Origin of the sequence: Micromonospora sp. CB01531, assembly GCF_001905095.1 — a bacterium.
Classification (GTDB): Bacteria; Actinomycetota; Actinomycetes; order Mycobacteriales; family Micromonosporaceae; genus Micromonospora.
On record NZ_LWLS01000067.1, the window covers coordinates 57672 to 105982 of the forward strand.

The window sequence follows — 48311 nt, forward strand, 5'->3', positions numbered from 1 at the left end:
CGACTGGACCCACCTGACCACGGTCACCGTCCCGGACGCGCTGCCCGCCGCGCCACCGCCGCAGGGCCGGCTGCGCAAACCGGTCGCGCTCGGCGACGGGCTCTACGTCGCCGGCGACCACCGGGACAGCCCGTCCATCCAGGGGGCGCTCGCCAGCGGCTGGCGGGCCGCCGGGGTGGTGCTCGCGGAGCTGCGCAGCGAGGGCTGAGCGCAGTGGACCATGCGGGCACCCGCCGATCCGCTGCGCGCTGTTATCCTCGCGTTGCCCACCGTGCCGGTCGGATCTTGAGCCCGGCCGTTCGGGTGGTGGCCGGTGATCCGTTGAGCGGGTTACGATCCGGCGCGGTAGCGGGGCGGTAGCTCAGCGGGTTAGAGCAGGGGACTCATAATCCCTCGGTCGCGGGTTCGAGTCCCGCCCGCCCCACCTCAGAAACGCCCAGCTCAGGCGTGGTGCCGACGACCCGGACGAACGGCTTCAAGATCGGGACCAACGCCCTCAGTCCGCACTGAGTCCGCAGCAGCACGAGCCGCCGCCCGGTCGAGGCGGTCCGCCACCTGGTCCAGGTCGTCCTCGAACAGGTCCGCGTAGACGTCCAGAGTCATGGCCGCCGAGGCGTGCCCGAGCGTCCGCTGCACGGCCTTGACGTTTGCGCCCTCGGCCCCCGCCAGACTGGCCGCAGTGTGCCGTAGCTCGCGCGGTGTCAGGCCGACGAGACCGACCGACTCCGCAGCCAGTTCGCCGAGAGGCGTTGGGCGCGACGTCACCAGGTGTGAGCGCTCCGGACGAGCCAGACGTCTTCTTGTGCCGATGAGGGGTCGTCAGTAGAGGATGCCTTCGTGGCCGCCGATCGGAGGCTCACCGGGTGGTGACCATGAGCGCGATGGCGCCGAAGTTCATCCGGATGATTGCCGGGCCTGCTCCAGGTTCGACTGGTGGGGGCCGGAGAGCCAGTCTTGACCCAGACGCGCGTCGACCGGTTCCTTTCCTCGCCGCAGCGCGTCGATGTAGGCATGATCGGCGGCGAGGCGGGCCGCGACCTCGGGACCCTCGGCAACGGCCCCGTGGCCGGGGATCAGGACCTCGATGTGGCTGGCGGCCTCACCCAGCCGGTCGAGTGCCGTCTCGTAGGCGCTCACCTGATCGGGGCGGCGCGGGTCGAGGAGCGGGATCAGGACGTCGGAGAGCATGTCGCCGGCAAGCAGGACGCCACGGTCCGCGAGGAGGATCGCGGCGTGGCCGATGGCGTGCGCCTGATGCTCGACCATCTCGCCCGGCACGGGTCGCCCGTCCGCGGGTAGCGGGGTGAGGAGACCGATCAGCTCGAGAGGGATGCCCGATGCGCTCTCCGCCGCCATCTTCTGCGCCCGCTCTCGGGCTTCACTGGCAGCCTGGGCGCCGACGGTGGTGGCGTAGCGCGGCACGTCGCCGAACCGGGGATGCCAGAGCAGGTGGTCCCAGTGGGGATGGGTGGAGAACCCGGCGACCACCGGAATGCCGAGCCGGTCCACGTCATCGGCGAGCTGGTTCAGATCGGAACCGTCGATGCCGGGATCGACCAGGATCAACCCGCTCTCCCCGCGCACCACGACGGCGTTGCTCCAGACCCACTCGCTCTGCCGGACCCAGACGCCGTCGGCCACCTGATTCAGCATCGGTTCACATTGTCAGGCGTCTCCGTCCGGCGCTAGTTGCCACGCCCCTTCGGGCCCGGATTTGGGACCGGCGGGCGTTCCCCGAAACGCAATCCCCAGGCCCAGCCGACCTCTTTAACGGGGCGGATGATCGTGGCAAGGTTTCCTCTGTGCAGGGTGGCGGGGAAGGTGCGACGGCTGGGCCGCGGCCCGGTTGGTATCCGGATCCCTCTGGGCGGCAGCCGATCCGCTGGTTCGATGGCGACCGGTGGACAGCGCACGTGATCGACGGCCGGCAGCAGCCACAACTGGACCCGCTGCCCGATGGCGCCGCCCCACCGCCCGTTCCGCCCGGCCCGCCGCCGGGGGTGTCCGGTGCGCCGGCCCCCGCGCCGGGACAGCCGTCCGCGAAGCTTCCGGTCGGATCGCTGGTCGTACGGTGTCTGGTCCTCGGCATCGTGGCGGTGCTCCTGGCGCTCGGCTTCTTGGCGCTGCCGTACGCCGGGGTGGACAGCCCGCCCCGGGACTTCAGCTACGCGCCGGTGCGCTATCTGGAGCTGGGTGCCTGGCTCAACGTGTACGACACGAAGATGAGCGCCTGGGGACGGGCCTACTCGCAGGGGCTCGGTCCGCTGATCGCGCTGGTGGTGTGGGCCGCGGTCGCCGGCACGGTGCTGCTGGTGGCGCTGGTGCCCCGCTACCGGACCCGCGAGCCGTGGTGGACGATGGTGGTCTTCGCGCTGGCGGTCGCGGCGGTGTTCGGGGCGATGGTCGCCTCGCCCAGCAACGACACCATTTTGCTGAGGTCGGCCTCTGGTTACCTGACGGTGCTGGCGGCACACGCGCTGCTGGTGATTACCTGCCCGCTCAAGAATCGGCGGCGGCGACCTCGCTGATCACGGTGCTTCCGCGCGCGCGGCAGCTGCCGAGCACTCCGAGCTGTGGACAACACCTGGAACAGCCAGGGTAGACGGGGTGGCGGCGGGCATCCGTCGCCAGGGCGGGTGGTTCGGGGCGGCGCCGGTGGGTCCGGCGCCGCCCCGAGCCGAGGCGGAACTGTTTCCCGTCTAGCACGTGGCGAGGAACTCGTTGATGGCGATGGTGACCTGCTGGCCGGTGGTGTGGCTGCGGACGATCGACATCACGCGGTCGTGCAGGTCGGTGGTGCCGGAGCGGTCGTAGGTGTCGGAGATGACCAGGTCGAGCCAGGGTCGCTGGATGGATTCCGGTTTGCCTTGGACGGGTTTGGCGAAGAAGTCGGCGAGGGCGTCGGCGATGCGGCGTTTCGCGGTGGCGAGCTGCTGCGGCAGGTCGCCCTGCCGGTCGGTGGGCACCTTTGCCAGGGTCATGGTGGCGTCGGTGAGGTCGGTGACGGCGGCGTCGAGTTGTGCGGGAGTGGTCAGGTCGGTTGCGGCGATGCGGTTGAGCAGGTCGCGGGCCTGGAGGAGGTGTTTCACGACGGTCAGTCGCTGGGTCAGCGTGGTGGCCTGGTTGGCGTCGGTGACCTTGGCGATGGCCGTCTCGGCGGCCGTGATCGTCTCCGCCGACGGGTTGGCCTCGGCGGCGGCGACCGCGTCCTGCGCCGCCTTCAGCAACTGCGCCTGCTGGTTGGCGAGTTGCACGCTCATCGAGCCGATGATGAGGGGCAGGTTGTTCGCGCCCACGATCCGCATGTCGGCGTTGCCGTTCTGCCGGTTCCGGAACATCACCTGGGGCAGGTCGAGGGTCGCGGTCTGCCAGGTGTTGACCATGGCGGCGGTGATGCTCACGCGGGTGGCGCTCTGGTACGCCGACCCGGTGGCCGCGGAGTCGTACTGGAGGACGAACGAGCCGGTGACCGGGGAGAGGTACTCGATGGTCGCGGTGGCGTCGTACGGGCCGCCGGTGAGGTAGCGGTCGTCGACGGCGAGGTAGAGGTTGTTGCCGGAGTTGAACGTGTTCCGGTCGATCTGCAGGGCGCGCCGACCGTCGACGACGGTCTCGTGTGCGGGGCCGCTCTCGTACGGGATCCAGGTCAGCCCGTCGGGCTCACCGGAGAAGTCCATCGAGACCCGGGTCGCCGATGGGGCCGGTGGGATCACGTCGAGGCGTACCGCCGAGATGGTGAGCGGTAGGTTGGCGACCGCGTTCAGCCGCAGGTCCGCGCCGCCGTTCTGCCGGTTGGTGAACCGGACGTCGGGAAGGTCGATGGTCGTGGTCTGCCACTGGTTCACCTGGTCGGCGCCGATCGTCACCGCGGTCGAACGCTGGTAGGCCGAGCCGCTCTGCTGCGAGTCGTACTGGATGGCGAACGAGCCCGGGACCGGGGAGCGGTAGCTGATCGTGGCCTTCACCTGGTACGGCCCGCCGGAGATGGCCGCGTCGTCGACGAACATGTACAACTGGTTGGCGCCGCCGAAGGGATTCTTCTGCAGCTCCAGTGCCCGGCGGCCGTCGACCTCGGTCGTCAGGAACGGGCCGTCCTCGTAGTTCCGGTAGGTCAGGCCGTCGGCCTTGTCCGCCGCGACGTCGAACGAGACCGTGTATCGGTTCGGGATCGGGTTTCCGCCCGGGTCCGGGTTCGGGTCCACCCAGTCCGACCGCTCGGCCAGGTATGCCCGGCCCTGCGCGTCCTTCTTGAGCAGGAAGTAGTAGTCGACGGTGCCCGGCAGGGACAGGTACTCCGCCTTCAGCGAGTCCGGGGTCACGGTCAGCCGCATCGCCCCGAAGTGCGCGGCATCCCGGAACTTGCTGCCCGGCGCGACGCTGAACAGCGGCGTCAGGCCGGCGCCGCCGTTGCCGGAAATGGCGATGTGGTAGCCGTCGGCCGTCTCGATGTGCTCCGCGTGGTGATCGTGGCCGGAGAGGATCAGGTCCACGCCCGGCGTCATCAGCCAGGCGCGGTCCAGGTTGTTGCCCGCCTTGCCGGAGGAGTAGATCGGCTGGTGGCCGCCGACCACCTTCCAGACGGCCGAGCTGTTCGTGAGCGTGCTGCGGTACGCGTCGTAGATCGGCGGCTTCGCGCTGCCCGTCGCCGTCTGGCAGTTGGCGTCGGGGTTGACGAAGTCGAGCAGCCCGTTGCCGAAGCCGGCGACGAAGGCGGCGGGCACCTTGAAGTGGTCCAGGCTCGGCTGGACGCTTTCCGGCGAGCAACCGTTGCCGTAGTCGTGGTTCCCCATGATCGGGAACATCCGGCCGGCGTCGATGTCCGCCTTGTACGGCGCCTGGGCCTTGACCACCTCTTCGGGCAGGCCCTGCTGGTAGGTGTTGTCGCCGGTGGTGAGGATGGCCGCCGGGTTCCAGGAGTGGACCATGTCCGCGACCTGGTACTCCTCCGCGCAGGTGCGGTCAACGCCGCAGCCGCCGTAGTCGCCGATCACGGCGAGCACCAGGCGGTCCTGGGGCGGCTGTTGGGTATCGACCGGCGGGGTGATCCGTTGCAGCTCGCTGGCGGCCGCGCCCGCCGTGGTGGCGAGCCCCGCCGACAGGGTCAACGCAGCGACCGAGGCCAGGGTGAGGGCGAGTTTTCGTTTGGCTAGCACGTCCAGCTCCTTGCGGGTGTCGCGATCAACGACGCCGGAGGCTAGGCGGTTGTGGTGATAGCCCGATGAACCCGAGACCAACCGGACCGGGCCGGCCCCTGACCAGGGGTCGGACGGCCAGCGAGGGGCGGTGCAGCCCGGTGTGCCAGCCGGACGCGCTGCGCCGCCCGGTCCGCGGCGGTCCGCGAGGGGACGTTGGCCGAGTACGGATGCTCATCCGCCCGGCCGCCGGGACCGGCAGGATCGGGCCGTGACCACAACGATGCGTACTCTGCTCGGCGGGCTGCTGCTGGCGGCGGCGACGGTCGGCGCCTGGTGGGCCTGGTTGGGCTGGGAGAGCGGCTACACGGTCGACCCGGCGACCGGCGCCACCAGCGGCCCCTACGCGGTGTGGCAGGTGGCCGGCTGTGTGCTGACCCTGGCCCTGATCGCCGCGGTTGGCGGCTGGTGGCGCGGCCCGTGGCTGGTGGCCCCGGTGATGACGGTGGCCTTCACGGCCGCCTGGGCGCGGCACGCCGCGTCGACCGATGCCACCGGGCTCTGGGCGGTCGGGGCGGCGCTGGTCGCCATCGGCACCGCGATCGGGTCCACCCTGGTGAGCGCCGGTGCCGGGTGGCTGCGGCGCCGCCGGCGGCCGGCCCGGTGAGAAGTGACCCGGGCCCCTGACCCGGGGGCCCGCCGGCAACGCGGCGGGCCCCCGGTCACGGGACGGGTCAGGCGAGCGCCTTCAGGTAGTCGGGGTTGGCCTTCAGCCACTCCTCGACGGCCTTCTTCTCGTCACCCTTGTGGGTGTTGAACATCAGGTCCTCCAGGGACCCGAGCTGCTGGTTGTCCATGGTGAACTTCGCCAACATCTTCGTGACCTCGGGGAAGTCCTTGCCGAAGCCCTTGCGGCCGAAGGTGTTGATCTGCTCGGCCTGGCCCAGGGTGCCCTTCGGGTCGGCCAGGTCCTTCAGCTCGTATTTCGCGTAGGCCCAGTGGGGGTGCCAGAGGGTGACCACGATCGGCTTCTGGTCGGCGATCGCGGCGTCGAGCGCGGCCAGCATGGCCGGGGTGGAGGAGGTCTTCAGCTTCATGGCGCCGGCCAGGCCGTAGCCGGGCAGCACCTTCTCCTGGGTGGCCTTGGTGAGGCCGGCGCCCGGCTCGATACCGATCAGCTGTCCGCCGAAGGTGCCGGCCTTGCCGGCCAGATCCTCGAGCGAGTCGACGCCGTCGACGTACTTCGGCACCGCGATGCTGAGGCTGGCGTCGTCGTACCAGACGCCGATCCTCTCCAGCTTGTCGCCGTACTTCTCGAGGTAGGAGGCGTGGGTCTGGGGCAGCCAGCCGTCCAGGAACAGGTCGATGTCGCCGCCGGCGAGCCCGCCGTAGACGAGCCCGGCCTCCAGGTTCTTGAGCTGGACCCGGTAGCCCTTCTCCTCTAGGATGTGCTGCCACAGGTGGGAGGCGGCGATCGCCTCGTCCCAGGCCATGTAGCCGATGGTGATCTTCTTGCCGTTGCCGGACCCGCCGTCCGACTTCGCGCTGCAGGCGGCACCGCCCAGCGCCAGGGTGGCGGTCACGGCGAGCGCCAGGACGCGCCTCAGGGTCGTGAACACGGATTGTCCTTCCTTCTCTGAACAGCCGGCGGACCCGCGTATGCGGGCACAGGGGTGCCGGCGGAGGGCGACGGTCAGGCGGCCTGCCGCGCCAGGCGCTGCGCCCGTGCGGAGGGGAACCGGTCGCCCACGGAGTCGGTGAGCCGGTCGAGCACCACGGCGAGGACCACGACGGCGATGCCGCCCTCGAAACCGCTGCCCACCTCGACCTGGGAGAGCGCGAACATGATCACGTCGCCGAGGCCGCCGGCGCCGACCATGCCGGCGATGACCACCATGGACAGGGCCAGCATGATGACCTGGTTGACCCCGGTCATGATCGTCGGCAGGGCCAGTGGCAGCTTGGTCCGTAGCAGCACCATCCACGGTGGCGCGCCGAACGACTCGGCGGCCTGGACGATCTCCTTGTCGACCTGCCGCAGGCCGAGCTCGGTCAGGCGTACGCCGGGCGGCATGCTGAACACCAGCGTGGCCAGCACGCCGGGCACGGTGCCGATGCCGAAGAAGAAGATCGCCGGGATCAGGTAGACGAACGCCGGCATGGTCTGCATGAGGTCAAGCACCGGCCGGGCCACGGTGGACGCCCGCCGGTTCTCCGCGATGAAGATGCCCAGTGGGATCGCCAGCAGCAGGGCGAGCACGCTCGCCACGAGCACCTGGGCGAGGGTGCTCATGGTCTCCTCCCAGTACGGCATCCCGGCCACCACGCCGAGGCCGACCGCCGTTCCGAGGGCGAACTTCCAGCCGCGCAGCCACCAGCCGAGCCCGGCCAGGACCAGCACGACCGCCACCGGCGGTACGCCGGTGAGCAGCTCGTCGAGCGGGCGGACCAGGGCGTCGACCACGGCCGCGACCGCGTCGAAGACCGGGCCGAGGGCGCCGGTGGCCCAGTCGACGGCGGATTCGGTCCAGGCGCCCAGCGGCACCCGGGGCAGCTCGACGTCGAGCGGGGACCAGGTGTGACTCATGCCGGCTCTCCCTTCGTGCCCACCAGCTCGACCTCGGCCAGGTCGGGTGCCGGCTCGTCCACCGGGGCCACCTCGTCCGGGGTGGCGCTGGCCAGGGCGCTGAGCAGGGTGATCCGGGGGATCACCCCGGTCAGCCGGCCCCGGTCGTCGAGGACGGCCACCGGATGCTGGCTCTCCGCGCAGTCGGCGAACAGGTCGGCCACCGCGGTGTCCTCGGTGACTGTGCGGACCCGCTCGGTCGAGACGTACCCGTCGAGGCTCGGTCGGCCCTCCCGCAGCGCCCGCAGCACGTCGTCCTCGGTGACCGTGCCGAGGAACTTCTTCATCGGCCCGGTCACGTAGACCGCCGAGGTCTGGCTCTCCCGCAGCGCCTTCGCGGCCACCCGGGGACCTGCGTTGACGTCCAGGACGTGGTGCGGCTTCTCCATCACCGACGCGGCGGTCAGGATCCGGGTCCGGTCGACGTCGGCGACGAACTGCGCCACGTACCCGTTGGCCGGGTCGGTCAGGATCTCCTCGGCGGTGCCGATCTGGACGATCCGGCCGTCCCGCATCACCGCGATCCGGTCGCCGAGCCGCATGGCCTCGTTCAGGTCGTGGGTGATGAAGATGATGGTCTTGCCCAGTTCGGCCTGGAGTTCCAGCAGTTGGTCCTGGATCTCCCGGCGGATGAGCGGGTCCAGCGCCGAGAACGCCTCGTCCATCAGCAGGATGTCGGTGCCGGCCGCGAGCGCGCGGGCCAGCCCGACCCGCTGCCGCATACCGCCGGAGAGGTCGTGGGGGAGCTTGTCCGCCCACTCCTCCAGGCCGACCATGCGCAGCGCGTCCAGGGCGCGCTCGCGCCGCTCGGCCTTGGGCAGGCCGGCGACCTCCAGGGCGTAGCCCGCGTTCTCCAGCACCGTCCGGTGCGGCATCAGCGCGAAGTGCTGGAAGACCATGCTGATCTTCTCGCGCCGCAGCTTGCGCAGCGCGGCGGGTTTGAGCGTGGTCAGTTCGACCCCGTCGACCTGCACACTGCCCCGGGTGGGCTGGAGCAGACCGTTGAGCATCCGGATGAGGGTGGACTTGCCGGAGCCGGAGAGACCCATCACCACGAAGATCTCGCCGGGGCGTACCTCGAAGTTCGCGTCGATCACGGCGGCCGTGGCCGGCAGGCCCGCCAGCGCCTCGGCGCGTGGGGCGCCGTTCGCGAGGCGCCTCATCGCCTCGTCAGCTCGATTGCCGAATATTTTGTAGAGCGACTTCACTGCGAGTGCGGGCACGATCCCCTCTCCGATGGAACCGGTGGCGTATCGCGCCATCGGTGGCCATCTTCGCGTCTCGTCCGTCGATATCAACATCGGTCACGTTCTGGGGGCCGCAGGGGCCGGCCCGGAAACTTACCGACGTCATCGGTGAGAATCCAGTCGCAACCGGGGGGGCTGTGGAATTAACCACAAAAACTGAATGCTTTTCAGCGCCGAATTCGGTCGCCGGTACGTACTGGGGACGTGCCGCACGGGGGCGTGCGACGGGTGGTTGGGCCCGCGCTGGGCGCTTTGTTCGGTCCGGTGCGGGTGCCGGTGTCGAGCGGTCCGCTGCCGCCGTTCGTCCCCGAATATGACGACGGCGATAGAGAACGGTCATGCGCTCGTGATTTTCCGTCACGCGATTGTCATATTCGGACGGCGATCTCGACCCGTCGGGCGGCGCGGTTCCGCAATCGCGTCGGTCGCCTTCCGGAAATCGCCGAACATGGATCGCCCGCGTCCCCGAGAAGCCGAATCCAGCGCGCTCGTGCGGCACGGCGCCGCAGGCTCGCCGGATGCCCGGCGGTGTCCTCCCGCGGCCAGCCGGCCGATCGGATCGCCTGGACTCGCCAGCCGATCGCCGCCACGATCCGGCCGTGCCGAGGCAAGGCTCCGACCGGGCAGGGATGCCGCCGCGGCGGCAAGCTGATCAAGGACAGACCGGCCGACGGATTGCCGACAGGACGTCCGACCCCCGACCGGCGCATTGTTGGTGCAGTGGAGGCTTTGGATGGCGGGCCACATCCCATCCCTCCGGCCCCGGCGGCGACTCCGTGTCGTCGCCGGACGCCGCCAGCGCCGAGCGCGGCCGTGACGCCGCCGGCGGGCCCGGCCACCGCCCGGTCCACCGCGCGCCGCCCGGCCGAGACCCGGCCCGGCGCCGTCCTGACCGGACGGTGCCAGCCAGTCAGGACACCGACGTCACCACCTCCGGCCGGCCTCGCCGGGATCCTCGTCGTGAACCGCGGCGCCCCGCCTGACCGGCCGGGCGTACCGGCGGATGCCGGGCGCAGAGCAAGGAAGGAGGGGGCGGAGATGGCCGCTCCCACCGTGACCGCCAGCCTCAACCGCTCGACCTACTCCCCAGGCGACCAGATGACCCTCACGGTCACCTACGCCGACCCGGATACCCGGCCCGTCACGGTCACCATCGTGGTGACCGACTCCAGGGCAACAGCAGCGCCCCGGTCAAGGCCACGGCGGTCATCGACCCGCTCACCGTGAGCGTGACCGACGATTCCGGCCGGACCTGGACGAAGGTCTCCGACACCGGGTCGGTGGCCGTGTACCGGGCGGTGGCGTGATGCCCCGGGTCACGGTCACCGTGCGGGACAACGGCGGGCACACCGCCACCGCGACCGCCGACTACACCGTCGCCCCGCCGGTGCTGGGTGGCTACTACCTCGCCGGGAACGCCGACCCGACGGCCGACCTGGCCGGCGGCAACTTCCGCTCCCTCACCCAGTACCGCAGCTTCGCCGACGGCTACACCTTCCCCGGATACAACCAGTCGTGGCTGACCACCCTGGGCCGCAAGGGGATCGCGATCAACATGGTGCTCGAGCTGAAGTACTACGGCGTAACCAGCATCGGACCGCAGACCTTCACCGTGGACGGGGCCAGCTACACCGTCCCGGCCCCGGTGATGACCATCCAGCAGCGCCCGGGGACGACCTGGCCGAAGGCGTACGGGTATGGGCAGGTGCTCGCCGGCCTGTGCGACGGGCTCTTCGCGAGGGCGCTGTCGCAGTACCGGACCCTGGGCTTCCCGGTCAACATCCAACTCGCTTCCGAGCTGGACACCGACCACGAGTTCGGCACCACCGAATCGGGGGTGGCGTACGACTGGGCCAACTCGGATGCCCGGGCCGTGCAGGCGATGACCTACATCGTGAACTGGTTCAAGGCCCGCCCGCTGCCCGCCGGCACCACCTTCTCGGTCGGCTCGGGCGGCTTCGACCGGGCCGCCTACCGGCGTACCCACCCGGAGTCGCTGATGGCGAAGCTGGACTTCCTCCAGTGGAACGTCTACGCCACCGACCCGAGCGGCACCGCCCTGGGCCGGTTTCGGTGCACGAAGGACTGGGCGGTGACCGACCTCGGCCCGGTGGCGCTCTCCCGTCCGGTGCTCATCGCGGAGTGGGGGGTACGGGTGGCCGAGTTCCCCGATCAGGCCGCCTGGATCGCCACGGTGCCGGCGGCCATCGCCCAGCTCAACGCCGAGCGGAGCCCGCGGATCGTGCGCACCAACTACTTCAACTCGGGCTGGGGCACCCTCACCCCGAAGGACGCCGGGCTGGCCGCGCTGCGCTCGGCGTATGCCACCCGGCCGTACGTGTGACTAGCCGGCCCAGCGTTTCGGCTACACGGGTGGGGGCCGGCCGCCGAGCCCCTCGGCGGCCGGCCCCGCGCGGGCCGGCGGACCCCTCTGCACGCCGGCCCCTGGGCCGGGGGACCCCTCCACCCACCGGCCCGGGTCAGTTCAGTACGCCAGCGCCACCGGCCGGCCCAGCAGCTGCGCCCCGTTGTTGCCGAGCCAGCCCTCGGCGGCTGCGGCGTGCTGCGCGAACGTGTGGATGTCCCGGAACCGGCGCTGGATCGGCGAGGAGTCCCGGGCCGCACCGCCGCCGGCCGCTCGGTAACAGGTGTCCACGGCGGCGATCGCCTGCTCGGTCACCCAGGGCAGCGAGGCGGAGATGGTCGGGTGCAGGGCGGCGATCCGTCCCGGGTCCTCGGCGCAGGCCGCCCAGAGTTCGTCGGCGAGCGCGTCGAGCAGGGCCCGCGCGGCGCGGACGTTCAGGTCGGCCCGACCGAGCTGGACCCGGAACGCGGGTGAGTCGGCGAGCGGCTGCCGGGCGTAGAGGCGCTGCCGCCCGTCGCCGAGCAGCGCGGTCATCTCGTCCAGTGCGCCCTGCGCGATGCCTACCGCGACCGCACCCAGGTGCAGCACGAAATGCACCAGCGGCGCCACGAACCCCGGCCCGGGAATGCACGGCGTGCCGGTGAACAGGTCGAAGCTCTCCTCCGCCGGGCAGAACGCCGACTCGACCAGCACGTCGTGGCTGCCGGTGCCACGCAGGCCGAGCACGTGCCAGGTGTCCACCACGGTCACCCGGTCGGCCGCGAAGAGCATCGAACGGGTCTCCGGCGGCTGCCCGTCCGCCCCGGGCAGCGGCTGGCCGTCCGCGGTGACCAGGCAGTTGCCGAAGATCCAGTCGGCGTGCCGGCAGCCGCTGGCGAACCCCCAGCGCCCGCTCACCTGGAACCCGCCGTCGGCCAGCTCGGCTCGGCCCTGTGCGGCGAAACCGCCGGCCACCACCACGTCCGGGCCGGCGGCGTAGAGCTTGTCGAACCGGTCGCGGGGGAGCATGGCGAGCAGGTGCGGGCTCTCCGCGCCGATCATCACGGTCCAACCGGTCGAGCCGTCCGCCCGCGCCAGGGTTTCCAGCACCGCCATCCCGGTGCGCAGGTCCACCTCGTACCCGCCGTGGCTGCGGGGCACGAACATCCGGAAGCAGCCGGCCGCGCGGAGCCGGTCGAGCAGGTCGGCGGGCAGCTCTCGGGCCTGCTCGATCTCCTCGGCCCGGGCGGTCAGCTCCGGCGCCAGCTCGCGTACGGCGCTCAGCAGGTCGTGGCGGTGCTCCATGGCGGCCTCCTCGTCGGTGTGGCGGTTCCACCGTGGCGGGTGTGCCGTCCCGGTCGCCAGGGACACCGGTACCGACCGTCCGGGAGGCCGGTGGTGTCCCGGGCCGGCGGCGGAACCGCCCGGACGATCGGGACGCCGCGCCCCATGCGCCCGGGACGCCGGGACGGCCACGCTTCGCCTGCGGCGCTTCGCCGCGGCCCCGACCGGAGGAGGAACCATGACCAGCGCCACGCTCGACGCCACCGCCACCCCGACCGCCACCGACCGTCCCCGCCGCGCCTGGGCGGTCGCCGGGGTGCTCGCCGGGCTCACCGGCGTCGCGCTCTTCCTGTTCAGCCCGGGGCTGGCCGATGTGGACCGGTCGCTGCTCGCCGACAACGCCCGGTACGTGGCCGCGATGGACGGCCGGGAGGCGTACGTCTGGGCCTTCCAGGTGCTGTCCGGGCTGGCCGCTGGTTGCCTGGCGGTCTTCGCGGCCGGGCTGCGGCGGCGGTTGGCGGCCCGGGAGCCGGCCGGCGGCCTGCTGCCCGACGTGGCGGCCGGCGGCCTGCTGCTCACCGCGGCGCTGCTGCTGGTCGGCGGCGGGGTCTCCACCGAGCTCTACTGGGACCTGCTGCACCTGTCCGAGACCGACGCCGACACGGTCGCGGCGCTGGCCACCGGCTACAACACCTTCCCGTGGGTGTGGGCGGGGGCCGGGCTCAGCGCCGGCGCGGTGGCGGTCGCCGGGCTGCGCCGCCGGTCGGTGAGCCGCTGGCTGGCGGTGTTCAGCCTGCTGATGACCCTGCTGGTGGTGGTCACCCAGGCGGTGCCCCTGCAGTATCTGGCGCTGGCCCCGGCGGCGCTCTGGGCCACTGTCGCGGGACTGACATTCGCGCTGGAGCGCCGGGGTCTCGGCAACTGACCCGGCGACTGTCAGGATCAGCCCATGTCCGCCGAGCCGACGACGGCGCCACCGGGCGGCGACCGGCGTCATCCGGTCGCCGCCCGGCTGGTCGCCGTCGGCTGCGCGCTCCTGCTCACCGGTACGGCCGTCTGCTGGGTCCTCGCCCGCCGGCCGTGGGGCCTGTCCCAGCTCTTCTTCCTGGTCGACTTCACCGACTGCGCGGTTTACGGCACGGTCGCGTGGCTGGTGCTGCTGCGGCGCGGGCACCCGGTCGCCTGGCTGCTCGCCGCGACCGGAGTGGGTGGCGGCCTGTCCGCGTTGAGCGCGCAGTACGTGGACCTGCTCGCGGTACGGCCCGGGCTGCCCGCCCCGGTGCTGCTCACCTCGGCCCGTGACTGGGCCTGGGTGCCCGGGATGCTCTCGCTCATCACGGTGGTGCCGTGGTCCGCTGCCGGTGCGGAGGCTGCCGGGCCGGGCCCGGTGCGGCCGGCGGTGGTGGGGCCGTGAGCGGGGAGACGATCCGGGTCGCGGTGGTGGACGACCACCCGGTGTTCCGGCTGGGCATGACCGCGCTGCTCGCCTCGACGGCCGGGCTGGCGGTGGTCGGCGAGGCCGCCGACGCGGACGGCGCGCTCCGCGTCGCCGACCAGCAGCGGCCGGACGTGATCATCATGGACCTGCACCTGGGCGGCCGGTCCGGGGTGGCGGCCACCCGGGAGATCGTCACCCGGCACCCGGGTATCGGGGTGCTGGTGGTGACCATGCTGGACGACGACGACTGGGTCTTCGCGGCGCTGCGCGCGGGTGCCCGGGGCTACCTGCTCAAGGGTGCGGCGCCGGCCGAGGTGGAGCGGGCGGTCCGGGCGGTCGCCAACGGCGAGGTGCTGCTCGGCCCGGTGATTGCGAGCCGGGCGGTGAGCTACCTGTCCGGGGCCCGGGCGTCCGGGGCGGCGCCCTTCCCGGAGCTGACCGACCGGGAGCGCGAGGTGCTCGACCTGGTCGCCCAGGGGTTGAGCAACGTGGTCATCGCCCGCCGGTTGACGCTCAGCCCGAAGACCGTCCGCAACCACCTGTCCAACGTGCTCGCCAAGCTCCAGGTGGCCGACCGCGGCCAGGCCATCGTCCGGGCCCGGGAGGCCGGCCTCGGTCAGCCCTGACCGGCGCGGAACTCGTCGGCGACGATCCGCAGCGCCCGGGTCAGCTCCGCCGCCGACGGCGCCACCTCCGGGTCGACCAGGTACTGGGCGGCCAGGCCGCCGAGCAGCGCCTGGTGGAAGGCGCCGAGCGCGAGCGCGGTCGGCTCGTCGGCGGCCGGGTCGACCCGGTGGAAGACCTCGGCGAGGCCGATCCGGGCCTGGTGGTTGGCGGTGGCGAACGCCGCCCGCAGCTCCGGTAGGCGGTCCATCTGCGCGATCAGCTCGAACTGGATGGCCCAGAGCGGGCGCAGCCGGGCGAAGGACTCGATGATCCGCTCCCAGGTCGCCTCGAACCGCTGCTCAGGCGTGGCCGTCGCGCCGGTGTCCTCGGCGAGGGCGCGGCCCAGCTCCTCACCCCATTCCGCCATCGCCTCGATCAGGGCCTCGTTGAGCAGGGCCTTCGTGGTGCGGAAGTGGTAGCCGATGGCGGCCAGGCTGGTGCCGGCCGCGGTGGCGACGTCCCGGGCCGTGGTGCCCGTGTATCCCTTCTCGATCAGGCAGCGCTTGGCGCCGGTGAGCAGGTCCTCCCGATTTCCCATGCCGACAGGGTAGCGGATCTCTTGAACAAGCGTCTTGCACATCTGTCTAACACGCTTGTACAGTCGTTGGCATGACCGATGTGCTGATCTCCGGCGCCGGTGTCGCCGGCCCCGCTCTGGCCTGGTGGCTGCGCCGTCACGGCTTCCGTCCGACCGTCGTCGAGCGCGCCCCGGCGCTCCGCGCCGGGGGCTACAAGGTGGACATCCGGGGTGCGGCCCTGGCGGTCGTCGACCGGATGGGCCTGGGGGACGAGGTGCGGCGGCACGACACCGGCATGCGGCTGGCCCGCTTCGTGGACTCGTCGGGCCGACAGCTCGCCACCATGGACGCCGCGCTCTTCGGCGGCCGGGAGGGGGACGACGTCGAGGTCATGCGCGGCGACCTGGCCCGCATCCTGGTCAACGCCACCCGCGACGTGGACTACCTCTTCGACGACTCGATCGTCGCGCTGGACCAGCGGGCCGACGGGGTGGAGGTCGCCTTCGAGCGGGCACCGAGCCGCCGCTTCGACCGGGTGATCGGCGCCGACGGGCTGCACTCGACGGTGCGGCGGCTGGCCTTCGGCCCCGGCTCGGCGTACCTGCGCCCGCTCGGGCACCACATCGCGATCTTCGCGGTGCCGGCCGAGTACGGCGAGGAGCGGGTCGAGCTGATGCACCCCGCCCCGGGACGCACGGTCGGCGTCTACCGGACCGCCGGCGCGCCGGACGCGCGGGCTCTCTTCCTCTTCCCCTCGCCGGCCGAGGAGCCCGACCGCCGGGACGTCGCCGGGCAGCAGGCGGCACTGGCTCGGGCGTATGCCGGGGCCGGCTGGCGGGTGCCGGAGTTGCTCGCCGCGATGCCGGACGCGCCGGACTTCTACTTCGACGCGATGAGCCAGGTGCGGATGGACGGCTGGTCGACCGGGCGGGTCGGGCTGCTCGGCGACGCCGCCTATGGTGCCTCGCCGGCCTCCGGGCAGGGCACCAGCCTGAGCCTGGTCGGCGCGTACGTGCTGGCCGCGTCGCTGGCCGAGGCGGCCGGCGACCCGGCCGCCGGGTTCGCCACGTACGAGCGGCGGATGCGCCCGTTCGTGGCGGCGAACCAGCAGCTCGCCGAGCGCAACCTGAAGGGCATGGTGCTCGGCTCGGCCGCGCAGATCCGGTTCCAGACGCTGATGCTGCGGCTCATGCCGCACCTGCCGGGCCGGGAGGGGATGATCCGCCGGGTCACCGAGTCGATCCGCAAGGCGGCCAGCGCGATCACCCTGCCGGACGTCCCGGCCGGCGCGCGCTGAATCAGGCGGGCGTGGGGGTGGCGCTCCGCCGCCCCCGCCCCGTCTGCGTCAGGAGTCCAGCCGCTCGGCGTACGCGTCGCGCAGCCGTGCCCAGCCGAAGTCCAGCGCCTCGCCGCCGCGGATCGGGCCGACCGGGTCGCCGTCGAGCAGGTGGCCGGCCACGTCCAGGCAGAGGTGCCAGCCGGCGGCCATGATCGGGGCCTGGTCGGCCTTCTCGATCCGGTGCCGCAGGGTCAACCGGGTGCCGGGGCCCGTCGGGGCCAGCTCCCAGCGCAGCAGGTCGTCGCCCCAGGTGTACTCCAGCAGCGACGGGCGCTCGGCGCGGACCACGGTGGCCGGCGCCTCGAAGGTCCGATCGCCGTCGACCGTGCTGAGCGTGGCCTCGCCGGGCGTGCCGAGGTCGCGGCTGGCGAGGAAGGGTGCCCACTCGCCGAGCTGGTCCGGTTCGGTCAGCGCGGCCCACACCTTCTCCGGCGGGTGCCGCAGGTCCCGGACGAACACCAGGTCCCACCGGTCACCGGCCGGTACGCGGGCGACCTCGGCGAGCGGGCCGGGCCGGAAGTTGTCGCGCTCCATGGTCACTCCTGACTGTCGAGGTGGCGCTCCAGGGCGTCGAGGTGGTCCGCCCACATCCGCCGGTACGGCCCGAGCCAGTCGTCCACGGCGCGCAGCGGGCCCGGGTCGATCCGGTAGATCCGTTGCTGGGCCGCGGTGCGGCAGGTGACGAAGCCGGCCTCGCGGAGCACCTTGAGGTGCTTGGAGACGGCCGGCTGGCTCATCCCCAGCGCGTCCACCAGGTCACCGACGCTGCTCTCGGTGCGGCGCAGCCGGTCGAGGATGCGGCGTCGGGTGGGCTCGGCCAGGACGGCGAAGGTGTCGACGGGCACCGCCCCAATATGCCTCATCGATTATATGCCTGTCAAGGAATGCAAGGGTCGGCCATCGGGCCGATGGGTAGGTCCCCTACTTCCCCCGCGGCCGGGTCCGGCGGCTCAATATGCTCGGGCCATGGAACTGCGGATCTTCACCGAACCCCAGCAGGGCGCCAGCTACGACCAGCTGCTCGCCGTGGCCCGCTGCGCGGAGGAGACGGGCTTCGGCGCGTTCTTCCGCTCCGACCACTACCTGAAGATGGGCTCGGTGACCGGCGAGCCGGGTCCGACGGACGCTTGGACCACGCTCGCCGGCCTGGCCCGGGACACCACCCGGATCCGGCTCGGCACGCTGATGACCGCGGCCACCTTCCGGCTCCCCGGCCCGCTCGCCATCACCGTGGCGCAGGTCGACCAGATGAGCGGCGGCCGAGTCGAGCTGGGCATCGGCACCGGCTGGTACGCCGACGAGCACACCGCCTACGGCATCCCGTTCCCGCCGCTCGGGGAGCGCTTCGACCGGCTGGAGGAGCAGCTCGCCGTCATCACCGGGCTCTGGGAGACCCCGGCCGGTCGGACCTTCGACCACCCCGGCAAGTACTACCCAGTGAGCGACTCGCCCGCGCTGCCCAAGCCGGTGCAGCAGCCACGGCCGCCCATCCTGCTCGGCGGGAAGGGGCCGAAGCGCACGCCCCGCCTCGCCGCCCGGTACGCCGACGAGTTCAACCTGCCGTTCGCCGCGCTCGAGGACTCGGCGGCCCAGTTCGAGCGGGTGCGGGACGCCTGCGCCGAGGTCGACCGGGACCCGTCCACCATGGTCTGGTCCAACGCCCTGGTGCTCTGCTGCGGGCGGGACGAGGCGGAGGTGGCCCGGCGGGCCGCGGCGATCGGCCGGGAGCCCGCCGAGTTGCGCGAGAACGGCCTCGCCGGCACGCCCGCCGAGATCGTCGACAAGCTCGGCCGGTACGCCAGGATCGGCAGCCAGCGGGCCTACCTCCAGGTGCTCGACCTGACCGACCTGGACCACCTGGAGCTGGTCGCCGCCGAGGTCATGCCGCAGCTCTGACGATCGACCACGCCCGCCCGGCGGCCGTTCGAGGCGCCGGACCGGGCCCCGGCGGCTCCGGCTCGGGCTCCGGGATCGGCGCCGGCACCGGATGCCCGGTCGGTGCGGCGCCGACCGGGCCGGGGCCCACGCCGGTCGGGTCGAGCTCCTCCTCGGCCGGGCGCACAGCCGGGCGGCGGGTGGGGGCCGGGTCGCGGTGGCTGGTCACCGGCACCGGGTTCCCCGTCCGGGCCGAATCAACCGCGCCTTGACAGGTGGGCGGAAAATGCACCCGGACGACGGCGTCGGATCGGGGGTACGACATGGAACTGCACCGCAGCCGGGGGACACTGCCGCTGGCCATCGTCTGCGTGTTCGGCGGGGTGATGGTGCTCGTCGCCGGCGAGGGCTGGCTGCTGCGGACGCTGGTGGCACTCGGGGTCGTCGTGGTCGGCGGCGCGGCGCTGGTCGGCGCGGTGCGGCCGTTCCGCTTCGTCATCGGGCCGGACGGGCTGGACGTGCGCCGCCCGGGCCTGCGCGGGACGTACCGCTGGGAGTACTTCGACGCGCTCGCCCTCGACGACCGGGGGAGGCTGGTCGGGGTGCCCGCCGTCGGCCTCGGCCTGCGGACCACCGCGCGGCACCCGCGTGACGGGCGGCCCGCCGTCGAGCTCCTCCACCTCACCCAGGTACGCGAGAGCCCGGACGAGGTCGCGGCGGCGCTGACCCGGTACTCCGGTGGCCGGTTCACCGACGCCCGCCCCCCGGTGGCCACCCAGCTCCCCGGGACGGAGATCGCGTTCACCGTCGCCCTGCGCGGCTACGGGACGGCGCAGGTCGACGAGCTGGTGGGCCGCGCCCAGGACGCGCTGGCCCGGGGCGGCCCGGCCGAGCGGCGGGCCGTCCGCGCGGAGATCGAGCAGGCCCGAGCCGCCGGTATCCCGGTCGGGCTGCGCGGGTACGACATGGGCCAGGTCGACGCCGCGCTCGCCGCGCTCCACACCGCCCTCGCCGAGGAACCCACCACCGACCGGGAGACCACCGCGTGACCGACGCCGGCCGCAACTGGGCGGGCAACGTGCGGTACGCCGCCCGGGCCCGCCACCGGCCGTCCAGCCTGGACGAACTGCGCCGGCTGGTGGCCGGTGCCGACCGGGTGCGGGCGGTGGGCACCGGGCACACGTTCAACCGGCTCGGGGACACCACGGGCGAGTTGGTCTCGCTGGCCGGGCTGCCGCCCACCGTCGTGCTGGACCGCGACCGCGGCACGGTCACCGTCCCCGCCGGCCTGCGCTACGGCGACCTCGCCACCCGCCTGCACGCCAAGGGGTACGCGTTGGCCAACCTCGCCTCGCTGCCGCACATCTCGGTGGCCGGAGCGGTCGCCACCGCCACCCACGGCTCGGGTGCCGCCCATGGCAACCTCGCCACCGCCGTGGCCGCCCTGGAACTGGTCACCGCCGACGGTGACCTGCTCACCGTGGACCGCGCGGACCCGAGGTTCGCCGGGATGGTGGTCAACCTCGGCGCGCTGGGCGTGGTCACCCGGCTCACCCTGGACGTGGTGCCCGCCTTCCAGATCCGCCAGTACGTCCGGCTCGGCCTGCCCCGCGCGGCGCTCGACGCCGCCTGCGACGCGGCGTACAGCGTGAGCGTGTTCACCGGCTGGCGCTCGTCCCGCCTGGACCAGGTGTGGCTCAAACAGCGGGCCGACGCGCCGCCACCCCCGGCGGACTGGCTGGACACCGTCGCCGCCGACGCGCCCTGCCACCCGGTGCCCGGCATGCCGGCGGAGCACTGCACCGCCCAGTTCGGCGCGCCCGGACCGTGGCACGAGCGGCTGCCGCACTTCCGGCTCGGCTTCACCCCGAGCAGCGGTGACGAACTCCAGTCGGAGTGGCACCTGCCCCGCTCCTCGGCCGCCGCGGCGCTCGCCGCGCTCGGCCCGGCCGCCGAGCGGATCGCCGCCGTGCTCCAGGTCTGCGAGCTTCGTACGGTCGCCGCGGACGGGTTGTGGCTCAGCCCGAACCACGACCGGGACAGCCTAGCGATCCACTTCACCTGGATCGGTGACGCGGCGCGGGTGGCCCCGGTGCTCGCCGAGGTGGAGGAGCGGCTGGTGCCCTTCGCCCCGCGCCCGCACTGGGGCAAGCTCTTCGTCCGGAACCCGGCCGCCACGTACCCCAGGTACGACGACTTTCGTGCCCTGCTGGCCGACCTCGACCCGGCCGGGAAGTTCCGCACCGACGAGCTCGACCGTTACTTCCCCCGCGGCTAGGCGGCGGCAGGACCCGCCGCGGTGGGCGTTCGGGCCGCCACCTTCGCGCTTTCACAGCACATCTTCGACACCGTCGAGCTTGCCCGCCGGGGCGTGTCCAGTTGGCGACATGTCGCCTCTGTGGCACCTGGCACCTAGTGACCACCATCGTGTCGGCAATCAGACTCCGGTGGTGTCAACAGTGGTTGCCAGCTTCGCTGAGCAAAGGAGTAACACGATGAACCGGCTCATACGCTGGACGGCCATGGCGGCGGTCGGCGTCCTGGCGGTGGGCGTTCCCGCCGAGGCAGCGCCACCGCCCCCGGCAGAAGCTAGCGGAGCCGCCGCGACCGCCAGCCCGTCCCGGGTCACTCTGATAACGGGCGACGTGGTGGAGTTGGTCGAGGCCTCGCCCGGCAGGTACGCCGCCTCCGTCCGGCCGGCGCCGGGCCGGGAAGCGATCACCTTCCACACCCTGGAAGTCGACGGCGGCCTGCGTGTACTGCCCAGCGACGTCGTGCCGTACGTGTCCACCGGTGTTCTCGACGGCGACCTGTTCGACGTACAGGAGCTCATCGAGCAGGGCTACGGGGACGAGGCGGCACCAAACCTGCCACTGATCATTCGCTACCAGGAGACCGGCCGGCAGACGATAGCCGGGGCACGGAGTGTCTCCAGGCTGGACAGCATCGGCGCCGCTGCGATCGTCGAGGACAAGGACGGGCTGACCGGGTTCTGGCGGGCAGCGGCCGGCAGCAGCCCAGGCGTCCGATCGCTCGGCGTGGACACGCCGCAGCTGGGGTCCGGCATCGCGCAGATCTGGCTCGACGGGCGGGTGAAGCCAACCCTCGACCGTAGCGTGCCGCAGATCGGCGCTCCGGCAGCGTGGGCGTCGGGGTACGACGGCGACGGTGTCACGGTGGCGGTACTGGACACCGGCATCGACGCGGCACACCCCGACGTCGCTGGAAAGATCAGCGCGACGAGAAACTTCTCCAACAGCGCCACGACCGCCGACAAGTTCGGACACGGCACGCACGTTGCCAGCACGATCGCCGGCACCGGCGCCGCCTCGGACGGCCGACGCAAGGGCGTCGCACCCGGGGCGAACCTGCTCATCGGCAAGGTGCTGAACGACAGTGGCTCCGGCAACGAGTCGTGGATCATCGCCGGAATGGAGTGGGCGGTGAGTTCCGGAGCCGACGTGGTCAACATGAGCCTTGGCGGAAGTGCTACCGATGGCACCGACCCGTTGAGCGAGGCGGTCAACCGGCTCACCGCGAGCAGCGGCACCCTCTTCGTCGTCTCGGCTGGTAACGAGGGGGAGGAGTCGACCGTGGGCACTCCGGGTGCGGCCGACGCTGCGCTCACTGTCGGTGCGGTGGACCGCGACGAGAGTCTCGCGAGTTTCTCCAGCCGAGGTCCGCGGTTGGGTGATTATGCGGTGAAGCCGGAAATCACCGCACCGGGTGTCGGGATCGTCGCGGCGCGGGCCGCCGGTACCGCGATGGGAACGCCGGTCGACGCGTACTACACCGCGGCGTCCGGCACGTCGATGGCTGCGCCGCACGTGGCCGGCGCGGCGGCGATCCTCGCCCAGCGCCACCCCGACTGGAACGCCGCGCAACTCAAGGACGCGCTGGTGAGCACGGCCCGCACCAATCCTGCCCTGACGGTGCACCAGCAGGGCGCCGGCCGGGTCGACGTGGCACGGGCGACTGCCCAGCAGGTCCACGCGACCGGAGTGCTCAACTTCGGGGTGCACACCGACACCACGCCGGCCGAGGCGCCGATCACCCGGCAGGTCTCCGTCACCAATACCGGGGACAGCGCGGTGACGCTGTCGCTCGCCGCACGCCTGGAGAACCTCGACTCCCACGCCGCGGACCAGGACGCTGTCGCGCTCGGCGCCGACCAGATCGTCGTGCCCGCAGGCACGAGCCGGCAGGTGCCGGTCACGATCGACCCGGCCAAGCTCACCCGTGGACGGCACGGCGGTTGGCTCACGGCCAACGGCGCTGACGGGGCGCTGACCACCACTGCCCTGGCGGTGACCCTTGATGGCCCCAAGCACACCGTGACCCTGCACGGGGTGGACCGCAGCGGCGCGGACACGAGCGTGTCCGTGGTCGCCCTGCACGGTGCCGACCCGCGCTCGGACGTGGTGAAGTGGATTCAAAAGGGCAAGCCCCTGACCGTCGAGGTCGAGGAGGGCAACTACCTGCTGCACGGCCTGATCTCGGACGGTGGGCCACTTGACTCACAGGCCACCCTGATCACCGACCCCCAGCTGAAGGTCACCCGGGACCTCGAGGTGGTCATCGACGCCCGCAAGGGGACCCCGATCACCATCGAGACACCGAAACCCGCCGAGCAGCAGGCGGTGCTGAGCTACTACGTACACCGCACCTTCGGTAACGGCCGGAGCATCAGCCACGGGGTCATGCATTTCAGCACTGTGCAGCAGGTCAACGTGACGCCCACCGACCCCGTCACCGACGGAGACTACGAGTTCGCCTCCCGGTGGCAACTCGTCGCGCCCATGGTGAGCGCCCACGTGTCCGGCGTGTCCGGGCCGCTCGACATCAACCTGCTGCACCGCTCACCGGCCTTCGACGGGGTACGCAACTTCCCGCTCGTCTGGGCCGGCACCGGCACCGAAGCGGAGTTGACCGCAGCGGGCGTACGCGGAGCCGCGGTGCTCATGGACAGTGCGAAGGGCCGTTCCGAGAGCACCCAGGTGGCTGCCGCGGCAGCGGCCGGAGCCGCGGCCGCGCTGATCGTGCGGCCGGCCACGCAATCCGCATGGACGGTGTGGCGCCCGATCGCCACCCGGGAGCCGATCCCGGCGATGGTGGTCGCCAACGACGACGGCCAGCGCCTAAAGGCCGCCGCCACGACGGGAAAGCCGATGCTCAGCCTCACCCTCACCGTGTCCAGTCCGTACCTCTACGACGTGTTCCATGTCGAGCGGGGCCGGATCCCTTCGCAGGTCGTCCACAAGGTGACCGCGGAGAACTCGGCGCGGATCATCACCAGGTACGCCAACACCGGCGGGGATGAGTGGGCCAAGGAGCAGCGCTTCGGCTGGCGCCCCTGGCAGACGTACTCGTGGAACGACACCCAGCGCATGGTGCGCACGGGCGGGGAGCGCGAGGAGTGGGTTTCCGCCGGTGACTCGGTGTGGCAGCACCGGGTGGCGCACTACTACACCTGGGACGAGATGAATCCGCTCGGCCTCGGGATGCGGGACGCTCCGCGCAGCTACCAGGGCGACAGCCGGCTCCGCGAGGACTGGTTCACCCCGGTGGTGCGTCCGGCGGCGCCCCGCGGTGTCGCGGGCCTGGTGTCGACCCGCCGTGGCGACATCCTGGCCCTGCGGGTACCGGAATTCGTCGACGCCGCCGGCCACTACACGCTGTCGGGCGGCGGCGGTGAGCGCGACCTGGTGTCGGCACGACTGTCGCGCGACGGCGCCGTGCTCGCCGAGTTGCCCGATGCGCGGCGGGATGTGCCGACGGTGGCCGCCGACGCCTCATATCGGCTGGAGTTGACCACCGAGCGGGCGTCCAAGGAGTGGCAGTGGGCGACGCGCACGCAGACGGCGTGGGACTTCCGGTCCGGGCGCCCGGACGGTGACCCGGAAGAACCGCGGCCACTGCCGCTGCTGCAACTCGACTACACCGTTCCGGCCGACCTGGCCGGAACGGTGCCCGGGGACCACCCGCACAACATCGGTATCGCGCTGCGCAACCAGGACGGGTTGGCGGCTCCGGCCGGGGGCAGCGTCGGGGTCGAGGTGTCGTTCGACGAAGGGGCGACGTGGCGCTCGGTGAAGGTCGCGGGCGAGGACGGCGTCTTCCACGCGCTCGTGCCGCCGGGCACCGGCACGGTCTCGCTGCGGGTGCACGGCGCTGACGCCGACGGGAACGAGGTCACCCAGACGATCCTGCGAGCGTACGGGCTGCGCTGACCGCGGGTTGATCAGGGCGTCCGGCACGTCGACGCCCTGATCAACCCCGGGCGACAGGGGCTCGTCCACACCGGGGCGGTACGAAGGGCAGCGGTGGGAGTGCTGTCCGGGGATCCTGCTCAGCTGCCGCGGCCGCCGGTCATCTGTTCGCGCATGCTGCCGCGCTGCACGGCCCGGCTGATGTCGCTGGGCGAGACGATGCCGACCAGCCGCTGGTCGGACACCACCAGCGCCCGGCCGTCGGCGCACTGACTGAGCCGGGGGAGCAGCTCGGTGAGCTGCTCGTCCGGGGAGGCGAGCACCAGTTCCCCGGCCCGGCAGGACACCTCGCCCAGGGTGGTCGACTCTCGACGGTCGGCCGGGATGCCCCGGACCCGGTCGAGGGTCACCAGGCCGACCGGGTGGCCGTCCTCGGTCAGCGGCAGCGCCGAGTGCCGGTACGCGAAGAGGTAGTGGTCCACGAAGTCCGCGACGGTCATCTCCCCGGAGGCGGTCTGCGGCTGCGGGGTCATCACGTCGGCGACGCGTACCCCGCGCAGGGCACTGCCCATCCGGGCCTGGCGCTCCTCCGCTCCGGCGGCCCCGATCAGGAACCAGCCGATCAGCGCCAGCCAGAGCCCGCCCACCCCGGCGCCCCTGAAGAACTGCCAGATCCCGACGGCGATCAGCACGATGCCGAGCCCCCAGCCGGCCCGGGCGGCCACCACCGACGCCTTCGTCCGGTCGCCGGTGGCCCGCCACACCACCGCACGCAACAGCCGTCCGCCGTCCAGTGGCGCGGCCGGCAGCACGTTGAAGATCGCCAGCAGCACGTTGATGCCGGCCAGCCAGGACAGCGCGCCGACCAGCAGGCCGCGCCCGGTGGCGAGCGAGACGAGTAGTGCGATCACCCCGAAGAAGATGCCGATCAGCAGGCTGACCAGCGGCCCGATCCCGGCGATCCGCAGTTCGGCACCGGGGTCCCGGGCCTCGCCCTTCAGCTTGGACACCCCGCCGAAGAGCCAGAGCGTGATGTCCTCGACCTCGATCCCGTTGCGCTTGGCGATCACCGCGTGGGCGACCTCGTGCGCGAGCAGGCCGAGGAAGAAGACCACCGCCGCGGCCAGCCCCGCCAGCCAGTACGCGAAGGCCGAATGGCCGGGGTAGGAGCGCGGGAACAGACTGGCCGACAGCGCCCAGGCAATCAGCACGAAGATGACCAGGACGCTCCAGTTGACCCCGATCGGTACGCCCGCGACCCGGCCAAGCCGGAAGCTCGCCCTCATGACTCGCACATACCCCTGACGAGGGCACCTATGCCAGCAGGGGACGTCCCGAGGTTGTTGAACTCAGTGCGGGGGAGCCTCGCTGACCACGGTCGGCGAGAACTCGTTGGCCGCCTCGACCGCCCATTCCAGCGCGTAGTCGGCCTCCTCCTCCCAGCCCGGCTCGCCGCCGACGAAGTGCGACCGGTGGGGGTTGCAGCGGAACCCGGTGAGCGCGGTCGAGCTCCGGTAGAGGTTGACGTTGGCGACCACCACCGAGGGCGGCACCACGTGGTCGGCGCCCCCGGCCGTCAACAGCAGCGGGGCGCGTTCGTCCCGCTTCTTGTCCACCTCGGTGGCCGCGTCCGGGTCCAGGTTGGCGAACGCCGCCTCGAACAGGACGCGGCCGGCGCCGGGTACGGCGTACCGCTCCCAGGCCGCGTCGGACTGCTGTGGGCTCAGCGTGTTGCCGAAGGCGAACCGGAAGTCCTCCTTGGTGAACGGCACCGCGCGGTTTCGGTTCGCCGGGCTCCCCAGGATGGAGAACGCTGAGCGCAGCGTGTTGAGCGGCAGCCGCAGCACGCCCTTGACCGGGGCGGGATGGAGGGCGACCCCGGCGGCGCCGAGCTTCCGGTCGAGCAGCAGTTGCGTGATCAGGCCGCCGAACGAGTGCCCCATGATGATCGGCGGCCGGGGCTGCTCCCGAACGATCCGGGCGTAGTGCTCGGTGATGTCGGCGATCCGCTGCCCGGCGATCGGCGTCGGGTCCGCCCGCAACTCCTCGACCTCGGCCTCCATGCCGGGCCAGGCCGGCGTGAGCACCCGGAAGCCCCGCGCCCGGTACCGCTCGGCCCAGTGCTCCCAGCTGCGTGAAGTCATCCAGAGCCCGTGGATCAGCACGATCGTGTCGACCCGTCCCGTCGGTGCCGCCATGGTGACCTCCCGGTGTCGCGGTTGCCCGGCCCGGCGGTTACCCGGCCCGGCGGCGGTCAGTCACCGGCCCGGACGTGCCCGGCGACGCCCCGGATCAGCAGGTCCAGGCCGAAGACGAAGCGCTCGTCGCCGCCGCCGGCCAGCAGCTCGTCCACGTGCCGGTGGATGTTCGGGTACGACTTCGCGGGCAGGCTCAGGTAGTAGCTCCGCAACTGGGCGGAAAACCGATTCCAGTAGGTCGCCCGGTCCTGCCCGGACGCGTGGATCTTCTCCGCGTACAGGGCGCCCTCGTAGGCGTCTCCGGCGATGTAGAGGAAGAGCCGGTCGAGGAACCAGGCGGCCTGCGGGGGCGGCACCCCGCCGGCGAGCAGGATGGCGAGCATGCCGTCGGTGACGCGCAGGGAGTTCGGGCCGGTGGGGATGGTGGCCAGCGAGGCGAGAGCCAGGTTGGTGTGGGTGGCGTAGACCCGGTACGCCTGCCGGGCCACGTCCCGGATCTGCTCCGCCCACCGCTCGGGGTCCGGCGCCGGCACGGAGATGTCGGCGCTGGCCCGGTCGACGAGCAGCTCAAGCAGCTCCTCCTTGCCGGAGACGTGGGCGTAGAGCGAGGCCGGGCCGGTGCCCAGCTCCTGGGCCACCCGCCGCATGCTCAGCCCGCCCAGCCCCTCCCGGTTGATCACCGCGAGCGCGGCGTCGACGACCGCGCCCTGGCTCAGCGGCTGCTTCGCGGGGCGGGTCCTGGGGCGGGTACGCCAGGGCGGGCTGGGCGGTTCGCTCACGGATGACCTCCAGATCCGGGGGGACCCGAACATCGTACTTGCTGCGAACGTCGTTCGTTGATAGAACATTGTTCGTTAACGAACGGCGTTCGCTCATCTTTGGGAGTATCGATGTCGCATCAGGCCATGACCCTCGCTCCGGACCGCGCCGGGCCGGCGAAGACCGGCCACCGCTGGCGCTGGACAGCCCTGGCTGTGATCCTCGCCGCCGAGGTGATGGACCTCCTCGACGCCCTCGTCACCAACCTCGCGGGCCCGGCGATCCGCGCCGACCTGGGCGGGTCGGCCAGCCTGATCCAGTGGCTCGGCGCCGGCTACATCCTGGCCATGGCCGTCGGTCTGGTCACCGGCGGCCGCCTCGGCGACCTGTACGGCCGCCGCCGGATGTTCCTGCTCGGGGTGCTCGGCTTCACCGCCGCCTCCGCGCTGTGCACCCTGTCCGGCACCCCGGGCACGCTGATCGGCGCCCGGGTCGCGCAGGGGCTCTTCGGCGCGCTGCTGCTGCCGCAGGGCCTCGGTCTGATCAAGGAGATGTTCCCGCCGCACCAACTCGCCGCCGCCTTCGGCGCGTTCGGCCCGGTGATGGGGATCTCCGCGGTCGGCGGCCCGATCCTTGCCGGCTGGCTGGTCGACGCCGATCTCGCCGGCACCGGCTGGCGGGCCATCTTCCTGATCAACGTGCCGCTCGGCCTGCTCGCCGCCGCCGGTGCGCTGCGGTTCCTGCCGGAGTCCCGCGCCACCCACGCCAGCCGCCTCGACCTGCCCGGCGTCGGGCTGGTCTCGCTCGCCGCGTTCCTGCTGGTCTTCCCGCTGGTCCAGGGCCGGGAGCGGGACTGGCCGGCGTGGACCTTCGCCATGATGGCCGGCGCGGTCGTCGTCTTCGCCCTCTTCGCCCGGTACGAGGTGCGGCGCGAGCGGTCCGGCCGGGATCCACTGGTGGTGCCGGCACTGTTCCACCGCCGCGCGTTCACCGGCGGCCTGGTCGCCGGCCTCGCCTTCTTCACCGCACTGACCGGTTTCTCGCTGGTGTTCAGCCTCTACCTCCAGGTCGGGCTGGGCTGGTCGCCGCTGCGCGCCGGGCTGGCCGGCGTCCCGCAGGCGCTCGGCATGGTGGTCGCCTTCGTGCTCGCCGGCGCCGGCCTCGCCCAGCGCCTGGGCCGGCGGCTGATCCACCTCGGCCTCGCCGTGGTCGTCGCGGGGGTCGGCGGCCTGCTGCTCACCCTGGCCGCGACCGGCAGCACGGTCGGCCCGTGGCGGATGGCACCCGCCCTGCTGGCCGTCGGCTTCGGCATGGGGCTGGTGATGGCGCCGTTCTTCGACATCGTGCTCTCCGGGGTGGCGGAGTCCGAGACCGGCTCGGCCTCGGGGACGCTCACCGCCGTCCAGCAACTCGGCGGGGCGCTCGGCGTCGCCGTACTGGGCACGGTCTTCTTCAGCGGTCTCGACCACGGCGTTCAGCCGGCCGTGGAGATCACCCTGGCCGCGGAGCTGGGCCTGCTGGTGGTCACCTTCGTCGGCGCGTTCCTGCTGCCGCGCCGGGCCCGCGAGGGCGGCGCGCACTGACCGGTGTCCACCGCCCTGACAAATGTCACGGGTGGAAGATGACGGACGCTCCGGGGACGGCCCAGCCGTTCCCCGGAGCATCGGTGTCATGACCGACATCTCACCGGCCGTCGAGCTGGCCGGACTCACCAAGACCTTCGGCCCGGTGACCGCCGTCGACGGGCTCAGCCTCCGCGTCGAGCCGGGCGAGGTGGTGGCCTTCCTCGGCCCCAACGGCGCCGGCAAGACCACCACCGTGGACATGCTGCTCGGGCTGGCCCGCCCGGACGCCGGCACCGTCCGGGTCTTCGGCGGCCCGCCGTCCGACGCCGTCCGGCTCGGCCGGGTCGCCGCCGTGATGCAGACCGGCGGCCTGCTCAAGGACCTCACCGTCGCCGAGACGGTACGGCTGGCCGCGCACTTCCACGCGCAGCCCCGTCCGGTGGCGGAGGTGCTGGAGCGGGCCGGCATCGCCGACATCGCCGACCGCCCGGTGGGCAAGTGCTCCGGCGGCGAGCAGCAGCGGCTGCGCTTCGCCCTGGCGCTGCTGCCGGATCCCGACCTGATGGTGCTCGACGAGCCGACCACCGGGATGGACGTCGAGGGGCGGCGGGACTTCTGGCAGGCCATCCGGGCCGACGCCCGGAACGGGCGGACCATCATTCTCGCCACCCACTACCTCGACGAGGCCGACGCGTACGCGGACCGGATCGTGCTGGTCCGGCAGGGCCGGGTGGTCGCCGACGGCACCACCGCCGAGATCAAGAACCTGGCCGCCGGCCGGATCGTCCGGGCCACCCTCCCCGGCGCCGACCAGGCCGCGCTCGCCGTGCTGCCCGGCGTCCAGGCGGTCGAGGTACGCGGTGACGCGGTGCTGGTGCGGACCGACGACTCGGACACCGTCGCCCGGCACCTGCTCACCCGCACCGCCGCGCGGGACCTCGAGATCACCTCCCGCAACCTCGAGGACGCGTTCCTCGCCCTCACCACCGGCACCCTGACCGCCGACCCCGCGCCGATCGGAGCCTGAGATGACCGTCGCCACCTCCGCCACCACGCCGGCCCGCCCCGTCGACCGGCGCCCGCCCGCCCTGGGCGGATTCTCCGCCGCGGTGCTCGGCATCGAGATCCGCCGCGTGCTGCGCAACCGCCGCACGCTGATGTTCACCCTGATCATGCCGGCGGTCTTCTTCCTCCTCTTCGGACTGCCGCAGCGCGGCCAGGAGTTGCCCAACGGCCAACCGGTCACCGCCTGGATCATGATCAGTCTCGCCGTCTACGCGGCCATGGTCGCCACCACCAGCGCCGGCGCGGCGGTCGCCACCGAGCGGGCGCTCGGCTGGAGCCGCCAGCTCCGGCTCACCCCGCTGCGCCCGGCCGCGTACGTGGCCACGAAGGTGGTCACCGCGATGGTGCTCGGTCTGCTCGGCGTGCTGGTCGAGTTCGCCGTCGGCGCCGCCGCCGGGGTGCGGATCCCGGCCGACGTCTGGCTGGTCGCCGGGCTGGCCGCCTGGCTCGGCTCGCTGGTCTTCGCCGCCTTCGGGCTCTTCGTCGGCTACCTCGCCCCGGCCGAGAACGTCATGCAGTTCATGGGCCCGGTCCTGGCCATCCTGGCCATGTTCGGCGGGCTCTTCGTGCCGCTGGAGCTGCTGCCGCACGCCTTCCAGCAGATCGCCAAGTTCACCCCGGTGTACGGCGTCGGCCAGCTCGCCCGGGCCCCGCTGACCGGGGCCGGCCTGGACTGGGTGGCGCTGGGCAACCTCGCCGGCTGGACCGCGGTGTTCGGGCTGGGCGCGGCGCGGCTGTTCCGCCGCGACACCACCCGCGTCTGACCCGGGACGGCGGCGGCTAGCGTGTTCCTGGTGAGCACCCCGCCCGACCCGCACCGGCCGGTGAGCCGCCACTGGCGGTTCACCGGCTGGCTGCTCGCCGCGGTCTGGCTCTTCTTCCTCAACATCCCGCTGCTCACCGCCCTGCACCAGCCGGAGGTCTGGCGGCGGGTGGTGGGGGCGACGACCCTGGTCGCCTTCGGTGTCTGCTACGTGTGCGTCTTCCAGTGGGCCCGGGCCTGCCGGTTGGCCCACCGGCCGATTCCGCTCGTTCGGGCCTGGGCGGCCCTGGGGCTGCTGGTCGGGCTCGGGCTCGCCGGCATCCCGGGCACCGACGGCGACTGGCTGACCACCCTGGTCTTCGTGGCCGCGGCCGCGGTGTTCCTGCTGCCGAACCGGCAGGCGCTGGTCGTGGTGGCGCTCGCCGCGCTGACCCCGCCGGTGACGGCCGCGTTGGTGCCCGGCTGGGAGGCGGAGGGCACCGTGGTCTTCGCGGTGCTGCTCGCCTCGTTCGCCATGTTCGGGGTGACCCGGCTGACCCAGCGCAACACCGAACTGCAGGCCGCCCAACAGGAGATCCGCCGGCTCGCGGTGGCCGAGGAGCGGGCCCGTACCGCCCGCGACCTGCATGACATCCTCGGCCACTCGCTGACCGTGGTGACGGTCAAGGCGGAGCTGGCCGGGCGGCTGCTGGAGCTGGATCCGGCCCGGGCCGCCGCCGAGATCGCCGACGTGGAGCGGCTGGCCCGGCAGGCCCTAGCGGACGTGCGGGGCACCGTCGGGGCGTACCGCGAGGTGCGCCTGACGACGGAGCTGGCCGGTGCCCGCTCGGCGCTCGCCGCCGCAGGCATCGTCGCGGAGCTGCCGGAGACGGTGCCGGCGCTGCCGGCGGAGCGGGACGAGCTGTTCGGCTGGACCGTACGCGAGGGCGTGACCAACGTGGTCCGGCACAGCGGCGCGCGGCGCTGCGAGATCCGGGTGAGCCCCGGGGCGGTGGAGGTCCGCGACGACGGCCGGGGGCCGGTCGGGGAGCCGGACGCGGCCGGTCACGGTCTCGTCGGGCTCCGGGAGCGGGCGCGGCGGTTGGACGCCACCGTCACCGTCGGCCGCCGTCCGGGCGGCCGCGGCTTCCTGCTGCGCGTCGCCCTGCCGGCGGAGCGCTGACGATCGTGGGGACGGAGGAGGCGCGGTGACCGAGCCGATCAAGCTGCTGCTCGCCGACGACCAGGCGCTGGTCCGGGGCGCGCTGGCCGCGCTGCTGTCGCTGGAGCCGGACCTGACGGTCGTCGCCGAGGTGGGCCGGGGTGACGAGGTGGTCCCGGCGGCTCGGCGTACCCGACCCGACGTGGCCCTGCTCGACGTGGAGATGCCCGGCCTGGACGGGATCGCCGCCACCACCGCGCTGCGGGCGGCGGTGCCCGGCTGCCGGGTGCTGGTGGTGACCACCTTCGGCCGGCCCGGCTACCTGCGCCGGGCGATGGAGGCGGGCGCGAACGGCTTCGTGGTCAAGGACACCCCGGCCCGGCAGCTCGCCGACGCGGTGCGCCGGGTGCACGCCGGCCTGCGGGTGGTCGACCCGACCCTGGCCGCGGAGACCCTCGCCACCGGGCCGAGCCCGCTGACCGAGCGGGAGACCGAGGTGCTGCGGACCGCCCGGGGTGGTGGCACGGTGGCGGAGCTGGCGGCGACGCTGCACCTGTCCGAGGGGACGGTCCGCAACCACCTCTCCGCGGCGATCGGCAAGACCGGCGCCCGCAACCGGGCCGACGCGGTACGGGTCGCCGAGGAGAACGGCTGGCTGCTCGGCGAGTGAACCGGCTCAGGCGGCCGGTGGCGGGGTGGCGAGCTGGTCGACCACCACGACGCTGGTGCCGGCGGGCAGTTCGGCGAGGAGCTGGCGCTGGCCGCTGCGGGTCAACCGGATGCAGCCGTTGGTGACGTCCTTGCCGAGTGCCGCGTCGGTGTACCAGCTGTGCAGTCCGATGTGGGCGCCGCGCAGCCCGGTCGGCACCGCGTCCGGGTCGTCGGGGATCGCGCCGAGGGCGAAGATGTCGACCCCGCCGTAGACCGACTGGGGCGGGGGCGTGCGGCCGAGGATGAAGGTGCGGCCGAGCGGGGTGGACTGGCCGGGCTTGCCGAGGCTGACCGCCCAGGAGCGGACCAGCCGGCCGTTGCGGTACCAGGTGAGCCGGTGCGAACGGCGTTCCACGACGAGTTGGTCGGGCAGCGCGACGGTGGCCCAGCCGCCGGCCGGCAGCCAGGCGATCCGGCGGTTCGCCGAGGGGAGCAGCACGGCTGTCCAGCCGGCCCGGCGCTCGACGATCGGCGTGGTCAGCGGGACGCCGCTGATGCTGGGGGCGAGGAAGGCCAGCGGCCGGCCACCGGGCGCGTCGTACGCGGCGACCCGCCGGCTCGGCGTCAGCCCCTCGTTCAGCGGCCGGAGGTCGCCCGTGCCGGGGTCGGCCGGGAACCCGCCGGGCGCCGGCTCGTACGTGACCACCGGCAGATCGGCCGGAGCGGGCGCCGCCGGCGGCACGGACTCCGCCGCCGTCCGGGTCGGGGCGGGTGGCTCCGCCGGAGTGTCGACCGGCCCCCACGCCGCCCGGCGCGCCGGCCGGCGTGGGGGCCGGGCCGCCGGTGAGCGCGTACCCGACCAGCAGCGCGGTCACCAGCAGCAGCGGTACGCCGAGCGCGGCGAGCAGCCAGCCGAGGGTCAAGCGCGAGGTGAGTCGACGAAGCAGCATGAACCCGACTTTAGTGGACAGAAGTCCCCCGCTCCGCGAATGGCGGTGCGGGGGACTCCGGTGCGGCGCGGACCGCGGGTCGTCTGTCGCGGACCGGCGAGTCGACGTCGCGGGTGGCGAGCCGGCGTCGCGGGTGGCGCCGGTCAGGGCAGCTTCGCTCCGACGTGGATGGCGACCGCGTCGTGGGCGGGGATGTCGGCGGCGAACCAGCCGTTGCCGTCCACCGTGATCACCGGCCCGCTGCACGAGCCGTTGCTGAAGTCGCCGTGGATGACGTCGCAGTAGCGGCCGGCGGGCAGGCCCGCGTAGTACGAGCGACCGGTGATCGCGAAATCCTCGTCGTTGAGGGTGAGATAGCCCTTGCCGGCCCGGCTGAACGCGATGTGCTGCCAGCCGTTGTCGTACCAGTTGGCGACGCCGGCGCCCTGGGTGGCGTTGTTGAAGGCGACCATGTTGGCGATGACCCGCCAGCGGTGCTCGCACTCCCAGCCCGAGTAGCAGGTGGTGTTGAGGGTCTTGTTGCCGGCGTCCGAGGGCGGGCCCTGGTCGCGGTTGCTGTACGTGAAGCTCGACATCACCGCCGGGGTGCCGTACGGCCAGGCCAGCATGAAGGCGTTCGCCAGGGCGTACTCGCCCCGGTCGCGGTAGGTCAGCACGCCGCCGTCGCGCTGGGTGTCGTGGTTGTCGGTGAAGACCACCGCCTGGCTGCCGGGCAGGTAGCCCCACGACTCGCCGAAGTTCCGCAGGTACGCCAGCCGCTCGCTGTTGAACATCCGGGCCAGGTCCTTGCCGTACCGGAACTCGTGCACGTCGCCGTTGCCGGTGTACTCGGTCGGCTGGATCGGCTCACCGGCGCCGTAGATGACCTCCTGCACGAGATACGCCGAGCGGGAAAGCTTGCTCTTGATCGCGGCGATGTCGGCGGCCGGCATGTGCTTGCTGGCGTCCAGCCGGAACCCGTCCACGCCGAGCGAGAGCAGGTCGTTCAGGTACGTGGCCAGCCGGGTGCGTACGTAGTCCGACTCGGTCTTGAGGTCGGCCAGGTTGACCAGCTCGCAGTTCTGCACCTCGTACCGGTCGTTGTAGTTGACGATGTCGTTGTTGCCGTTGCGGCCGCAGTAGTGGAAGTCCTGCGAGCCGTAGTTGCCCGGGTAGCTGTAGTGGCCGTACGTGGTTCCGGCCCAGCCGGTGCCGCCGTTGTCCTGGCCGGACATGTGGTTGACGACGGCGTCGACGAGCACCTTCACGCCGGCGTTGTGGCAGGTGTTCACCATCGCCTGGAACTCGGCGCGGGTGCCCTTGCGGGACTCGATCCGGTAGCTCACCGGCTGGTAGGCGACCCACCACTGGTTGCCGCGGACGTGTTCCTGCGGCGGGGAGACCTGGACGTAGCCGTAGCCCTTGGGGCCGAGCACGGTGGTGCACTCGTTGGCCACCGAGTTCCAGTTCCACTCGAAGAGCTGGACGATGACCTTCTTGCTGCCGGGGGTGGCTGCGGTGGCCGGGGGTGCGGCCGGGCCGGCCGGGACGAGCAGGCCGGCGGTCAGGCCGAGGGCGAGGGCCGCCGCGACGGTGCCAGATCGCGGCGCGGCGTCAGACGCGCCGGGCTGAAGCCGTTGTTGCCGGCATCGGCGTCGATGCATCGGGACTCCTGAGGGGTGCGGGCGAGGAGGCCGATGCCGTCAAATTGCAGGCTCGGCCTGAAATTTTCGGCAAGGTTACAAGCGTGCTGCAAGACCTGTCAACGTATGGACATGCGTCGTTGCGAATCGCGCCACACGCCCGCCGTCGAGGAGCGGTCGAGGTCTGCCCGGAGCTCGCGCTGCCCCTGGTGAGGGCCGAGTGACCGGCGCGGAGGCCGCGACGTACTCGGGTTGCGGCGGCGGAGGTCGGTGGGCCGACCCCCGCCGCTGGTCGTCAGCGGGTCAGCGGACCGGGGAGAGGCGGTCGGTGCCGAGCCGGTCGCGGAGCACCTCGGGCACCAGCACCGAGCCGTCGGGCTGCTGGAACTGCTCCAGGATGGCCGGGAAGAGCCGGCTGGTGGCCAGCGCCGAGCCGTTGAGCGTGTGCACGAAGCGGGTCTGCTTGCCGCCCGGCTCCCGGTAGCGGATGGCCGCCCGGCGGGCCTGGTAGTCACCGCCCCAGGAAACCGACGACACCTCCTTGTACTTGCCGGTGCTCGGCATCCAGACCTCGACGTCGAAGGTCTTCTTCATCGCGGCGCTGGCGTCGCCGGCCGCGAGCAGGCTGGTCTGGTAGTGCAGCCCGAGCTTCTCGACCAGGCTCTCCACGTGGGCGACCATCTCCGTCAGCGCGGTGTCCGCCTGCTCGGGCAGGGTGAACTGGAAGATCTCCACCTTGTTGAACTGGTGGCCGCGGACCGTGCCCCGCTCGTCCGAGTGCGAGCCGGCGGCCTCCCGTCGGTAGCACGGGGTGTAGGCGAACGCCTTCAGCGGCAGCTTCGCGGTGTCCAGGATCTCATCCTGGAACGCCCCGAGGATCGCCGTCTCGGCCGTGGGCAGCAGGAACTGGCCGCGCGGGGCGGACTGCTTGTCCAGGTGGTAGACGTCGTCGTAGAACTTGGGGAACTGCCCGGCGGCGAACCCGGCGCTGTCCAGCAGCAGGTGCGGCGGGAGCAGGAACTCGTACCCGGCCTGGATGTCCTGGTCGATCAGCCAGTTGAGCAGCGCCCACTCCAGCCGGGCGCCCATGCCGGTGTACATCCAGAAGCCGGAGCCGCCGAGCTTCACGCCACGCTCGTGGTCGACCAGGCCCAGCGCCCGGGACAGCTCGACGTGGTCCCGGACCTGCTCGATCGCCGGCGGCTCGCCGAAGGTCTTGACGACCCGGTTGGCCTCCTTGCCGCCGGGGACCACGTCGTCGGCGGGCAGGTTGGGCAGCTCGCTCATCCGCTCGCGCAGCCGGGACTGCACCTCGTCCAGCTGGGACTCCAGCTCGGCAAGCTGCTTGCGCTCGGCCTCCGGGGCAACCGGCTCCGGCTCCTTGCCGGCCCGCTTCGCCTGCGCGTACGCCCGCGCCTCCGCCTTGCGGCGCTGCCGCTCGGCGTCGATCTCGCTGATCAGGGCGCGGCGTTCCTGGTCGAGCCGCTGGATCTCGTCCAGCGCCCGGTTGACCTCGGCGGGATCCAGACGCTTCGCCAGCGCGGTCGCCACCGCCTCGCGATCCTTCCGGATCAACTCCATGTCGAGCATGCTGCTCCGTACGCCTCCGTCCAGGCAGTCAGGTGGGACCCCCAGATGCTACCGTCGCGGCCCCGTGCGGCCGGCCCGGGCCGGGTGGCGCCGGTCGGGATCGACCCGCCGCGGCCGCTGCGGCGTCGGTGGCGTGAGCGGCGTGCGGGTCGACGTTCGGGCGTGGTGCCGGGCGGATCAAGGGGGCGGTCAGAGCCGGATCGGCATGAGGATGGAGAACGCGTCCGCGTCGTCCGGCCGGCGGACGGCCAGCGGGGCGATCGGGCCGTCCAGTTCCAGCACGAGCTGACCGCGGTCCCCGGCGTCCAGGGCGTCGAGCAGATACTCCCGGTTCACCCCGACCCGCACCGCGTCCGGGTCCGCCGCCTCGTCCGGCCGGACCACGCGCAGCCCGCCCCGGTCGTCCAGACCGAGCACGGTCACCTCGACGGCTACCCCGGCGTACTCGCGGAGCAGCAGCGGGACGTCGTCGGCGGTGAGCGCGCCGCGCAGCGCGACCACGTCGACCGGGATCCGGTACGCGGGCGCGCCGCCGACCTGGCCGTGCAGCAGCCGCCGGTAGTCCGGGAAGTCGTACGGCAGCGCCGCGGCGGCCACCGCGCGGCCGGCGACGGAGACCTCGACCCGGTCCGTGGCGACGGTGAGCTGCGCCTCCGGGGTGATCCCGACGCCGGTGTCGAGCAGCGTGCGCAATTCGTCGACCGCGTCCGCCGGGAGCAGCGCCCGGACCTCCGGACCGTCGACCCTTCCGCCCGCCCGGGCCACGGCCAGCCGGTGCCGGTCGGTGGCGACCAGCCGTACGCCGTCCGCCTCCACCTCCAGCAGCACGGCGGACAGCACCGGCAGGTCCGGGTCGCTGCCGACGGCGAACCGGACGGCATCGACGGCGGCGGCCAGGTCGGCGCGGGGCAGCACGAGACGGGTGGTCATGGGGATCTCCTCGGGATCGATCAGGGTACGGATCCGGGAGAGCTCACGGCGGGCGTCGGCGAGGCCGTCCTCCAGCCGCCGCAGGTGCGCGTCCAGCAGCCGGTGGACCAGCGCCGGCTCGTGCCGGTGCCGCAGCGCGTCGGCGATCCCGGCCAGCGGCATCCCCACCCGGCGCAGCCCGGCGACCAGCCGGGCCGGCGCGATCTGGTCGTCGCTGTACCAGCGGTAGCCGGTGGCCGGGTCGACCAGCGCCGGGACCAGCACGCCGGACCGGTCGTAGAACCGCAGCGCGCTCACCGTGAGGCCGCTGGCCCGGGCCAGCTCGCCGATGCTGCGCAGTTCGCTCTCCACGCCGCCGGATCCTGGGCCCTCAACCCGCTCGAGGGTCAAGTCTCACCGCTCCAGTACGCGGAAGGTGATGCCGGCGCGGGCCAGCCGGTCCAGCAGGGCGTCGCCCATCGCGGTCACCGTGGTCACCTGCCCGGCGGTGGGCGGCAGGTCGTCGAACGCCAGGCACAGGGCCGACTCGGCGAGCATCTTCGCGGTCTCGTCGTACCCCGGGTCGCCGCCGGCCACCTCGGTGTGCACCGTCCGGCCGCCGCCGGTGCCGACGAACCGGACCCGGAACCAGGACTTCGCCCGCTGCCCGGCGGTCGGCCCCTGCCCGGAGGAGAGTCGGCCGAGCAGCCAGCGCCGGGTCGGTGGCAGCTTCACCAGCCCGAGCAGGCCGGCCAGGCCCACCCCGGCGGCGAGGACGGTGGGCAGCCGCTTCACGGCCGCGAAGTGGCGGTAGCGGAAGTCCGGGCCGTACTCCGGGCGAGCGGCGGCCGACCGGCGGACGATCTGCGGGTCGATGGTGGGCAGCGGGACCGCCCACATGCCGACCTCGGCCGACCGGCCCACCTTCCCTGGTACGGCGCGGACCCGACGCCCCGCCGGCCGGGGTTCGACCGCCTTGCGCGCCCGCGCCGCCCGGCTCGTCTCCCCGGCCCGGGACAGCGCGGTCAGCGCCGAGTGGTACGTCCCGGCGGAGAAGCGCCCGCCGGCCCGGACGAAGCCGTCCACGGCGACCGGCCCGTCCGTGGGGAGCTGTCTGACGGTGAACCAGGCGCCCAGGTCGTGCGGGGCCGAGTCGAATCCGCAGGCGTGCACCAGGCGGGCGCCGGTACGCACCGCCTCGGCGTGGTACCGGACGTACATCAGGTCGACGAACTCCGGCTCGCCGGTGATGTCGACGTAGTCGGTGCCGGCGGCGGCACACGCCGCGACCAGCGGCTCCCCGTGGTGGATGTACGGGCCGACGGTGGTGGCGACGACCCGGCCACGCTCCGCGACGGCGCGCAGCGACGCCGGGTCGGTGGCGTCGGCGGTCAGCAGCGGCAGCTCGGCCAGCGCCGGGTCGATCGCGGCCAGCCGGTCCCGTACCGCGGCCAGCTTGCCCGGGTTGCGGCCGGCCAGCGCCCACCGCAGCCCCGCCGGGGCGTGCCGGGCCAGATACTCGGCGGTCAGCCCGCCGGTGAACCCGGTGGCGCCGAAGAGGACGAGGTCGTACGGCCGGTCGTCGCGCATCCGCCGAGTGTGCCATCCACCGCCGTCTCGGCTCACGGGGAGAAGACCGCCCGGACGCAGCCGTCGGCACGCTCCCGGAACAGCGCGTACCCGTCCGCGGCGCGCTCCAGCGGCAACCGATGGGTGGCCAGGTGCTCGGTCCGCAGCTCGTCGCGGGCCATCCGGTCCAGCAGCATCGGGATCCAGCGCTGCCCGTGCTGCCGGGCGCTGCGGACAGTCAGTCCCTTCTGCATCACCGCGCCGAGCGGGAACGTGTCGACGACCCCGGTCCAGGTGCCGAGCACCACCACCGTGCCGGCCTTGCGGCAGGCGTGCACCGCCTCGCGCAACGCCAGCGACCGCTCCGCGCCGCCACCGAGCCGGCCGGCCAGCAGCCCCGGCGGCTCGGCCGCCATGCCGACCGCCTCCACGCACACGTCCGGGCCCCGGCCGCCACTGCGTTCCCGCAGCTCGGCGAGGACGTCCACGAAGCGGTAGTTGAGCGGTTCCGCGCCGACGTGCTGCTCCACCATCCGCAGCCGGTCGTCGTGGTCGTCCACCACGACGACCCGGTCCGCGCCGCGCAGCAGCGCCGCCCCGGCGGTGAGCTGGCCGACCGCTCCTGCGCCCCACACCGCCACCACGTCACCCGGCCGCACCTCGCCCAACTCGGCGCCCAGCCAGCCGGTCGGCGCGGCGTCCGAGGCGAAGACCGCCCGATCGTCGCTGACCTCCTCCGGCACGGCGAACGCCCCGACGTCGGCGTACGGCACCCGCACGTACTCGGCGTGGCTGCCGGCGAAGCCACCCAGCGGGCCGGGGTGGCCGTAGCAGCCGCCGGTGGGCTGGCCCCAGGCCGACTCGGCCGCCGACGCGCCGGTGGTGCCGTTGTCGCAGCAGGCGAAGAGCCCCTGCCGGCAGAACCAGCAGGCCCCGCAGGCGATCCCGGCGCACACCACCACCCGGTCGGCGACCCGGTGTCGGCGTACTTCCGGCCCGACCTCGACCACGTCGCCGAGGAACTCGTGCCCGAGCACGTCTCCGGCGGCCAGGTACGGGATCCGCCCGGCGAGCAGCGGCAGGTCCGCGCCGCAGGTCGCGCTCCGTCGTACCCGGACGATGATGTCGTGGGCGTTGCGCAGCTCCGGGTCGGGGACCTCGCGGACCGCCACCGCGTTGGCGCCCTCCCAGCAGAGGGCCCTCACCCGGGTACCCCGGGGCGGTCCCAGCGCGAGCAGTCCGCCCGGAGCACCTCGCCGGTCTCCGCGAGCTGTTTGGCCTCCCGCAGGGCCTGCCGGATGAACCGGCCGGGATCGTCGCCAACCAGGTGGGCCACCATCCCGCGCAGGCCCGGCGCGTTGCCGAGCAGCCGGGCGGCCAGCTCGGTGCCGCGCCCGCCGGGCGCCGGGCGGGCGTACAGCTCCACGGCGCCGTACAGCCGGCGCAGCGGCTCCGGCCACCGGCCGCGCGGCAGCACCTCCTCGGGCCGGCCGGCCACGGTCACCACCTGCCAGCGCCCGGGCCGCGGGTCGGTGCCGGCCGCGTGCGGCCAGCGCTCCCGCCGGCGTACGACCAGCGTGCGCGCGGCCCTCGCCACCTTGCTCCCGCCACCGGCCAGCCGTCCCATCCGTGCCACGGGCCCCTCCCGTCGTCGCGGGTCGTCGGGCGGCCGGTCACGCGCGGCCGGCCGCCCGCGTGTCTCCAGGGTGCGGCCGGGCCGGGTGAAGCGGGTTCGCCCCGAAGGGGTGAACCGGTCCGGGCCGGGTAACCGCTGCCCGCACCGACCGGGGGAGCGGACGCGACGGGGGAGGGGCCGCATGCCGGAGGAGGCTCACCACGTCGAGGTCGCCGAGACGCCGGAGGACGTCACGGTGCCGGCGGGCCCGGCGCCGTCCGGGGGCGCCGAGCCGGTGACCGGCGCGGACCCGGCGGCCCTCCCGCCGCTGCTGGCCTCCCGGCTCGCCCCGGCCGCCCTGCCCGAGCCGGTGCTGGTCCGGCCCCGGTTGCTGGACCGGCTGGCGCAGGGGGTCGCGGCGCCGGTCACCCTGGTCTCCGCGCCGGCCGGCTGGGGCAAGACCACCCTGCTCGCCTCGTGGGCGCGGGCGGTCGGCGAGGTGCCGCCGACGGCCTGGGTCAGCGTGGAGGAGGGCGACACCGGGACGCGGCTCTGGTCGTACCTGGCGGCCGCGTTGCGGGCCGCCGCGGAGGGCGTCCCGGACGAGGGTCCACAGCCGCCGGTGCCGGACCGCCCGCCCCGCCCGGACCAGCTCGAACTGCTCGCCGCGGCGCTCGCCGCCCGGGACCGCCCGGTGCGGCTGGTCCTGGACGATCTGCACCGGATCACCGACCCCGGCGCGCTGACCGGGCTGGAGTTCCTGCTGCGGCACGCCGAGGGGCGGCTGCGGCTGGTGGTCGGCGCGCGGTTCGACCCGCCGCTGGCCCTGCACCGGTGGCGGCTGGCCGGGGAGCTGACCGAGGTCGGCCCGGACGAGCTGGCCTTCACCGCCGAGGAGGTGGCCGACCTGCTGGTCGCGCACGGGGTGCCGCTGCCCGCCGCGGCGGTGCCCCGGCTCCACGAGCGGACCGGTGGCTGGCCGGCCGGGCTGCGCTTCGCCGCGCTCGCGCTGCGCGCCCAGGCCGATCCGGCCCGGGCGGTCGAGCGGTTCACCGGTGACCAGCCGGACGTCGCCGGGTACCTGCGCGACGAGGTGCTCGCCCCGCTGCGCCCGGACGCCCGGGACGTGCTGCGGCGCACTGCGATCGCCACCGCCGTGTGCGCCGACCTGGCCGAGGCGGTGACCGGAAAGAGCGACGCCGGGCAGGTGCTCGCCGACCTGTCCCGGGCGGGCGGCTTCGTCCAGCACGACGGGGGTAGCCCGCCCTGGTACCGGTGCCATCCACTGCTGGCCGACCTGCTCCGCGACGAGCTGGGCCGGATCCCCGCAGAGGAGCTGCGGGACCTGCACCTGCGCGCCGCCGGCTGGTACGGGGACCACGACCGGCCGGCCGAGGCGCTGCGGCACGCGCTGGCCGCGGGCGAGTGGAATCGGGCCACCGAGCTGCTGATCGCCCGGTGGCCGGAGCTGGCCCCGTACGACCGGCATCGGCCGGCCGCCCCGGCGCCGCTCGAGCCGCCTGCCGAGGCCGTACGCCGGGACCCGGAGCTGGCGCTGGCCTGCGCCGCCGAGCGGGCGTACGACGGTGACGTTGACGCGGCGGCCGGGTACCTGCGGCGCGCCGTGGACCAGGCGGGTGCGCTGCCCGAACCGCGCCTGGACCGGTTCCGGCGGCTGGCCACCGCACTGGAACTGACCCTGGCCCGGCTCGCCGGTGACCACGCCGAGGTACGCCGGGCCGCCGCCCGGCTGCTCGCCACCCGTACCGCCGTCGGCCCCGGGGACGACCCGCGGGCCGGGGCCGGCGAGGACGCCGACGCCGGGGCGGTGGCCGGCACCGCGCTCGGGCTGCTGGGGCTGGTCGAGGGGAAGTTGCCGGTCGCCGCCGAGCGGTTCGCCGCGGCGCTGGACGCGGCCCGGCGGGCGGGGCGGCCGCGTACGGAGCTGGTCTGCGCCAGCCGGTCGGCGCTGCTGACGGCGGCCCGGGGCGGGTTGCGGGCAGCCGAACAGACCGCGCGGGAGGCGCTGGCGATGCCGCCCTGCCAAGGCTGGTCGTGTCGGCTGGACTGCGGGCACGCGTACCTCGCGCTGGCCCTGGTGGCGTGGCATCGCGACGAACCGGCGGAGGCGGCGGCGAACCTGACCCTCGCGGGACCGGCCACCACGGCGCCGGGCGCGGCCGCGCTGGCCGCGCTCTGTCGGGCCGAGCTGCTGGCGGCGGACGGCGAGCCGGCCGCCGCCCTGCGGATCCTCGCCGAGGCCCGGGAGGTGTCGCCCGGCCGGGAGTTGACCGCCGCGCTGACCGCCGCCGAGGCGCAGCTCCGCGCCGCCGTCGGCGACGTGGACAGCGCCCGCGCCCTGCTCGCTGACGCGATGCGGGTCGAGGCGGGGTCCGCCGGCGCGCTGCCGTCGGAGCGGGCGGACGACGTGGCCGGGTCCGGCGGGGAGGTGGCGGCGCTGGGGGTGGCACTGGCCCGGGTGGAGCTGCGGGCGGGGGACCGGCGGGCGGCCGGGCGGGCGCTGCCCGACTGGTCCGGGCCGGGGGCGGAGTCGTGGCCGCTGCCGGTCCGGCTCGCCGCCGGCGTGCTCGACGCGGTCCTGGCCCACGACAGCGGCGACGACCGGCGGGCCGGGCGGGTCTTGGAGCAGGTGCTCGACCTGGCCGAGCCGGACGGCTACCGGCGGGTCTTCACGCGCGCCGAGCCGGGCGTACGCGACCTGCTCGCCGCCCACCTGGACTCGGGCACGGCGCACTGGGCGACGGTGAGCGACCTGGTACGCGGGGCGGACGAGCGGCGCTCCGTCGAGCCGCCGGAGCGCTCGCGAGGGCCGGAGCGCGCGCTGGACGAGCCGCTCACCGAGCGCGAGCTGACGATCCTGCGCTACCTGCAGAGCATCCTGTCCAACGTGGAGATCGCCAGCGAGCTGTCGCTGTCGGTCAACACGGTGAAGACCCACGTCCGCAACATCTACCGCAAGCTCGATGCGACCCGCCGCCGCGAGGCCGTCCGCCGAGCCCGCGAACTCCGCTTGATCTGACGCGCCCTCGTGCCCGGAAAGAGTGCCCATCCGACCGGGACTGGGCACTCTTTCCGGGAATCCCGTCGCCCGTGTCAGGCGGTGGCGGCGGCGTCGACCGCGGCCAGCAGCTCGGCGACGTCGTAGCCGCCCTCGTGGCGGACGTCGTTGACGAAGAGTGTCGGGGTGCCGGTCACCCCGCTGCGGATGCCACCGACGAAGTCCCGCCGGACCCGGTCGGCGTGGGCGTGCCCGCCCACCTCCGTGTCCACGTCGTCGGGCGATAGCCCGAGCTGCTCGACGCCGAGCGACAGGTGCACCGGGTCGAGCTGGTCCTGGTGCTGGTAGAGCCAGTCGTGCATCTCCCAGAACCGCCCTCGCCGGCCGGCGGCCTCGGCCGCCTCCGCCGCGCTCTCGGCGTACGGATGGACGTTGGCGATGGGGAAGTGCCGGTAGACCAGCCGGACGCTGTCGCCGCGCTGGCGCAGCACCTCGGCCAGGTTCGCGTACGCGGCCCCGCAGAACCGGCACTGGTAGTCGCCGTACTCGACGATGGTGACCGCCGCGTCGGCCGGCCCCCGGGCGTGGTCCGTCTCGGTCACGGGGAGGCGCAACCGGGCGCTGGTGACCTGCAGTGGCGTCGTCATCAATCCACCTCCGGCCGCCGCAGGATCCGCCCGGCCGGGATCGCCGGCCGGGGGTACCCGGACGCGCCGCGCCCGGGCGTGATCAACCCGTTCGGATCAGTCATGGTTCCCAGCCTCGTCCGCGACGGGGTGAGCCGGGCTCACCCGGCCCGGGTCATTTGTCTCACGGCGATACGGCCACGTGGTTGTGCACCTCCCGGATGCCCGGGGCCGACCAGACGACCCGCTCGATCTCCTCGCGTTCCGGGATCGAACGGACCAGGCCCTCCAGGACCGCCTCGTCGCCGCCGTGGATCCGGACGCTGATCCCCTCCACCTCGGTGGCGCCGTTGCGGGCGAGCGCGTCCACGATCCGCTCGGCCAGGTCCCGCGCGTCGGTGCGGGTGCCGGGCCGGACGGTGATGCCGTTGCTCACCCCGCGTACACCGGTGAGCCGGCCGACCGCCCGCTCGGCGGCCCGGCGCTGGTACTCCCACTCGACCTGGCCGTGCAGGGTGACCCAGCCATCGGTGACCGTCACGTCCAGCGTCTCGACCGGCACGAACGCGTCCCACTCCAGGGCCCGGGTGGCGGCGGTGGCGATCTCCGGGTCGCTCTTCTCGGCGGAGGTGGCGATCCGCACGGCGAGGTCGTTGGCGACGGCCCGTACCCGGGACACCCGGTGTGCGGCCCGCTCGGCGGCCCACTTCTTGGCGTAGCTGTCCACCCAGCCGGTCAACGTCACCACCCCCTCGGTGACGGTCACCCCGATCTCGTTGGGGCGTACCCGGGGCTCCCAGGTCAGCTCGTCGAGGACGTCGGACTGGATGTCCTGGTCGGTCCGCGTGATCGTCCCTGCGGCCATCGGTGCTCTCCCTCCCGGATCGGTTCGCGGCGCGGCGGTGCCCAGCACGGATCCGCGCCGGCTCCGATCGTGGCCGCCCCCCGGGTGACCTGCCCTCACCCGCACCGAATGAACCGAGCTGTTGGGAGCGTCTCCAGATGCGGTGGCCGTCCCGTCCGCGGGGCGGCCACCGCCGCATCCGGGGCCCGTGCCGTTGTCGATCTTGGTGAGTAGGCTCGGCCTTTCGGACCCGTGACGAGAGGGGTACGCCCGATGCACCCGATCAGGACTGCCTACCTGACCGCCGCCCGCTCGGCCGCGGCGCTGCTCGCCGACCCGGCCGTGGCGAAGCAGTGGGACGCCCCGAGCGCGCTGGCCGAGTTCCGGATCGGCGGACTCGCCGGCCACCTCGCCTTCCAGATCCTGGCCGTGCCCACGGTGCTGGCGGAGCCGGTGCCGCCGGTCGAGCCGATCGGCCTGCTCGACCACTACACCCGGGGCACCTGGATCGGCGCGTCGGTCGACGACGAGGTGAACGTGGGCATCCGCCGGTCCGGGGAACGGATCGCCGCGGACGGCCCCGAGGCGCTGCTGGCCGCGGTCGGCGCCGCGGTCGACGAGCTGGCCGTCGCGCTGTCCGCCGAGCCGGACGGGCGGGTGGTGCACCTGGCCCGGGGGCCCTGGTCGCTGGCGCTGGACGACTACCTCACCACCCGGCTGATGGAGCTGGCGGTGCACTCCGACGACCTCGCGTTCAGCCTGGGCGTACCCACCCCGGAGTTGCCGGCCGACGTGCTGGACCCGGTGCTCGCCCTGCTCTCCCGCCTCGCCGTACGCCGGCACGGCCAGCCGGCCGTGCTGCGGGCACTCAGCCGGGCCGAGCGCACGCCGGCGAGCGTCACCGCGTTCTGACGCGCCGACGGCGGTGCCCCGACTCGGGACACCGCCGTCGTGGCGTGCGGGTCAGCGGTCCAGGCCGGCCGCCGAGTCCGGCCGGTCGACGTCCACGAACTCGATCTCGCCGAGTTCCCGGGCTCGGCTGCCGGCCGCCCGGGCGAAGGTGCCGGCCGCCCAGCCGACCGCAGCGCCGGCCAGCGCGGCGCTGATCAGCAGCGCCCAGGGCAGCGCCGGCCGCCGGCCGGCGAGCGCGTCGAAGGCCAGGGTGGCCCGGCGGCGGGCCTCCTCGGCGGCCGAGCCGACCAGGTCGCTGGCGTCGTCGGCGAGGCCGGAGCCGTTGCGGCGGGCGGACCGCGCGGCGCCCCGGACACTGTCGCCGGCAGCGTCGACAGCGGAGAACAACTGCTGCCACGCCTGGTCCGCGATCCGCTCGGGCTTGCTGCGACGGTCCAGCAGGGTGGATCCGAACATGGTTACCTCCTCGGGGTGCCGAAGGCCGAGGCCACTTCGGACTCCGGCGACGGTCGGGCGCGGGACGGTCCGCCCATCCGGCCAGTGCCCGGAGCGGACTCGGCGCAAACCACCCCGGCGCGCCCGGTCGCGGCCCACTGGGGCAGGATGGGACAGACCACCCGAACGCGCCGAGGGCCGGGTGCGGGCCCGGCGAGCGGGGGGCGGCTACCCTGGGTCGGCGGATCTGCGGCCCTCGTCGGTCGTTGAATAGTGAGAGCCTGTCGTAGGGAAAATAGGAACTGCAAGGTCCGGATTGGGATGCCCAGGTGTGCCCAGTCCGCGAATTGCTCATCCCGAGGGGTGGCGACCGAGGCCGTCGGAGGAATACTCTCGGTCGCGGCCCGCGTACTGATGAGGCGCCCGTACGGGCGAGTGGAGGTGTTCGCGTGAGCCTGTCGATCGTGAAGTCTGTTCAGCCGGGTGGTGCCGTCCAGATCGCCCCGCGGGGCGAGATCGACGTCGACACCGCGTACGAGGTGCGGGAAGCGATCGCCGAGGTGCTTGCGAAGGGCCGGCCCGCCCGCATCGAGCTGAACATGCGCCTGGTCACCTTCATCGACTCGGTCGGCATCAGCGCCATGGTCGCCGGCTTCCAGACCGCCGAGGTGAGCGGTGTCAAGCTGGTGGTCACCGAGCCGAGCCGGTTCGTGCACCGGCAGCTCTGGGTCACCGGCCTGCTCGGCCTCTTCGGCGCTCCCGAGCCGTACTTCGCCGACACCCCCACGCCCGAGGTGCTCCCCGGCGCCTGAGCCCGGCCCGGCGGACCGCTCGGACCCGGGTCTTCCGACCGTTGCCAGCCGGCCCCCGGTACGGGACGATCGTGCCCACCGGCGACGCCTAGGGGAGTACGGCTTGCTCAGCAGCGACAGTTTCAGCTACACCGTGCAGGCTCGGTGCGCACGGGCGGAGGCGGTCGCCCTGCTCAGCGACCTGACCCGCCAGGGCGAGCTGCATCCGCTGATCGTCCGGGTCCGCCAGCTCCCGCCCCGGCCCGGCGCCCTGGCCAGCTACGCGATCACCGACCGGCTGGCGCTCGGGCCGCTGCACTTCCCGGTCACCTACCAGGCGGACGTGCTGGTCGCCAACGAGGACGAGGTGGTGACGGTGGCCCGGCAGCAGCCGGCCACCACCGTACGCAACCACACCCGGCTGCGGGACGAGCCCGGCGGTGTGGTGCGGATCGACGTCGAGATCACCCTCTCCGCCCCGGCGCCGCTGTTCGGGTACGCCTTCCGACAGGCCCGGGCGGCCCATCTCGGCCTGGCCAGCCGGCTCGGCGCGACCCTCGAGGGGCACGCCGACTAACGATCTTGTGCGCAATTGCGTAGAGCCGTGAG

Annotated in this window: 44 protein-coding genes, 1 tRNA gene and 1 pseudogene (1 of these 46 only partly in view); 23 read left to right on the top strand and 23 right to left on the bottom strand. The window is 73.4% G+C overall.

All coding sequences use genetic code 11. From position 1 onward, the window contains the following. Both A6A27_RS17010 and A6A27_RS17015 read left to right on the top strand, forming a co-directional pair. Positions 1–208 carry the 3' end of an NAD(P)/FAD-dependent oxidoreductase gene (locus tag A6A27_RS17010; protein WP_073835594.1) on the top strand. It extends 1034 nt beyond the left edge of the window, so the window shows 208 of its 1242 coding nt (coding positions 1035–1242); its start codon lies beyond the left edge, outside the window; the stop codon is at positions 206–208. A 142-nt stretch (positions 209–350) separates the two neighbouring features. Beyond that, a tRNA-Ile gene (locus A6A27_RS17015) sits at positions 351–424 on the top strand. Between the two features lie 17 nt (positions 425–441). Here A6A27_RS17015 and A6A27_RS42220 read toward each other — a convergent pair. Then, on the bottom strand, positions 442–765 hold the full coding sequence (locus tag A6A27_RS42220) for a tyrosine-type recombinase/integrase (RefSeq protein WP_241825297.1): 324 nt from the start codon (positions 763–765) through the stop codon (positions 442–444). A 129-nt stretch (positions 766–894) separates the two neighbouring features. Next, positions 895–1653, bottom strand: a complete 759-nt coding sequence (locus A6A27_RS17025; RefSeq protein ID WP_073835595.1) for an MBL fold metallo-hydrolase — start codon at positions 1651–1653, stop codon at positions 895–897. Between the two features lie 149 nt (positions 1654–1802). On the opposite strand from A6A27_RS17025, the gene A6A27_RS45040 reads away from it, so the two are divergent. Next, the gene (locus A6A27_RS45040; protein WP_073835596.1) at positions 1803–2528 is read left to right on the top strand and encodes a DUF2510 domain-containing protein; all 726 of its coding nucleotides are present in this window, start codon (positions 1803–1805) and stop codon (positions 2526–2528) included. Positions 2529–2699: 171 nt separating this feature from the next. On the opposite strand, the gene A6A27_RS17035 is transcribed toward A6A27_RS45040, so the two are convergent. Beyond that, on the bottom strand, positions 2700–5153 hold the full coding sequence (locus A6A27_RS17035; protein WP_073835597.1) for a metallophosphoesterase: 2454 nt from the start codon (positions 5151–5153) through the stop codon (positions 2700–2702). Between the two features lie 250 nt (positions 5154–5403). Between A6A27_RS17035 and A6A27_RS17040 the strand changes: the two genes are divergently transcribed. After that, positions 5404–5799: a hypothetical protein gene (locus A6A27_RS17040; protein ID WP_241825299.1), complete on the top strand. Its 396-nt coding sequence runs from the start codon at positions 5404–5406 to the stop codon at positions 5797–5799. A 67-nt stretch (positions 5800–5866) separates the two neighbouring features. Here A6A27_RS17040 and A6A27_RS17045 read toward each other — a convergent pair whose 3' ends face one another. From A6A27_RS17045 to A6A27_RS17055, 3 genes are all read right to left on the bottom strand, one after another. Next, positions 5867–6751, bottom strand: coding sequence for a glycine betaine ABC transporter substrate-binding protein (locus tag A6A27_RS17045; RefSeq protein WP_073835598.1), 885 nt, complete (start codon positions 6749–6751; stop codon positions 5867–5869). 74 nt (positions 6752–6825) lie between these two features. Continuing rightward, positions 6826–7719 (bottom strand): ABC transporter permease, encoded by an 894-nt coding sequence (locus A6A27_RS17050; RefSeq protein WP_073835599.1) that lies wholly within the window; start codon positions 7717–7719, stop codon positions 6826–6828. After that, a complete protein-coding gene (locus tag A6A27_RS17055; protein WP_241825300.1) occupies positions 7716–8981 on the bottom strand; it encodes a quaternary amine ABC transporter ATP-binding protein in 1266 nt (421 codons plus the stop codon). Before A6A27_RS17055 ends, A6A27_RS17050 begins: the two co-directional genes overlap by 4 nt. 1062 nt (positions 8982–10043) lie before the next feature. Between A6A27_RS17055 and A6A27_RS17060 the strand changes: the two are divergent. Further along, positions 10044–10312 (top strand): annotated as a pseudogene (locus A6A27_RS17060) (hypothetical protein). Continuing rightward, positions 10312–11349 carry a hypothetical protein gene (locus tag A6A27_RS17065; protein WP_073835601.1) on the top strand — a complete coding sequence of 346 codons (1038 nt, stop codon included), beginning with the start codon at positions 10312–10314 and terminating at the stop codon, positions 11347–11349. The pseudogene A6A27_RS17060 and the gene A6A27_RS17065 overlap by 1 nt, the downstream one beginning before the upstream one ends. A 141-nt stretch (positions 11350–11490) precedes the next feature. On the opposite strand, the gene A6A27_RS17070 is transcribed toward A6A27_RS17065, so the two are convergent. Next, positions 11491–12654, bottom strand: coding sequence for an acyl-CoA dehydrogenase family protein (locus A6A27_RS17070; protein WP_073835637.1), 1164 nt, complete (start codon positions 12652–12654; stop codon positions 11491–11493). Positions 12655–12871: 217 nt separating this feature from the next. On the opposite strand from A6A27_RS17070, the gene A6A27_RS17075 reads away from it, so the two are divergent. From A6A27_RS17075 to A6A27_RS17085, 3 genes are read left to right on the top strand one after another with little or no spacing between them, the layout of a single operon-like run. Continuing rightward, positions 12872–13558, top strand: coding sequence for a hypothetical protein (locus A6A27_RS17075; RefSeq protein ID WP_073835602.1), 687 nt, complete (start codon positions 12872–12874; stop codon positions 13556–13558). Positions 13559–13582: 24 nt separating this feature from the next. Beyond that, positions 13583–14047 carry a hypothetical protein gene (locus tag A6A27_RS17080; RefSeq protein ID WP_073835603.1) on the top strand — a complete coding sequence of 155 codons (465 nt, stop codon included), beginning with the start codon at positions 13583–13585 and terminating at the stop codon, positions 14045–14047. After that, positions 14044–14697 (top strand): response regulator, encoded by a 654-nt coding sequence (locus A6A27_RS17085; protein WP_241825301.1) that lies wholly within the window; start codon positions 14044–14046, stop codon positions 14695–14697. The genes A6A27_RS17080 and A6A27_RS17085 overlap by 4 nt, the downstream gene beginning before the upstream one ends. On the opposite strand, the gene A6A27_RS17090 is transcribed toward A6A27_RS17085, so the two are convergent. Then, on the bottom strand, positions 14688–15275 hold the full coding sequence (locus A6A27_RS17090) for a TetR/AcrR family transcriptional regulator (protein ID WP_073835604.1): 588 nt from the start codon (positions 15273–15275) through the stop codon (positions 14688–14690). The genes A6A27_RS17085 and A6A27_RS17090 overlap by 10 nt on opposite strands. A 71-nt stretch (positions 15276–15346) precedes the next feature. On the opposite strand from A6A27_RS17090, the gene A6A27_RS17095 reads away from it, so the two are divergent. Continuing rightward, positions 15347–16552, top strand: coding sequence for an FAD-dependent monooxygenase (locus A6A27_RS17095; RefSeq protein WP_073835605.1), 1206 nt, complete (start codon positions 15347–15349; stop codon positions 16550–16552). 48 nt (positions 16553–16600) lie between these two features. On the opposite strand, the gene A6A27_RS17100 is transcribed toward A6A27_RS17095, so the two are convergent. Both A6A27_RS17100 and A6A27_RS17105 read right to left on the bottom strand, forming a co-directional pair. Further along, positions 16601–17128 carry an SRPBCC family protein gene (locus tag A6A27_RS17100; protein ID WP_073835606.1) on the bottom strand — a complete coding sequence of 176 codons (528 nt, stop codon included), beginning with the start codon at positions 17126–17128 and terminating at the stop codon, positions 16601–16603. Positions 17129–17130: 2 nt separating this feature from the next. After that, the gene (locus A6A27_RS17105) at positions 17131–17439 is read right to left on the bottom strand and encodes an ArsR/SmtB family transcription factor (RefSeq protein WP_338013293.1); all 309 of its coding nucleotides are present in this window, start codon (positions 17437–17439) and stop codon (positions 17131–17133) included. A gap of 121 nt (positions 17440–17560) precedes the next feature. Between A6A27_RS17105 and A6A27_RS17110 the strand changes: the two genes are divergently transcribed. The 4 genes from A6A27_RS17110 to A6A27_RS17130 all read left to right on the top strand — a co-directional run bounded on the left by A6A27_RS17110 (position 17561) and on the right by A6A27_RS17130 (position 24699). Beyond that, entirely contained in the window at positions 17561–18490 is a 930-nt protein-coding gene (locus A6A27_RS17110; RefSeq protein ID WP_073835608.1) for an LLM class F420-dependent oxidoreductase, read from the top strand. Between the two features lie 302 nt (positions 18491–18792). Beyond that, positions 18793–19518: a hypothetical protein gene (locus tag A6A27_RS17120; RefSeq protein WP_073835610.1), complete on the top strand. Its 726-nt coding sequence runs from the start codon at positions 18793–18795 to the stop codon at positions 19516–19518. Further along, a complete protein-coding gene (locus tag A6A27_RS17125) occupies positions 19515–20747 on the top strand; it encodes an FAD-binding protein (RefSeq protein ID WP_073835611.1) in 1233 nt (410 codons plus the stop codon). Before A6A27_RS17120 ends, A6A27_RS17125 begins: the two co-directional genes overlap by 4 nt. A gap of 217 nt (positions 20748–20964) precedes the next feature. Continuing rightward, the gene (locus tag A6A27_RS17130) at positions 20965–24699 is read left to right on the top strand and encodes a S8 family serine peptidase (protein WP_073835612.1); all 3735 of its coding nucleotides are present in this window, start codon (positions 20965–20967) and stop codon (positions 24697–24699) included. 119 nt (positions 24700–24818) lie between these two features. Here the strand turns inward: A6A27_RS17130 and A6A27_RS17135 are convergent, their stop codons facing one another. The 3 genes from A6A27_RS17135 to A6A27_RS17145 form a co-directional block, all read right to left on the bottom strand. Further along, positions 24819–25964 (bottom strand): site-2 protease family protein, encoded by a 1146-nt coding sequence (locus A6A27_RS17135; RefSeq protein WP_073835613.1) that lies wholly within the window; start codon positions 25962–25964, stop codon positions 24819–24821. A 63-nt stretch (positions 25965–26027) separates the two neighbouring features. Further along, positions 26028–26876 carry an alpha/beta hydrolase gene (locus A6A27_RS17140; protein ID WP_073835614.1) on the bottom strand — a complete coding sequence of 283 codons (849 nt, stop codon included), beginning with the start codon at positions 26874–26876 and terminating at the stop codon, positions 26028–26030. Positions 26877–26932: 56 nt separating this feature from the next. Beyond that, on the bottom strand, positions 26933–27655 hold the full coding sequence (locus A6A27_RS17145) for a TetR/AcrR family transcriptional regulator (RefSeq protein WP_083672651.1): 723 nt from the start codon (positions 27653–27655) through the stop codon (positions 26933–26935). 126 nt (positions 27656–27781) lie between these two features. On the opposite strand from A6A27_RS17145, the gene A6A27_RS17150 reads away from it, so the two are divergent. The 5 genes from A6A27_RS17150 to A6A27_RS17170 all read left to right on the top strand — a co-directional run bounded on the left by A6A27_RS17150 (position 27782) and on the right by A6A27_RS17170 (position 32839). Further along, on the top strand, positions 27782–29218 hold the full coding sequence (locus A6A27_RS17150; protein ID WP_073835616.1) for an MFS transporter: 1437 nt from the start codon (positions 27782–27784) through the stop codon (positions 29216–29218). Between the two features lie 88 nt (positions 29219–29306). Further along, the gene (locus A6A27_RS17155; protein WP_073835617.1) at positions 29307–30227 is read left to right on the top strand and encodes an ABC transporter ATP-binding protein; all 921 of its coding nucleotides are present in this window, start codon (positions 29307–29309) and stop codon (positions 30225–30227) included. A gap of 1 nt (position 30228) precedes the next feature. Beyond that, positions 30229–31029, top strand: coding sequence for an ABC transporter permease (locus tag A6A27_RS17160; RefSeq protein WP_073835618.1), 801 nt, complete (start codon positions 30229–30231; stop codon positions 31027–31029). Positions 31030–31059: 30 nt separating this feature from the next. Then, positions 31060–32190 (top strand): sensor histidine kinase, encoded by a 1131-nt coding sequence (locus tag A6A27_RS17165; protein WP_073835639.1) that lies wholly within the window; start codon positions 31060–31062, stop codon positions 32188–32190. 25 nt (positions 32191–32215) lie between these two features. Beyond that, positions 32216–32839 carry a response regulator transcription factor gene (locus A6A27_RS17170; RefSeq protein WP_073835619.1) on the top strand — a complete coding sequence of 208 codons (624 nt, stop codon included), beginning with the start codon at positions 32216–32218 and terminating at the stop codon, positions 32837–32839. Positions 32840–32845: 6 nt separating this feature from the next. On the opposite strand, the gene A6A27_RS17175 is transcribed toward A6A27_RS17170, so the two are convergent. From A6A27_RS17175 to A6A27_RS17205, 7 genes are all read right to left on the bottom strand, one after another. After that, positions 32846–33526: a L,D-transpeptidase gene (locus A6A27_RS17175; RefSeq protein WP_241825302.1), complete on the bottom strand. Its 681-nt coding sequence runs from the start codon at positions 33524–33526 to the stop codon at positions 32846–32848. 387 nt (positions 33527–33913) lie between these two features. Beyond that, positions 33914–35413: an alpha-amylase gene (locus tag A6A27_RS17180; protein ID WP_083672653.1), complete on the bottom strand. Its 1500-nt coding sequence runs from the start codon at positions 35411–35413 to the stop codon at positions 33914–33916. 282 nt (positions 35414–35695) lie between these two features. Continuing rightward, positions 35696–36982 (bottom strand): serine--tRNA ligase, encoded by a 1287-nt coding sequence (gene serS, locus A6A27_RS17185; protein WP_073835620.1) that lies wholly within the window; start codon positions 36980–36982, stop codon positions 35696–35698. A 189-nt stretch (positions 36983–37171) separates the two neighbouring features. Next, entirely contained in the window at positions 37172–38251 is a 1080-nt protein-coding gene (locus A6A27_RS17190) for a DNA polymerase III subunit beta family protein (RefSeq protein WP_073835641.1), read from the bottom strand. A gap of 54 nt (positions 38252–38305) precedes the next feature. Further along, the gene (locus tag A6A27_RS17195; RefSeq protein WP_073835621.1) at positions 38306–39481 is read right to left on the bottom strand and encodes a saccharopine dehydrogenase family protein; all 1176 of its coding nucleotides are present in this window, start codon (positions 39479–39481) and stop codon (positions 38306–38308) included. A gap of 32 nt (positions 39482–39513) precedes the next feature. Next, the gene (locus tag A6A27_RS17200) at positions 39514–40665 is read right to left on the bottom strand and encodes an alcohol dehydrogenase catalytic domain-containing protein (protein ID WP_073835622.1); all 1152 of its coding nucleotides are present in this window, start codon (positions 40663–40665) and stop codon (positions 39514–39516) included. After that, a complete protein-coding gene (locus A6A27_RS17205) occupies positions 40662–41087 on the bottom strand; it encodes a hypothetical protein (RefSeq protein ID WP_443189977.1) in 426 nt (141 codons plus the stop codon). Before A6A27_RS17205 ends, A6A27_RS17200 begins: the two co-directional genes overlap by 4 nt. A gap of 190 nt (positions 41088–41277) precedes the next feature. On the opposite strand from A6A27_RS17205, the gene A6A27_RS17210 reads away from it, so the two are divergent. Beyond that, positions 41278–44115 (top strand): LuxR C-terminal-related transcriptional regulator, encoded by a 2838-nt coding sequence (locus A6A27_RS17210; RefSeq protein WP_073835624.1) that lies wholly within the window; start codon positions 41278–41280, stop codon positions 44113–44115. Between the two features lie 74 nt (positions 44116–44189). On the opposite strand, the gene A6A27_RS17215 is transcribed toward A6A27_RS17210, so the two are convergent. Both A6A27_RS17215 and A6A27_RS17220 read right to left on the bottom strand, forming a co-directional pair. Further along, entirely contained in the window at positions 44190–44741 is a 552-nt protein-coding gene (locus A6A27_RS17215) for a DsbA family protein (protein WP_073835625.1), read from the bottom strand. 163 nt (positions 44742–44904) lie between these two features. Continuing rightward, entirely contained in the window at positions 44905–45585 is a 681-nt protein-coding gene (locus tag A6A27_RS17220; RefSeq protein ID WP_073835626.1) for a BON domain-containing protein, read from the bottom strand. Between the two features lie 252 nt (positions 45586–45837). Here A6A27_RS17220 and A6A27_RS17225 point away from each other — a divergent pair, with 252 nt between their 5' ends. Next, positions 45838–46476 carry a maleylpyruvate isomerase N-terminal domain-containing protein gene (locus A6A27_RS17225; protein WP_073835627.1) on the top strand — a complete coding sequence of 213 codons (639 nt, stop codon included), beginning with the start codon at positions 45838–45840 and terminating at the stop codon, positions 46474–46476. 51 nt (positions 46477–46527) lie between these two features. Here the strand turns inward: A6A27_RS17225 and A6A27_RS17230 are convergent, their stop codons facing one another. Further along, on the bottom strand, positions 46528–46932 hold the full coding sequence (locus A6A27_RS17230) for a hypothetical protein (RefSeq protein WP_073835628.1): 405 nt from the start codon (positions 46930–46932) through the stop codon (positions 46528–46530). 428 nt (positions 46933–47360) lie between these two features. Here A6A27_RS17230 and A6A27_RS17235 point away from each other — a divergent pair, with 428 nt between their 5' ends. Beyond that, entirely contained in the window at positions 47361–47723 is a 363-nt protein-coding gene (locus A6A27_RS17235) for an STAS domain-containing protein (RefSeq protein WP_073835629.1), read from the top strand. Between the two features lie 103 nt (positions 47724–47826). Next, positions 47827–48279 carry an SRPBCC family protein gene (locus tag A6A27_RS17240; RefSeq protein ID WP_073835630.1) on the top strand — a complete coding sequence of 151 codons (453 nt, stop codon included), beginning with the start codon at positions 47827–47829 and terminating at the stop codon, positions 48277–48279. Positions 48280–48311 lie beyond the last annotated feature (32 nt).

Bases quoted from the DNA above. Each gene is read 5' to 3' on its own strand.
- A6A27_RS17025 (WP_073835595.1), bottom strand. From the start codon at position 1,653: ATGCTGAATCAGGTGGCCGACGGCGTCTGGGTCCGGCAGAGCGAGTGG.
- A6A27_RS17050 (WP_073835599.1), bottom strand. From the start codon at position 7,719: ATGAGTCACACCTGGTCCCCGCTCGACGTCGAGCTGCCCCGGGTGCCG.
- A6A27_RS17065 (WP_073835601.1), top strand. From the start codon at position 10,312: ATGCCCCGGGTCACGGTCACCGTGCGGGACAACGGCGGGCACACCGCC.
- A6A27_RS17070 (WP_073835637.1), bottom strand. From the start codon at position 12,654: ATGGAGCACCGCCACGACCTGCTGAGCGCCGTACGCGAGCTGGCGCCG.
- A6A27_RS17075 (WP_073835602.1), top strand. From the start codon at position 12,872: ATGACCAGCGCCACGCTCGACGCCACCGCCACCCCGACCGCCACCGAC.
- A6A27_RS17080 (WP_073835603.1), top strand. From the start codon at position 13,583: ATGTCCGCCGAGCCGACGACGGCGCCACCGGGCGGCGACCGGCGTCAT.
- A6A27_RS17090 (WP_073835604.1), bottom strand. From the start codon at position 15,275: ATGGGAAATCGGGAGGACCTGCTCACCGGCGCCAAGCGCTGCCTGATC.
- A6A27_RS17095 (WP_073835605.1), top strand. From the start codon at position 15,347: ATGACCGATGTGCTGATCTCCGGCGCCGGTGTCGCCGGCCCCGCTCTG.
- A6A27_RS17100 (WP_073835606.1), bottom strand. From the start codon at position 17,128: ATGGAGCGCGACAACTTCCGGCCCGGCCCGCTCGCCGAGGTCGCCCGC.
- A6A27_RS17110 (WP_073835608.1), top strand. From the start codon at position 17,561: ATGGAACTGCGGATCTTCACCGAACCCCAGCAGGGCGCCAGCTACGAC.
- A6A27_RS17120 (WP_073835610.1), top strand. From the start codon at position 18,793: ATGGAACTGCACCGCAGCCGGGGGACACTGCCGCTGGCCATCGTCTGC.
- A6A27_RS17130 (WP_073835612.1), top strand. From the start codon at position 20,965: ATGAACCGGCTCATACGCTGGACGGCCATGGCGGCGGTCGGCGTCCTG.
- A6A27_RS17135 (WP_073835613.1), bottom strand. From the start codon at position 25,964: ATGAGGGCGAGCTTCCGGCTTGGCCGGGTCGCGGGCGTACCGATCGGG.
- A6A27_RS17140 (WP_073835614.1), bottom strand. From the start codon at position 26,876: ATGGCGGCACCGACGGGACGGGTCGACACGATCGTGCTGATCCACGGG.
- A6A27_RS17150 (WP_073835616.1), top strand. From the start codon at position 27,782: ATGACCCTCGCTCCGGACCGCGCCGGGCCGGCGAAGACCGGCCACCGC.
- A6A27_RS17155 (WP_073835617.1), top strand. From the start codon at position 29,307: ATGACCGACATCTCACCGGCCGTCGAGCTGGCCGGACTCACCAAGACC.
- A6A27_RS17160 (WP_073835618.1), top strand. From the start codon at position 30,229: ATGACCGTCGCCACCTCCGCCACCACGCCGGCCCGCCCCGTCGACCGG.
- A6A27_RS17180 (WP_083672653.1), bottom strand. From the start codon at position 35,413: ATGCATCGACGCCGATGCCGGCAACAACGGCTTCAGCCCGGCGCGTCT.
- serS (WP_073835620.1), bottom strand. From the start codon at position 36,982: ATGCTCGACATGGAGTTGATCCGGAAGGATCGCGAGGCGGTGGCGACC.
- A6A27_RS17195 (WP_073835621.1), bottom strand. From the start codon at position 39,481: ATGCGCGACGACCGGCCGTACGACCTCGTCCTCTTCGGCGCCACCGGG.
- A6A27_RS17205 (WP_443189977.1), bottom strand. From the start codon at position 41,087: ATGGGACGGCTGGCCGGTGGCGGGAGCAAGGTGGCGAGGGCCGCGCGC.
- A6A27_RS17210 (WP_073835624.1), top strand. From the start codon at position 41,278: ATGCCGGAGGAGGCTCACCACGTCGAGGTCGCCGAGACGCCGGAGGAC.
- A6A27_RS17215 (WP_073835625.1), bottom strand. From the start codon at position 44,741: ATGACGACGCCACTGCAGGTCACCAGCGCCCGGTTGCGCCTCCCCGTG.
- A6A27_RS17220 (WP_073835626.1), bottom strand. From the start codon at position 45,585: ATGGCCGCAGGGACGATCACGCGGACCGACCAGGACATCCAGTCCGAC.
- A6A27_RS17225 (WP_073835627.1), top strand. From the start codon at position 45,838: ATGCACCCGATCAGGACTGCCTACCTGACCGCCGCCCGCTCGGCCGCG.
- A6A27_RS17230 (WP_073835628.1), bottom strand. From the start codon at position 46,932: ATGTTCGGATCCACCCTGCTGGACCGTCGCAGCAAGCCCGAGCGGATC.